This window comes from Marinomonas spartinae, from assembly GCF_016461715.1.
In the GTDB taxonomy this organism is placed as follows: Bacteria; Pseudomonadota; Gammaproteobacteria; order Pseudomonadales; family Marinomonadaceae; genus Marinomonas; species Marinomonas spartinae_A.
Genome location: NZ_JAEMUI010000018.1, coordinates 57672 through 109830, shown reverse-complemented (window position 1 = coordinate 109830; position 52159 = coordinate 57672). Strand labels below are relative to the sequence as shown.

Genomic DNA, 52159 nt, shown 5'->3' with positions numbered 1-52159 from the left:
TCGTGGAACCTAATGATGAACTATTGTTCAAATGGAGTGAGGTGAAGCCTGTCTTTTCAAAAATTTTATATCAAAATTATGTTTACATTCTCTCAAGCAGGCAAGAAAAAGGTTTGATATCAGAAGTCGATTTTAAAAAGATCAATATTAAGGTAGATTTTGATCTGAATGATTTTACTCTTAATCTATCCATCCCAGTAGGAATAATTCGACCACAAAGTATAAGTTTGAAGTCAGATCCTAGAGTGTTAAAGCCCACAGATTCTGCTTCATTAAGTGGCTATATGAATTTATATTCGAGTTATTTGTATCAAAATAGTCAATCTGATCATGTAGTTAATGAGCAAGTGGCAGTTCGCTCTGAGATGGTTATCAATATGAATAGATGGGTGTTGGAAAATGATGAGGAATACTATCCAACAGATGAGGCCAATGATCCTAGTATTAAACGTACTGGAACGCGATTAATACACGACTTCCCATCTAATGGTACAAGAATCACACTAGGGGATAAGTATACATCGGGAAGCTATTTTCAATCTACTTCTCGTATGTTAGGTTTATCAATTGCTCATAATTACTCGTTAGTATCTGATAGGATTCTTAGACCGAGCGCATCAAGGAGTTTTACGTTAAAAAGCCCTTCTTCAGTCGAAGTAATGGTTGATGATCAAGTAGTCTCTCGCCTAAATCTTTCATCTGGTGTTTACTCTCTAGATGATATTCCTTTAAATGAAGGAAATAATAACATTACGCTTAAAATAACGGATGCTGCAGGAAAAGTTAGTTACATCAAGTTTGATGTGACAACAGGGCTGAACTTATTAGCACAAAATGAATTGAAATATGAGTTGTTTCTAGGTGTTCCATCTGAACTCAATAATAGGTTGGAATATTTCTACGATCAGCCATTGATAAGTTCATATCTTAATTATGGTGTTTCAACAAACTGGAGTGTGGGTGCTAATTTTCAGGCTGATAAATATATAAAACAAATAGGATTTAAACATGTTTTTGCTTCTGAAATAGGTTTGTTTGCCTTCGAAGATGCACTTAGTATTAGTGATCAAGAGAAAGGGAAAGCTTATCGGTTAGTGTATAGTACGTTTACTGATAATAGTATAAAGCATAAAGCGTTTAGCTTCGCTTACGAACATGCTTCCAAAGGCTTTCAATCTCTTGGATACAGGCCGAATTTGAGTGATGGATATAGGTTTAAAGAACATACTTTTCAAGTAAATTATAGCTTTTTTAATACACCTACCTTCCAGACCTCTTTATTTGCTAATGCTTTTCGATCTTATGATCAAAATCAATTTGATAAAAATTTTGGGGTGAATTTCTCTCAAGATCTTTTGAATGGGCAATGGCGTTATAATATAGGTGGTCAATGGGAGCAAGCAAATGGAGAAAATGGATGGAGAGTTAACCTGTCTTTGACCTATAGAATTGCTACAGCGAAGCGACTAAGGTCATTATATCAATCAAAAAGAAATCGAACACGTTTAGAATATACACAAAATAGCAGCCGTCGATATGTGGGAGCATTTAATGTTCGAGCAGGTGTAGAGAAAAATCAACAAGATAAAGCCATGCTTGATTTAAATACTCAATATACAGGAAATCGCTTTTTGACCAGTTTCGATCATGCTAGTTATTATCAACAACTTAATGCTCAATCGTCACGCCATCAAAGCCGTCTTAGTTTTTCTTCAAGTATTGCGTTTGCTCAAAATGATTGGTCGGTTGGCAGACCTATCTATGATAGCTTTGCTTTAGTCAAAGCACATTCCTCTTTAAAAAATAAAAAGATTGTCTTAGGTCGATCAAACGATAAATACAAAGCCAGTAGTGGAGATTTCGATACCATTTTATTAAATGATATTAATTCATATGATCATTCTAGTGTAACTGTCGATGTCGATGATATTGCTCCAGGGTATGATATAGGAGCTGGAGTTATCTCTTTCTATCCTCCTTATCGGAGTGGCTACCGTATTGTGATAGGTAATGCCGCTAATATTACTGTTATTGCCACGTTATTAGATGAAAAAAAGACACCTTTTTCTTTACAAGTAGGAACGGCAGTGTGTACTACGGATAAGAAAAAGAAAGAGCATGTTTTTTTTACAAATAGAAAGGGTAAGTTCGCTTTAACGGGACTTATGCCATGTGAATATGAGATCAAATTAAAAAATTCTGATGTCTCTACCTTTATTATTAATGTTAAAAAAGGTGAGCAGCTGCAAAGAAAAGGAGTGATCTATGTGCACTAAAGAGATAAATAAGTTCTCTATTTTGATATTATCTTTGATTTTTTCACAGACCATTTATGCTGAATGTAATGCTAAACTCGGTGATGTAAAGCATCTATATGACGATTTTGAGAACTACGATTCAGAGCAACATAGTGATGCGAGAAAGCGACTTGGAATCACTGTTCTGGATACTAGTGATTGTCACCCGTTGCATATCATTCTTACAACTGAGAACCAGTCTCAGTTAAAAGGTCAATACCAAATAGTACCTTATCAAATAAGAAGCAATATACAGCAAATTGTTAGCTCGTCAATGACGCGGTTAAATCTTGTCAATTCCTATGCAGAAATAGAGCTTTTTATTCGAAAAGGTACACCTGTGAAAGCTGGGATGTATTCAGATCGATTAAAATTAAAACTCTACAATGAAAATAATCAATTGTTAGACAATCAAGAGTTTGAAATAGAAGAAACGATATCACCAAAAACAAGTCTTTCTATGTTAGGTTACAATAGTTCTGTTAGTGAAATTAATTTAGGTGAACTTGTTTCTGGAAAAAGGTACAATATGCTGCCAACCCTTAAAGTAGTGACAAATTCAGATATTGAGATGCATATCACCTCAGAAAATCATGGCAGATTAGTCCATGATATTTATAAAAATAAATACTCTATTAACTACTTTTTGTATCTTGATGGGGAGTGGATGAATTTAAACCAAGAGAAAATAAAGGTGTTTTCTTACCAGAACAGAACAAAATTTTTACTCAAGCTTAGCGTTCGCTTAGCAGACTTTACAAGGCAAGCGGCTGGTGAATACAGCGACACAATTCGTTTTCAGATAAGTCCTCTTAATTATTAATTTTATTTAAATTTTTCTTACACCAGAGTCGTGCTTGATTTTTGTTTTTCACTTCAATTTTCTGATAAATCTTATGTAAGTGAACTCGTACTGTCGCTTCAGAAATAAACAAATTATCAGCAATGGCACTACACTCCAGACCAGAGTAAAGTAAATTTAATACCTTAATTTCTTTACGTGTTAAATTACTAGAACGTAATGTACTTTGCTGTTCGTTTTCAAGTAATTGACGCATCCAACCGTCGGTTATTGATCTAGGAAACCAAAATTCTCCTTTTTCAATTGCTTTAAAACCTTGCTCAAATAGTGACTCCTCTGCATCGTCGAAGAAAATTCCTTTCAGATTGGGCCACTCCTTTAATGTTAACGTATCACTATCTTTAGGAACATCAAAAATGACCAGTCCTTTTTGTCCACTCTCTTCCATAAATTTATTCATCAGTTCATAATTAGTAATAACATTAAGTGAATGATAACTGACAAGAAGCAGATTATATTCACTGGCTACATAAAGCAGAGGGCTGTGTTTTGTAAATTCAAAAAATTTGGTATGTCTATTGTTTTTTTTAATATCCTCAATATCCATATATCACATCCGCTGATTATTTTTTGCACAATATTTACTATACTATAGTATTTTTTTTATATCAACACAGTTTGTTTTTTAGTGAATATATTTTACCTATTGTTTTGATGATAAATATCTATTATATCTGTTGGTTGAAGGTATTTGTTTGAATTATATTCTAGAGAGATGGTGCTTTATTTGAATATGACATTGTTTTATATGAATTTTTTAATGGCGTTAAAAATTGGCTTGTTGTCATATTTTTATTTAATGAATGTTTTTATATTTTCTTGATTTTTAATTGTGTTTTTTTGTTATTTTTAAAATTTAATCTGTCTAAAATGGATGATGTATTTTAACACTTATGAAATAAAATCCATACGGAAATTGAACTAAAAGCAGGAACTCAATGAAATTCAAGAAAAAGTCAATTTGAAAGATTGTTTCCTGCTTACCTAGAGGTGAGACTAAAGTGTTTTTAAAAACATTAGTAAGCTATAAGTGCTGGCGATATCTCGGCTGAGCTTTTTATTATGTGTATCAAGCCAGGCAAGTAATTTCATCAAAGGCCTAGCTCGATCTGCAACGTACTGAAGCTTTTCTTTGATTTGATACTTGCTGGTTATGCTTAAGTAGCTATCGATCACATGTTGAAAGGTTTCGTGATCGCTGTATGGGCTAATCGACATTAAGAAAAGGAAAACGTCTCGATATTGAATATCAATCAATGCATTGTGTTCAGCAAAGCTGTCTTCGAAGTCAATGGCTGAAACAACCCCTTGTTGATCGATTGTATAATTTTTGATTTGAGCGCCAGCATGATAATGGCCAGCGTTATGAATGCTGGCTAGCACCTTCAGCGCTTTTAAAATGACTTCGGTTCGTTCCGTTTGGCTTAATGCTGTTTTTTTTAAATAGCGACGCAGATCCAGGCCTGTATCTGACAAATAGAGAAAGTGTTCTGTTTGCTCTATGACATTGGCGACAGGCAGCCCAAGCAAAGCCAGTGTCTGTAATTTTTCTGACTCAAATGCCAAACTTTCTTGTTGGGTCTTAGCCTGCACTGGCATGAGGAGAGTTAACTTGGTGGCATTAGCAATCAAGCGATGAAATAGACTTGAGCGCGTTGCCTCGGGTCTTTTGACCCAAACAGACTGTCCTTGATGTTTAATTCGTTCTATTTTTTGACCTTTTTTGAATATTTTATGGGTCATTGAATCGTCAAAAATAGGCGTATGGCTATCATTCGTTTTAATCTGCATGGTATGACTCTTAGTTTGCAATCCCTGTCTGTTCATAGCGAGCCATTAGTAAACAAATGACCCGTCTAAAAACATAAAAAACAGTGCCCAGAATGGGGCCTAGTGTGATGTTATGTAACAATATTTTAACATTTGGGGTATAAGGGGTAAGGAGACAATGTGTACTTAATGAATAAACAAAAATAAAATTTTCACTTTTTTTTTATTTTTATTGGGGTAAGGCTTGGCTTCCTTGCAGCCTCTGTAGTTGCGTTGGTTTTTAAAGATTGGCTTGTTTTTTTCTTGACTGAGTGGCCAAGTTTTTTATAAGTATAGGCAGAGAATGTGAAATAAAATGGTAAGCCATTGGTTTTATTGGCTTGTTTTTTGCTTACTTTTTGTTACAAAATTCACTTTTTTTACTTTTGTGTGTAAACAAGGAATATTCATAATGAAAAAAATAGTACAAGTCGCCCTTATGACTGCTCTTACCATGGGTTCGTCTATGGCGTTGGCGGTGTCTCCAAAAGAGACGTTAAATATTGCTTTTCCTGCTGGGGCGACGGGTTTTGATCCTGCGAAGGTGTCCGACCAATACTCTCTTAATGTCGTTTCGAATATTTATGACCCTTTGATGACCTATGACTACTTAGCCAGACCCTATAAACTGATACCTAATACCATTGAAGCGATGCCGACCATCACCAATGGCGGTAAGACTTATACTTTTAAGATTAAGCCAGGGATTTATTTTGCCCCTGATCCTGCTTTTAAAGGCAAAAAACGTGAGTTGGTGGCGGCTGACTACGTTTACTCCTTTAAGCGTATGTTGGATAAAACCATCAACTCCCCACAAAGCTACCTAGTTGAAGGTCAGTTTGTTGGAATGGATAAATTAGTAAAAGCGGCTGGCAATGGCCCTTTGAATTATGATACCCAGATCGAGGGGATCAAAGCATTAGATAAATACACACTGCAAATCAATCTCACCCATGTAAACTATAACTTTGATACAATCTTAGCCATGCCTTCTTTTGGTGCGGTCGCACGGGAAGTGATTGAAGCCAATAAAGCCAATACCAACGCTCACCCTGTGGGGACGGGCCCGTATGAGCTGAAAGAGTGGAGGCCGGGCAGTAAAATTGAGTTAGTGGCAAACCCCAATTTCCGCAAAGAGGTATTCAACTTTAAAGGAAATCCCAAAGACCCTGTTTCGATGAAAGTTGCCAAAGAAATGCATGGCAAAATCATTCCACAAGTGAAGCAGGTGAACATTAATATTATTCTTGAAGAGCAGCCTACTTGGCTGGCATTTTTGAATAATCAACTGGATGTTACTGGGATTCCACAGCCTGCATTAAAAGAAGCTTTGGTGATGAATCCGAAGAATCCACTGGATGTAAAGCTGGCTCCAAAATACGCTGATAAGGGCTTTCAATTACAGCGCTTAAAGCAATTAGAAATTACCTTTTACTTCTTTAATATGGACGATCCTGAAGTAGGCGGGTATACACCGCAAAAAATCGCCTTGCGTCGTGCGATTGCCATGGCCTTCCCTCGTAATGAAACTATTGCTCGTATCCGTCGTGGACAAGCTGTACCCGTGGAATATGCCATTCCAGAAGGGGTGGCGGGTTATAACCCCAACTTCAACATGGGGATTAACTTTAACCCAGCCAAAGCCAATGCGTTGTTAGATGCGGCGGGTTATAAAATTGGCCCAGATGGTTATCGCATGCAACCAGACGGTTCCCCTTTATCGGTGCAAATGGGAACAGGGTCTACGGCGATTGATCGCCAATGGAATGAATACTGGCAGCAAGCCTTTGACTCCCTGAAAATTAAATTGACGTTTAAAGTCGGTCGTTGGAGTGAGCTGGCCAAAGCGAACCGTGAAGGTAAACTGCAAATGTGGGGCATGGCATGGGGGGCTGATTATCCTGACGGCCAAAACTTTATGCAGATGTTCTATGGTCCAAATAAGGGCGATGCCAACTTCTCAGGTTTTAACTTACCCGCTTACAATAAAGATTATGAAGAGACATTGAAACTACCAAATGGTGAAAAACGTCAGAAGCTATACGATAAAATGAATCGTATGCTGGCCCAATATGGCCCCTATATTTTTGATGATACAAGGGTCAGTAGTATTATGGCCCATAGTGATGTTCATGGTTTAAAGGTGAATCCACTCATTACTTACTGGCGTTATATTGAAATTAAAAAGTAATCATTTCTTTTGATGTACTAGGTACTGTAATGCTTTTTATGGAGTTTTCTTCATATAAAGCATTACAGCGTGCGCTTATGTTTCTTTAGGAGTGATGATGCTTTCTTATATTGTGCGCCGTCTGTGGCAAATGATCCCCACTTTACTGGGGGTCATGTTGCTGCTTTTTACTCTCTATACTTTAGTGGGTGGCGATCCATCCTATATTTTGGCAGGCAAGAGCCTGAGTGCCGAGACCATCGCGAGTATCCGGACTCAACTTGGCTTGGATAAAAGTTTACCTGAGCAGTTCTTGATTTTTGTCAAACAAGTGTTGACGATGAATTTTGGAACGTCTTGGTCTACCCAACAACCTGTGTCAGAGATTATTCGTACCCGTATTGGTCCATCTGTGATGCTGTTGCTAACTTGGCAGCTCTGTTCTTTATTTTTCTCTTTGTTATTCGCCGCCTCTGTTGCCTATTACAAAGGCAGTATTTACGACAGAGCTGTGACTATTATTTCTACTGTGGCCATGTCGATCAGTATTTTGGTCTATATCATCGCGGGCCAGTATTTCCTTGCTTATAAAATGCAGTGGTTTCCCGTGTATGGTTGGGGGAATGGTTTTTGGCAAAACTTTTTGCTGTATATTCCGCTGCCATTAATCATCGGTGTCGCAGTAAGCGTGGCGCCGGACACGCGTTTTTACCGTAGTTGTTTTATTGAAGAAATGAACCAGGATTACGTTCGTACGGCCCGAGCTAAGGGGTTGTCTGAGCGCAAAGTCATGTTAAAACATGTGATGCGTAATGCATTGATCCCAATCGTCACCGGCGTGATGTCTTCCTTACCTTACATGATTACCGGCTCGGTCTTAATGGAGCGCTTTTTTGGTATTCCAGGGTTAGGTAACGAGATTTTAAAAGCGGTCAATTCTAGTGATTTCCCCGTCATCAAAGCCATCACCATTTACTTGGTGATTGCCATCATGGTGTTTAATTTGCTGGCCGATCTACTCTATAAGTGGATCGATCCACGTGTGAAACTGAATTGAGGGGAAGACAATGAGTCAAGATAACAATCTCACTCTTGATCAAGAGAAGGTTGAGACGCAAGTGCCTGCCCAAAGCTTGTCTTCTCTTGCGTGGAAGCGTTTAAAACGAGACAAAGTCGGTATGATCAGTTTACTGATTGTCTGCTTTTACCTATTGCTTTGTGCCGCAGGCTGGATGGGGCTGGCTGGGGAAAATTGGCGCGCTGATGTGGCCGTTCCGAATGCACCACCGACCTTTGCCACTTGGGAGCCTCGGGGGACTCAGGTAAATACGGTGACTGCTCCTAGTGGGAGTGCAGACCAAGTGGATGACGATAATTCGGCAGCGGCACCTGATCCGCTGGCGGCTTTGATGGCGCAAGCCGATAAACACGAAAGTCAATATGAAAGCAAAACAACAAAACTAAAAGAAACGCTGATTTTAGGGGCGGATGGACAAGGACGAGATGTGTTGCAAAAAGCCATTAAAGGCACCTCGGTTTCTGTTTCTGTTGCCTTACTCGGGGCATTTTGCGCCATTGTTATTGGCACTATTTTAGGCGCGATTGCCGGGTATTTTGGTAAATGGGTGGATGATGTGCTGATGTGGTTTTATAGCATTTTTACGTCGGTGCCCGACATGCTGTTATTGCTGTCTTTTGCGGCGGTGCTATCCCGTGGTATTAGTACTTTGGTTCTTATATTTGCTTTGACATCGTGGACTTATGTGTTCCGTTTGATGAGAGCGGAATTTATGAAGCACAAAGAACGAGACTATATCAAAGCTGCGGACGCCATTGGTGCAGGGCAAACTCGCAAAATGTTTCGTCACATTTTGCCCAATGTGAGCCATATTTTGTTGGTGCAATTTTCGATTCTTACTGTGGGGATGATTAAATCAGAAGTGGTGTTGTCATTTTTGGGTTTTGGGGTGGGCATTAAGCAAACCAGTTGGGGAGCGATGTTGGCGGAAGTGCCAGCGGAGCTGATCCAAGGCTATTGGTGGCAAATGCTGACGGTTACCGTGTTTATGTCGGTGTTAGTCACTGCTTTTAGTTTGTTGACTGACAGTCTTCGTGATGCTCTAGACCCCAAAGTGAGTTAGTAGGTAAGAATATGAAAACGCCATTAGTCCGTATTAGTAACCTAAAAATTGACTTCAAAATGGAAGACGGTCGTTATTTTGAAGCCCTTAAACGTATAAGTTTTGATATCCCTCATCATACCGTGTTAGCACTGGTGGGGGAGTCTGGCTCGGGAAAATCCGTCACCTCGACCGCTTTAATGGGGTTGTTGCCTGAGTCAAATACTGTAATCGATCAGGACAGTTGTATTGAGTTTAATGGTCGCTCGGTATTAGCCATGAGCAAAAAGGAGTTGCGCCGTCTGCGGGGCGGCGATATTGCAATGATCTTTCAGGATCCAATGAGTTCGTTAAATCCCGTATTTACCATTGGTGATCAGATCATAGAAACCTTGCAAGAACACAAATCCATGAGCAAAAAAGCCGCACGGCAAAAGGCCATTGATTTGCTGACAGAGGTGGGGTTACCGAATCCTGAAAGTCGTATTCATGCTTACCCCCATGAGCTGTCTGGTGGTCAGCAACAACGGGTGATGATTGCCATCGCTATCGCTTGTGAACCCAAACTATTAATCGCCGATGAGCCGACGACGGCTTTGGATGTGACCATTCAAAAGCAGATTTTAGAACTGATTACCAAGATGCAGAAAAAGCATGGCATGTCAGTGTTATTTGTTACCCACGATCTTGGGGTCGTCGCGGAGTTTGCGGATGAAGTCGTGGTAATGCGTCATGGTGAAATATGTGAGTCAGGTGTGATTGAAGAGGTATTTCGTCATCCTAAACATCCTTACACGAAGGCGCTGCTAAACTGTCGGCCTAGCTTAACGTATCGTCCTGAGCGTTTGGCGGTGATTGATGACTTTCTCCAAGGAGAGGCGTATCAATTGCCTGCGAATCGCTCCCGTGGTTATCAAGAAGGTAACCCGGTGATCCTAGAAGTGAATAACCTTTGTAAGTACTTTAAAATCAAAACGGGCCTGTTTCGGTATATTGATTTAAAAGCCGTGGATGGAGTGTCGTTTCAATTGCAAAGGGGAAAAACACTCGGCATTGTGGGCGAGTCTGGCTCAGGCAAATCCACCGTTGGGCATACTATTATGCGCTTGCTGGAATCGACCTCAGGTGAGGCATTGTTTGAAGGCAAAGACATTCTTAGCATGTCAAATGAGGATTTTAAGCCTTTGAAACGCCGAGTGCAGATTATCTTTCAGAACCCTTATGCGTCATTGAATCCAAGGTTCACGGTAGGGCAAATTTTAATCGAGCCAATGTTGCTCCATCATATTGGTAAGGACAAACAAGAGCGTGAAAAGCTTGCTCGGTCTTTATTGGATAAAGTGGGCTTAGCGGCCAATGCCTTTAATAAATACCCTCATGAGTTTTCAGGAGGACAACGCCAGCGCATTGCCATTGCCCGTTGTCTAACGTTGCAGCCGGATATTTTGATTTGTGATGAGTCGGTTTCAGCGTTAGATGTCTCGGTGCAAGCGCAAGTTCTCAACTTATTGCAAGATTTGCAAGATGAGTTTCAGATGTCGTACTTGTTTATTTCCCATGACTTATCTGTGGTCAAGCATATTTCCGATCAAATCATGGTGATGCAGCAAGGGAAAGTAGTGGAAATGGGCGATGCGGATAGCGTTTATGCGAATCCTCAGCATGATTACACACAAAAATTGATTGCTTCTATCCCGCAAAATCCGCAATGGTTTGAAGCGAACTTGGCGCTTTAGAGCCTAGTGACCTTCCCAAAGGGTATTAAAGTGAAAAGGCGAATCCAAAGGGGTTCGCCTTTTTATCGTTCAATAGCTGTCCGAGCTGTCGGGCAGTCTTTTCAAATGAATACTACGGGCTAAACGAATAATAGGACGGATCATCAGTTGTATACTGCCTATTAAAAACAGCCAAACGCCAATGGTTAGTATTTCACCGGTATAAAAGAAACACACGCTGCCGATGGCAAACCACATTGCCAGCATCAGGTCATTGATGATGCTAAGTACTTCGTAACGTCGGTGAATAATTAACTCATCATGACCGAAGATAAAAATCAGATCGCTTGATTGGTCTTGTCGCATTTGCTTCATAGAGGCCTCTCTTGCTTAAAAGTCATACCACTATAACAAGTGCTATTTAGTAACTAAAGTTTGACAGAGTATTTGCATCTTGTCTCATTGATTGGGAGGGGGGCTCATTAACTGGTTTTATAACTAATTTGCTCTTATTGAGCCAGAGAAGGGTCGTGTTCTTATAAGGGTTTTACTTTGGTCAGAATAAAAGTCGCCACAGCTATTAAGACGATTGCTACAAGGAAGGGACTACTGTAACCAAAATACTGGGCAAGGGTACCAGCAAGTGCACCCGCCATGACATTGCCCGTGTAAATAGCATTGGTCGACAAGGTGGTCGCTTGACCACTTCGTCCCGGCATAAGATCTTGGAAGTACACCATGCCTAAGCCACCAAGTATGCCAATAAATATTGCATTACCAAATTGTAGTGCGAGCAAAGCGTATTCAGAGGTCACAAAGTACATGCCAAGATAAAAGGCCATAGCAGCCAAGCAGGCGCCAATTAAAAGTGTGCGCATACGGCAATATTGGGTCAGATAGCCGGACAGTAGCATAATAGGAATTTCTAATCCGGCAGCCGTCCCCATCATCCAGCCTGCGAGTTCCTGAGGAAGACCCAGTTGATGGCTAATATAGAGTGGCATGGAAATAATATACATGCTGTTGCAACCCCACATTAGGGTACAGGCGAGAAACAGTTTAAAGGCGTCAAAGTTGGCGCGGATCCCCCTGTGTTCTGCTTTGCGTTCACTAGGGGTATGAGGCAAGTCTGGTAAGGTGACAAGGGCGACTACAAATCCGATGAGGTAAATGCTCATGCCAATAAGAAAAAGCGTGGTGAAACCATAAGCGGCAACAATACCAAAACCAACAGCAGGGCCGATGACCCAAGCCAATGACATTTGAGAGCGCATTATGGAGGTGAACATAACGGAGCGTTCACCAGCTCGATCTTTATAATCTCGGGCAATGGCAAAGGTTTGTGGAATAGCGGCCGCGCCTAAGCTTAACAGCACGATTCCCAGAGAAGCGAGAATAAGGTACTGACGACACCAATCAAATAGCAGGCAATTCGTGGCTCCCATTATTAAACAGATTAATACTAGACGCTTGCGGTGGCCCCATCGATCGGAATAGCGAGCAAGTAACTGGCTGAAAACAATGCCGCCACATGCGTTAAAGGTATAAAAAAGGCCCACCGAAAAAGGCGATGCATGAACTTGGTTGGTTAAAAAAAGACTGAGTGTTGGGATGAAAAGTGCGCTGCCTAACCCCGTAAAGAACGTCAGTGTCATAAAGGAGACTAATGTCGCACTTTGCCCTGAACGCCAGTTATGCCAGTAATTGGTACGCATCCATTCACCTCGTTATTCTTCTTGATGGCCTTTGTGAGTGTAAAAATTTGACTAACAATGGAGAGGCCGAGCTTTGATCTCATTTGATAACAATGAGCAACAGGTTATTTCAACCTATTACTCATCAATAAGACAATTGGGATTTATATCCGTGTTGTCTACGGTTATAGGCTGTTTGTCGTTATCTTGCTGTCCGCCGCTTGAAACTCTGGCTTGGTAATGCTTTTGATGGCGTTACCCAGTGTGTCGTTATGGTCATCCAACCATTGGTAGCGATCTCGATATAATTTTCGCTTTGAACTTTTTATGTCTTCAATGGCACGGCGTTCAGAGGTTAATGGAATCTCGTAAAACCATTGATCGTGTTCAACACCATCGCTTTCTAGCCACAACTGATCGTAGTTCATATTGACTTGCTCGCCCGCGTTGCTATAACGCTTGGCGTTGTAGACATGAGCGCTATTTTTGACAGCATAAATATGATGCATCTTTAAGTGCTGAGCTAAAAACTGAGCGGTTTCAACCAAGAAGGATTTAGGGCGCAGGCCAAAAAAGGCTTTGGTAAAGGCTTTGGTAAAACCTTGGTCATTATTGTTGCCTTGTATACAACCAATGTAGATATTATGGTTTTGTACGGTAAAGCCCAGTGAGTAATAGGTATGATTCTGTGCGTCTTTGATGTTAACGGCTAATTCGGCTTCTTTACGTAATTTTCCATCGAAATTGAGAGTTAGATAGTATTCCTGTTCATCGATAGGGAGAGAGCGAAGGCGGATTTCTTGTAGATAAATTTGCTCTTGAGCCGATTCGGTAAAGGTGTTTTCAACCCAAGCATGGTGATCATTGAGTAGCTGGGCGATCTCTGTTTTTTGAAATCCAACACGAAGAAACGGCTTCATGCATTTCATGAGATAGTTAGGTTCGTTGACGAACAGCTTTTCTCGTTGCTTATTGTTAAAAAAACGTTTCATTTCATTAAAAGCGCGGCGATAAATTAGCGCACGAAGAACAAACTTGATGACCTCTTTCGGTTTATTCTTTCTTTTTCTTGAGCATGCTTGAAGAGCGAGTTTTATAACCACAATGAAAGTCCACTTTGCTGTCGTTTGGATGGCGCAATATACATTCTAAAAAAGGCTGAATCAAATTGTCGAGCCGTTTATTCGTTTGCCGTATGTAGTTGTTTTTCGTGATAAAAATTATCATTCTTGTTTTTTGATCGAATAGGGCCGCTTTTTTCTTTAGTTTTCATGGTGTTAAGTTGTTGCCGCGTACCAAAGTGACGCTGTTTTGCGAGGATTTAAATGAAACAGGTGAGCTCCTCCCACCTGTTTCGTTTCTTGCTGTGATATCAGATATTGTCAATATTATCTCATTTAAGAGAACTGGAACTGTTTGATTTTTTGGTTTAAATCATTGGCCATGTGGGCAATCATTTCGCTGCCATCATTTACTTGTTGAGAGTCATCTAAGACTTTTTCTGAGACTTCACGAATTCCCATTAAGTTACGATTAATTTCCTCGGCCACGGTGCCTTGTTGTTCGGCGGCTTGGGCGATTTGATTACTGCGAGCGGAGGCATCGTCGACTTGGGTGAGCATGTTACCCAGATTTTCGGCAGCAACATGCATTCGGTCCGCACAGTCCTCTGCTTGTTTGGTGCTTTTTTCCATGGCATTCGAGGCGATTTTTGATTGCTGCTGGAGTTTTTCGATAATCGCACGTATTTCAACCGTTGAGTCTTGGGTGCGGCTAGCCAGAGAACGAACTTCATCGGCAACGACGGCAAATCCTCGACCCATTTCACCTGCACGTGCCGCTTCAATCGCTGCATTGAGCGCGAGAAGGTTAGTTTGCTCTGAAATATCACCAATCACCCCTAGAACGGAGTCAATATCATTCGTCTGCTCGGACAGGAGGCTAATAATATCGTTGGCATTTTCAATGTGCTTGGTTAACGACTGGATGTTTTGGTTGGTTTCGTCCAAATCTTTACTGCTTTGACGTGTGATGGTTTGCACCGTCTGAGTTGCCTCTGCTGTGTCTTTGGCGTGCTGAGCCACGTCTTTGATCGAGTAAGACATTTCATTCATCGCTGTCGCCAGTAATTCCACTTCTTTGAATTGATGATCCATTCCATTGTTAGTATGTTTCGTATTGGCTTGCATCTGTACGCTGACGGCTTGTAGTTCGCTGATAGCGTGATCTACTTCTAACAAGGTTTCACTTAGAGAGGTTGATACATGGTTTGCCGCATCGGCGAGTTCACCAATTTCGTCTTTACGTTCCATTTTTATCTGTTTGGTGAAATCCCCATCAGAAATGTGTTTAAGGTGTTCGGTGACGGTTTTAAGCGGGCGAACAATACTACGAACAATGGTAACACTGGCAATAAAAGACAAAATTAACAAGACAATTTCGATACTGGCATTCTTTTGAATGGAGGACCAAAAGGTCTTTTCAACGCCACTGTACAAAGTACCGCTGCCAATGACCCAACCCCAAGGTTGATAACCTTTTACATAAGAGACTTTGTCTTCAGCTTTTGAGTTTCGTGGATCTTTATATTTATACTCGATAAAGCCTTCGCCATTTTTTCGTACGGTATTAACCATGGCTTGCCAATGGTGAAAACCGTTGGCGTCTGTGACGTCTTTCATGCTCTTACCAATTAAGTTTGGTCTGAAAGGGTGCATCAGTAATTTTTCTTGCATATCGTTTACCCAGAAGTAACCTGAGTTTGATGGACCGAAGCGTAACGACGATAGGGCGTTAAGGGCTTCTTTTTTCGCTCGTTCCTCACCGATAGTTGTCGCTTTTTTCGCGTAATATTCCACTAGCGAGTAGGCGTTTTCCACTTGTTCTTTCACTTGTTGCTGTCGGTCTTTAATAAGCTGCTTATGAAGGTCTGAATAGGCCATGACAGCAAATATAATGAGGAGTGCCACCTGAATAGCGACGAGTCCCCATAGTTTATTCCCTACTTTTACTGAGCTTAGTTTCATGTAATCCCTCTACCGTCGTATCTTGTTATCATTAAAAATAATTATGGGGCAAGAATGGGGGTTGTAAGCTGACCGAAATCAATATAAAGACAAGTTTGTTGGCTTTTTGCTAAGATCCAAAGACGTCATTTTTACTTTAAGAGGAGGCGCTGTGCAGTATTCCATTTTAATCACGGGGTGTTCTAGTGGTATTGGTCTTGAAGCAGCCAAAATGCTGCAAGAGCGTCAATTTCTCGTCGTGGCAAGTTGTCGTCAGGTTGAAGATATAGAAAGGTTAAAGGCACAAGGCATTAAGCATGTTGTGCAGTTGGATTTAGCCAATTCCCATTCGATTGAATCAGGCTTACGCGAAACCTTAGAAATAACAGGAGGGCATCTGTTTGCACTTTTCAATAATGGCGCCTATGGCCAACCTGGAGCAGTGGAAGACTTATCTGTCGATACGTTAAAAAAACAGTTTGATGTCAATTTTTTTGGTACCCATGAACTGACCACTCGTGTGTTAAAAATCATGTTGGCTCAGGGATATGGACGTATCGTACACAATAGTTCGGTACTGGGGCTAGTGGCGGCACCGTTTCGTGGGGCATATAACGCCAGTAAATTTGCTTTAGAAGGTTTAACAGACACATTACGGTTGGAACTGGCGGATACGCCAATTACCATCAGTTTGATTGAGCCAGGTCCGATTGAAAGTCGCTTTAGAGCGAATGCATTAAAAGCCTTACAAGAGAATGTTGATATTGCCAGTAGTCGTCATAAGTCGGGTTACGAGGAGGCGATTACCCGTCTAAGTAAAGAAGGGCCAACCTCATCACAAACCTTGCCGGCCAGTGCGGTGGTTGAGAAGCTGATTCATGCCCTTGAAGCAAAACACCCTAAATCGCGTTATTATGTCACGCTACCGACCTATGCGGCGGGCATCATGAAACGTATTTTTCCCACTTGGTTGTTGGATAAAATTATGCTTCGTCAGGGGGGGTGACCTTTTCATTGGGGGATGGTGTTGTATTTGGGATATGAAATTTTGTCAGCCAGTCATGTATGCTGTCTAGATAGTCTCTTTGTGCCTCTGGTTTTGATAAGTAGAGGTCATGATATCCATTATCGATGGCAGCTGTGGTTAAGTTGCAGAAGGTTTTTTGGGCCGCCTCCAGCATACTGTCTACGTCCAAAACCCCATCGCCTTGCTGCGTTTCTTCTACAGTGAGCTTACCAATAGTCGTTTTTGTGGCGTGACACATAAGGGTTGGGATGGACAAGCGCTTTTTGGCTAGATTGCGTTGTGCCAAAATGACTTCTTTAAGCCATTTAAAGGCGAGTGGGAATCCCTCTGCTGGTTTCCAATCGAGCCGATAGTCCCATTGTCCACCAAACTTGGTGTGGATGCTTTTTGCATAAATTGAAATTTTTTTCGCTCGCAAATAGGAAAAAGGTAACAAAGATACCAGCATGCGAATGGGCCAACTTACTCTATTAAGTACCGCTGGTGGAAAGGGAAGAGCCAAAAAAGGACTGTTTAATATTAGGCCGATAATGTTAGGAAAGTCTTTTTGGTAATGGCTTTCTCGTTCATTAGGAGCATACGGTTGCGCCAGGTAGGTCGATACGATTAAACCACCCGTTGAGTGAGCCAGTATAATGACTTCATCAACCCCTTCTTGTTTCATGGTGATTAAGGCTATGTCTAAATCTTGTCCATATTGTTCAATCGAATCACACCAATTCGGTGGTGTGCTGGGGCGAATAGAGCGTCCGTAGCCTTGTAAGTCCACTGCATAAAAGCGGTAGTTTTGGTCTATAAAATAGTCAGCCAATCCCGTTTGAAAAAAGTAATCTGTGTAGCCGTGAACGTAAAGAATGGCACGTTTGGCTCTGGGGTTACCAAGGTGATTGACTAGGGTGGTATGAACGGAGGATTTGGGACCTGGGAAAGCAAAAGTACGTGCTCGAAAATCGGCGCCCAATAGGTCCTCATGGTCGTTAACTAATGTCCATTGCTGTCCTATTGGTCTGCTCATAAGGGCTACCTAATTATTTTTATTAGTGGAATAGATTATCACCTAGTTGATCAATGAACAGCTTGGTTTTTCGTACTGTGATTTCGATGCATTCATCTCGACCTGGGATAAGATCTGAACGAATAAAATTGTGTTCTTTTCTCTCTTCCCCTTCTCCTTTGCTAATGATCGCAGCAACACGGAACTGGCTCCCTTCTTTTATTGGTGCGGGAACAATCTCAAACCCTTTGTATTCCAGCGCGTCTTCTTTTTGTTGCTCCGGGGCCACATCGCCACCAGAAAAAAGGCTTTTTAGGCCAGATAAAATACCCATATTTGTACTCCTTCGATATAGTGCTATTGTCAGGGATTTGACTGAATAGTCAAATGATTGATTTCATAGTCAACGTAGGATAAGTGGTGTTATCAGTAAAAATACGCGACAGTATGCAAAGTAGATAGTACTAGGGTTATTTTATGAGCACAATTTCAGAAGTTGCTAAAAAGGCAGGTGTATCCAACGCCACGGTTTCACGGGTATTAAGCGGCGCTGCACGAGTCAGGGAGGAAACCCGAAATAGGGTGATGGAGGCTATTGATACGTTGTCATATGTGCCGAATCAGGCCGCGCGCTCGTTGGCGAGTAATAAAACCTTCACGGTTGGTTTAGTGGCGTCTAATATCGATAATATTTATTACGGTCCTGCGGCTGGTGGTGTTGAAAAAGCCCTCAGAAAAGCGGATCGGCATGCCATTATTGCCAGTGGTAATGATTCGTTATCGGGTGAGCGTGAAGCGGTGGACTTTTTAATTAAGCGCCAAGTGGATGCCTTAGTGCTGGTGACTCGTTACATGAGTGAAGAGGAGCTGGCTGAGATTAATCGTCGTTGTCCCGTTTTTGTTATGAATCAACATTTCGATGGCGACCATGGTCGTAATATTGCCTTTGACAACTTTTCAGGTGGCAAAATGGCGATTCAGTATTTGTTGGATCAAGGGCATAGGCGTATTGCCATTGTAAGGGGGCCGAAAAGTAAATCAGATGCTTCGCAGCGTTATCTTGGCTCTCTGCAAGCGATGGAGGCGGCTGGATTAGCATTAACTTACGAAGTCGAAGGAGATTTTACAATTGAATCAGGCGTGAAACATATGCAGAGTATTCTTCGTCTTGGGGAACGGCCAACAGCCGTGTTTTTAGGGAACGATCTTATGGCGATAGGCGCGTTACATGTGTGTAATGAACATAAGGTTAAGGTGCCCGAAGACATTGCCATTATTGGTTTTGATGATACCTATTTAGCACGCTACACCTCACCTAGTTTAACGACAATACAATTGCCTTTGTTTGATATGGCCAATGCCACGGCTAAGTTGTTGTTGAATACCATTTATGATTGTCAATACGACGTGCAAACCCTGTTTTCCCCCAAATTAGTGTGTCGTAAATCTGCATAAGAAAGAGAGAACATAGAATGTGTTTTGCTAAAATGAAATGAAAGCGCTTTCATATTTCTTTATTCCTCGAGGCTAATTTAGTAAAGTGTTGGCTTGAGATGTTCGTATTCGGCTGTTTTAGTCGTCAATCTAATCCATCATCACGAGAAAAGGGAACCTCATGTCAGCCACATCGATTAATACACTGTTAGATGCCATGACACTTGAAGAGCAAGTTTCATTACTATCGGGTCAGGACTTTTGGTCTATTGCCAGTATCCAGAGGCTGGATATTGGTGAGTTAAGAGTGACTGATGGGCCAAATGGCGCCCGTGGTAGTGGCTCCTTAATTGGTGGCAATAAATCCGCTTGTTTTCCCTGTGGCATTGCTTTGGGGGCGACGTGGAACCCAGAGTTACTGTATCGCATAGGCTCTGCTATTGCCGATGAGGTCAAGTCGAAAGGCGCGCATGTTTCGTTGGCGCCAACCGTTAATTTACAACGTACTGCAACAAATGGACGCAATTTTGAGTGTTATTCCGAAGATGCGGTCTTAACGGCGTCTTTAGCCGTTCAGTTTATTAAAGGATTACAGGATAAACAGATTGGTGCGACGGTTAAGCATTTTGTGGGCAATGAAAGTGAAATTCAACGCACCACCATCAGTTCGGAAATAGACGAGCGAACTCTCCGTGAGCACTATTTGTATCCGTTTGAACAAGCTGTCAAGCAAGCGGATACTTGGGCGATTATGTCGTCTTATAATAAGTTAAATGGCGTATATACTTCTGAAAATGAATGGCTTTTATCCAAAGTACTCAGAGACGAGTGGGGCTTTGAAGGGATTGTTATGTCGGATTGGTTTGGTTCGCAGTCGACGTCACCAACCATTAACGCTGGTCTAAATTTAGAAATGCCTGGGCCGAGCCGAGATCGGGGAAATAAGCTGATTGCGGCAGTGAACGAAGGGGCGGTGGATCCTGAACGAGTACGTTACCTTGCTCACGGTATGCTGACTTTGCTAGAAAGAGTGGGGGTTTTACAGACGCACACTGAGCGAGAAGAACAATCTGTCGATTGTCCAGAGCATCGTGAATTAATTCGCGTAGCGGGTGCGGAAGCCACTGTATTGCTGAAAAACGATAACCTATTACCACTCGATCATCCGTCGAGTATTGCGGTGCTGGGGCCGAATGCCGATACCGCACAAATCATGGGGGGCGGCTCGGCCCAACTCAATCCGCATTATGCGATTACGCCTCTTGCAGGTCTGATAACACAGCTTGGCGAAGAGACCATCGTTTATGCGCAAGGTTGTTCTAATCGTCGTTATGAACCATTGATAACGGGGACATTTCAAGCACACTATTTTACTAATCGTGAATTATCAGGTGACCCCGTTTATACAGAAACGGTTGATCAGTTACACGCTTTTCTGATGGAAGGGTTCGGTGGTGGAAAAGTAGAGAAAAATCATTTCTCTATTTTGCTTGAGGGGGACATCCGTGTCTCAGAAACGGCCAATTATCATCTCGGTGCCTTCAGTGCGGGTTATATTCGAGTGTACTTAGATGAACAGCTGATTATCGATTCTTGGGGAGACAAATGGCAGCGTGGAACAACGTTTTTTGAAGAGGGCAGTGAAGAACGTGTTGAGTCTGTTGCATTGAGTCAAGATCATACTTACCGCTTGCGTGTTGAATTCGCTTGTTTACCCAATAATAAGCTGGGGGTGAGTGGCTATCGAGTTGGGTTAGGCTTGCCGACCTCCGATCGAGATATTGCTGAGGCGGTGGCGCTGGCAAAAAATGCAGACACGGCGATTGTTTTTGTTGGCCGTAATGCTGAATGGGATACAGAAGGGGGCGATCTACCACATATTCGTCTACCAGGACGACAAGATGAATTGATTGACGCGGTGGCCGCTGTCAACTCGAAGACGATTGTTGTGTTACAGACCGGTGGGCCTGTTGAAATGCCTTGGTTGAATAAAGTGAGTGCAGTATTGCAAGCATGGTATCCAGGGCAAGAAGCAGGCAACGCCATTGCGGATGTTTTGTTGGGTAAGCAAGAGCCGAGTGGGCGTTTAGCGCAAACCTTTCCTGTTATCTATGAAGATACTCCTATTGCCGTCGGCGATACACAGGTTTACCCCGGTAGAGAGGGTAAGATTGTCTATCAAGAAGGGGAATTCTTTGGGTACCGTCATTATGATGAGCATGATATTGAACCTTTGTTTGCGTTTGGTTTTGGTTTGGGATACACCCAGTTCTCTTTGCAAGATGCCCAGGCCGAACAAAGCCATGATGGTTATGAGGTGACGGTCACTCTTAGCAATGTCGGTAAGCGAACAGGCCAAACGGTTGTGCAGGCGTATCTTGTCCCGCCCAAAGGGGAGATAACGCGTGCCCCGCAAGCCTTGAAAAGCTTTGTAAAAACCTTTTTAGAGCCCGATCAAATGAGCCAAATTACTTTGCCGATCTCGTTACGAGATTTAGCATTTTATGATGTAGGTGAAGGGCGATGGTGTGTAGCAAGTGGGGTTCATCGGGTTGATATTGGTTTTTCATCACGAGACATAAAACAAAGCGTCAATATTGAGATTGCCGAGCCATTCTTTTTGGAAGAAGGATCTTTTTAGCAGAAGATAGGTCAGTAAAAAACGGTACCAAGTGTGCCGTTTTTTACTGGGAGCAATAATCTGAAATTGCTTTTTATCACAAGACTAAAAATGGAAGCATCTTGATGGTCTAAAATAAAGTATGAATGACTCTGTTACGCCCCTGTTGCTTAGCAAGGTATAAGTTTTGATCTGCTGTCCGCAGAAAATCACTCAGTGATTGGCCTGGTAAAAAGCGGCTGATGCCAATGCTTATCGTGGTCTGTAACTGTAAGTCATGTTGATGGAACCGAGTATTTTCGATGAAACGGCGAAGACTTTCTGCTGTACTATAAACGTCTTGTTCGTACCATTCTCTTAGGATGATAATAAACTCTTCTCCTCCTAGGCGGTATACATCCTCTTCATTCGCATACATTTGCAGATTATCCGCCATTTCTCTTAGTATGTGATTGCCAATTTCGTGTCCGAATTTATCGTTAATATCTTTAAAATGATCAATATCAATGAGCAGCATAAAAGCTTTTATATTGTGTTGATCAATGTGCTCAAATGCAGCATCCAGAGCATATCTGTTTTTTACTCCTGTAAGAGAATCTTCTAAGGCCATATTGCGCAGCCTGAGATTGTCTTTTTGGTGCTGTGACTCGTATATATAGCACAGACACCAAACGCAAAAATGGGCGAAGGTGTAATTGATCATGGCTCGATAGGGTAGAAAGCCCTCGTGCGTGGTTTTCGTATAAATAATATATAAGACGGGAAATACTAGCAGAAGGGATAAAATGAGTCCTACACGCGAGCCAAACATCATGAAATATACGAACGGTAACAAAATGCTCCAATAAAGAGAGCCTGCGCGAATATCGCCTTGCAGCGGAGTGAGTAAAACGAGAATAGTAATCATCCCCACGAGAGTGTAATGCTGCCATTTTTTATCTTGTTTTTTGAGTGCCTGGATAAAGAAAAACAAGCTAAAGCTGGCGATAATCAGCTCAATAGAGGCTAATAAGTAGAGTTTTAAGTAAACTAGGTTCCACAGGCTATAAAAAAAAGTGATGGCACAGATGAAGAGGCTCAAGCCTTTGTGAACGACGAACGGTAAATTCGGGGCCTGTTGGTTGGGGTGTTTATTCGGATGCATTTCTCTAACTACTCAACTGATTTTGGAGAGGTCTTTAAATAATATGATTTTTGCATCTCTTGCGCGCATCCTTCGATAAAGAGATCATTATTTTTGTGTGTTTATTTTTACCGTATTTATTTTAATAGCAAGCCTTTATTTATGGGATGGAAATGGGTTGCCGCTTGAATAAGGGAGTGAGCTGTTAAGGCTTCAACACCAAATACGTCGACCTGGGTACCATGTTTTTCACGTAACCACCGTGCCAGTAAATCAAAATCACCATCACCTGAGGCGAGGATTAATTGATCGCTTATGGGACCAAACTCCATGGCATCGATAGTAATCCCAACGTCCCAATCGCCTTTTGCTGAGCCGTCTATGCGCTGGATGTAGGGCTTTAACTTTATATCAAAGCCAATCGCTCGCAATATATTTTGGAATTGACGCTGTTTTTCATCCCCTCTATCGGTAGCATAGGCAATGGCCTTGACGACGGTTTTATCAGCCGTTACTTGTTTCCAAAAGGCATTGTAGTCGAAGTTAGCCCCATATACTTGGCGTGTTGTGTAGTAAATGTTTTGCACATCCACCAAAATAGTGACGCGTTTCATATAAAGCCTATTTGTATACTGCAGGGCTTTAAATTGTACTCGATAATCCATAGAAAAGGCATTGTTCTGGTGTGTTCTGTTATTAGGAAAGCAATAGCTAAGAAAACGATCACTAAGAGAAACAATGGAATCTAAGAGACGACTATGACCAAATTTGAACCAAACTTTAATATGCCGCGTTTCCCGAACGATGAGGAAAGTAAGAAGCATGCCACGATTGCCTATATTTTTATGTTGCTTGGTTTATTTACTGGAGTGTTTTGGTTGGTAGGGGCCATTTGGGCCATGGTTAAGCGGGAGGATGCTCGTGATACGTTTTATGAGGATCATTACCGAAACATTATCAGCACTTTTTGGTGGGGGATAGTGATGACACTGCTTGGGGTCTTTTTAGCCTTTTTCTTTATCGGCTATCTTGTTCTATTGTTTACTTGGATTTGGTCTGTCTATCGCATCGTCGCAGGAACCGCTCGGATTCTTTCAAATCAGCCTTATACGCGGTGAATACTGTTGCTGTTTTCTGTCATGGCGTGGCGGCGGATTGGGTTGTCATGGATAGTTTTGCCCCATCATAGAGTTGTTTGTTCTGGCTCAATAGCATGACCTCTTTTAAAGAAAGGGCTTTGCTGGGCGCCATCACTAGAGTTAACGTATCAGGATGGTGCCAAAAGGATAACAGCTGATGCACAATGCGTTGTGAGGTGTGGCTGCCTGCTTTGGCCAGTCCCAGTTCGTCTATCGTCTTATCCAAGGTAGCTATAATATTCGTTTGATTTCTCTTTTGTTCAGGAGACTTTTGCAGAGGGAACAGATGATGCATCAGCCCTGTATCGTGAAATCGAATGCTGATCTTATCAAAGGCAATGCTGTCGCCATAGATAATGGGCATAGCGCTCATTTGCCTTAAGGCCATGGAGGCAAGTAAATCCGAGCGAAATTCTTGTAGTGATAGTGTGTTAGTTAGTAGGTCTAACCGGCTCATCCAATCTAGTGTTCCAACCTGCTCAATGGTTAAGGTCAATTTTGAGGTTAATTGTTTGCCTATTTTATTGGAAGTAAATAATCCGGATCCTTTTAATGTTTGAATGCCTAATTTGCTTAATATTTGTTGTGAGCCGCGAGCGAGCGACTTATGAGAATCAAATTGAAAGTCAACTTGTAAATCTGGGTAGATGAGTGGTAGCCATTTAAATGAGATGCTTCGAAAGGCAAGCCATGGGTAATACTCATTACCGAGTGTGACGGATTCTAAGGTGGGTGTGAGTGTAAAAGGTGAGAAAGAAAGGGTTTTGTAGTGGACTAGAGAGCCTAGTCCAGCGTGTTGTAATCGTTCATCGATGATTTTTTTACTGTAATAGGTCCCCAACGCTTTTACCGCTAAGAAAACGACAAAAAAACAGCACACGATACTTAGCGCTATCCATTTCATTTTCTTTGATAACAGCCAAGAAAAGGGAAATCCCATGGTGCTCTCCTTTTTTAGCTCTTATGGAGCGCTAAACGCAAAATATGCTGAGGGCCTGCAGAGCCACCCGTATAACGTTGACCATTATCTTGATACCCCGCTTTTTGATAACAGCGATAAGCGGCAAGATTTTTTTCGTTAACCGTGAGACAAATATGGGAGTAGTCGCGGTAATGTGTTTGAGCAAAACGACGAATGGCCCCCATGCTTTGGTAACCGATGCCTCTACCTTGAAAAGCATGGCCAATTAATAACGACCGTAGCCCTAACTCATGGTGTTCTGCAAAGTCATGTTGGCTGGCGTAGTCGAGGTCCAGTAGAAAAAAACCGACGACACTATCGGGTTGTGAGTTGAGGCAAATCACACAAGCTTGTTCTGTGTTTTTGAGGTGTTGTAAGGTTGCATCGACCGAATTAACAAATAGGGATTGCTCTTCAGCAATAGTCAGAGCAATAGCGTAGGGTCGCGTGGAGGCGTCCAAGTGCTTGATTATCATAAATGTTAGCCTATTTTTTTGTTAAGGTGTCTTCTGCAAACTGTGATCTTATAAGAATTCACGTACCATAGACAGATTAGAGTTTATTGAATATTAGGAGCGCATTATCTCTTCATTGATTCCCACACAAAATGACTTGTGGTTTTTGCCGTTAGGTGGAACGGGCGAAATCGGAATGAACATGAATCTCTATGGTCACAACGGACAGTGGCTCATGGTGGATTGTGGTGTCTCATTTAACGAGCCACTCAAAAACGACGATTTACATACCGCCGAAGTGGTGTGTGCTGACCCACGTTTTATCACTCAGCAAAAAGAGCGCTTGGCTGGCATTGTCATTACCCATGCCCATGAGGATCATGTGGGCGCGTTACCTTTTTTGTGGAAGCGCTTTAAATGCCCAGTTTATACCACGGCGTTTACGGCGGAAGTATTGCATCGAAAACTGCAACAGGTTGGACTCGCTGGTCAAGTGCCAGTCATCGTTGTTAAAGAAAATGAGTCGAAGCAAATCGGTGCTTTCCATGTCACTTGGCTTGCATTGACCCATTCTGTTCCAGAGCCATTTGCGATCACCATCCATACGCCTGCAGGGAAAATATTTCATACGGGGGATTGGAAAATAGATAACCAGCCAATCATCGGCAGTGGCTTTTCGCCTAAGCACTTTCAAGCATTGGCTAATGATAATGTATTGGCAATGGTGTGTGATTCTACTAATGCTTTACGGAGTGGACATTCGAAGTCTGAAACCGCCTGTTATGAAGCCTTGTTAGCAACGATCGCACCAGAAAAAGGACGTGTCGTCGTCGGGTGTTTTAGTAGTAATGTGGCGAGGCTAGTATCCCTTGGACGAGTTGCAAAAGAAACAGGACGCTATATGGCTTTGATTGGTCGTTCGCTTATCAATATGGTCGGTGCGGCCAAAGCGACGGGCTACTGGCCAGATGATTTGCCGTTAATTGATGCGTCGCACTTGGGGTATTTACCAAAGGAAGAAGTGTTGGCCGTCGTGACTGGGAGCCAAGGTGAGCCAAGAGCTACGCTGAATCGACTTGCTGCTGACTCCTGCTTTGATCTGACAATTGAAGCGGATGATTTGGTTATTTTCAGCGCGATGATGATTCCAGGTAATGAGAAAGCCATCATGGGTTTAGTGGCTCAGTTTAAAGGGAGAAATATTCGTACTCTTCAGCAGCAGGATACGGATTTACCGATCCATGTTAGCGGGCACCCTTGTCGCGATGAGCTGGCGCAATTATATGGCTGGGTACAACCCAAAATCGCCGTTCCAGTTCATGGGGAGCCTGAGCATTTACGAGCGAATGCTGAAGTGGCAAAACTGAGTCAAGTCGCCAGCCAGCTTGTTGGACAAAATGGCGACTTATATCAGTTTGCTCCGCAGGTTTGCATTCGCCGTCAATTAGTGGCAACAGGACGTATTGCTCTTGCTCGATAGCCTTGATTACATGCTGGCGTCAAGAATAGGGGCAAGTACGGTTTTAGCCGCTCTGCCTGGGATTTCTTTCGCGAGTCTTGGCACTAAGTAGCCGGGCAATTCTGCGGCCACTTTCCCCATTAGTCGTTGGGCTTCTTCGATAGAAATATCAAAATGGGCAGCCCCTTCTACTGGGTCTAAGGTGAACATATAATAAGGCATAATGCCTGCTTTAAATACTGTCTCACTTAGATTGACTTGCGCTGCGACAGTATCGTTTACACCTTTTAATAGTACCCCTTGATTAAGCAAGGTGACGCCAGCTTGCTTGAGTTGCTGGGCGGCATGCATGACCTGATCGTCCACTTCATTGGCGTGGTTAATATGCCAAACCATGATGATGTCTAAACGGCTGGCGTTGATCCAATTGAGCATATCTTGGCAGACGCGTTGTGGAATCACCACAGGCAAGCGAGAGTGAATGCGTAAGCGTTTGATTTGTGGAAGTGCTTCGAGTTTACGAACTTTATCCGCTAAAAGGGTGTCTTTCATCATCAAAGGATCGCCACCACTTAATATCACTTCATTAATGTCTGGGTGCGCGGCTAAATAGTCGATTACTGAGTCCCATTCTGTTTGTGCGAGTTGGTTGTCCGCATAAGGGAAATGACGACGAAAGCAGTAACGACAATTTACGGCACAGATCCCCGTTGTAATGACCAATAAGCGCCGCTTGTATTTATGCACAATCGCCTTTTGTGGATTGTGATCGGCTTCCTCTAGCGGGTCTTTGTTATAGCCGGCTACCGTTAACATTTCATGGGTGCTGGGCAAAATTTGGATTAACAGTGGATCGGCAGGATTACCGTACTCAATACGTGATAAGTAAGGGCGGGGCACAAAAAGCTTGAACGCTTGATGTGCCTCTATCCCGTTTTCAATCATGCTCTGGGGTAGGCCAAGCTGCTGAATGAGTTCCGGAAGATGGGTGAGTGCTTGGGAAAGGTGCTCTGACCAAGTAACATCGTTATCAGTTTGAATAGGGATCACGTCAAATATCTGCAAAATTGGGTTAATTTGGGTTATGATTGCTGCCAACTTGTTGGCCAGTTGGGCCAGCGGCTCTTTGATATCTGCGCAAACGTCTTTTTACCAGGCTAAATTAGGATGTTGTAAAAATGTTTGCTCAATGTATCAGGCTGACATGATACGTTAGTTGGAGCCTTTTCTCTAAAAAATACACGGTGAGGATGTATGGCTAATATTTCTACCAGCGAAATGCGCGGCGGCACAAAAGTAATGGTCGATGGTGACCCATGTGCTGTATTGGATAACGAACATGTAAAACCCGGTAAAGGTCAGGCGTTTAACCGTCTTAAATTGCGTAACCTGAAATCGGGGCGTGTTTGGGAGCGCACATTTAAATCTGGCGATACCCTAGAATCTGCTGATGTGATGGATACGGAGATGGAGTATTTATACACAGATGGCGAATTCTGGCATTTTATGGCCGTTGATGGTTCTTTTGAACAACATGCGGCAGATGAAACGGCGGTGGGTGAAACGAAAAAATGGCTTAAAGAGCAAGAGAAATATGTGATCACTTTATACAACGGAACACCACTTGCTGTTGCGCCACCTAACTTTATCGAGTTGGAAGTTACAGAAACGGATCCGGGGGTAAAAGGTGATACTGCCAATGGTGGTTCAAAACCTGCCTTTTTGTCTACAGGTGCGATGGTTCGTGTCCCTCTATTTATTAATATTGGGGAAGTATTGCGTGTCGATACGCGAACAGGTGAGTACGTTTCTCGAGCAACCGGTAAGTAATGCTTATGTTTGTTTGAGCGATGTTGTAACGACGAATTCTTACGAAGAAAAAACCCTTAGCGTGTCAATGCTAAGGGTTTTTTTTTGCACTAATACAATAATGTGATTTTACCTTCTTGACGGAATCTTTGTAACAGATATGTAACAACTATCAGTAAGTTATCTTTAGTGATGAAAATTTATTAAAATTCTTAAGAAAAGTGAATTTTTGTTTTCAATTCTTGTGAATTTTCATGTTTTAAAAGATATACGGAATGTAATAAGAATCGTTCTATTGTTTAATATATTGTATTTATTGAATTTTTTCTGGAAATAAACACATTTTTGATGTTTTTTTAGACGTTTTTAAGAGAGTGTTTGCGTACTCATTCTTTACTTCTATCTTCCTTTGTTAGGTGCATAAATTGTTCAAATAGAAGTTTATAGTGTTGTCCTTCATTGAAAGCTTTGTGTTCGTACTAAGGAAGAAAATCATGAAAAAAACAATTTTAGCGTTGGCAATAACATCCGCTACTCTAACGACAGCTGCACACGCTGCTACTGTCTACAAGGCTGATGGTTCTAAACTAGATGTTTATGGTCGAGTCGAAGCTGACATGACCCACGCGGGTAATGGTACGGCTGGAAATGCAACAGACGCGAATGCGCAAGGTAATTTAACAACCAAAGCTCGTATCGGTATTAAAGGCGAAACCAAGGTAACTGATAACTTCGGTTTGTTTGCCAAAGGCGAGTGGCAAGTAGCAGGCCAAAACAGTGATGGTTCTAAATTCACTGCTCGTAAAGCCTATTTTGGTCTTGACTTCAAGAAAAATGGTACAGTAACCATTGGTCAGCAAAATACAGTGGTTTACACCAGCCTTGTTCAAACAGTCGATATTTTCGATCAATGGGGTATGGAAGCGCAAGACGGTATCTACGGTGAAAACCGTCAAGCCAGCCAAGTGGTTTATGCTAACTCTTTTGGTAATTTCGATGTACAAGCGGGTTACCAATTCCGTAACAGCGATGGTAAAGACATTGGCAGTATCAACAAAGGTACGGTTCAGGACAATGCCTATTCCGCTGCCGTTGTTTATCATACCGATATGGGCTTAAATCTTCGTGCGGCTTTTGCCCGTCAAAACTTTGGCCCTGCGAGCAATGGTGCTACTTATGCACTTGATCCATCTACAGGTAAGATTAAGGCAACTCCAGCCGCGACTGGAAATTCGGATGGTAAAATCAATACTTACGGTGTAGGTGCGGATTATACCTTGAATAACTTGTACTTAGCGTTTGTTTACCTGGGTTCTAAAACCGATAACGGTGCAGCAACGAACAGTGACACTAAGCTTAACTCATACGACTTGGTAGGTGCTTACACTATCGACCAATACCGTCTATACACTGGTTACGGCTTCCAAAAGCAAGATCAAGATGGCGCTAATTCGCTTGATACCGTTAAATCTTACAAGCTAGGTGTTGAGTACAACTTTACTTCTAATGCCCTTGCTTGGGTAGAATACCGTCATAACGATGGTACATCTGATATCGCTAATGGCTACGCAAGCAACGAAGTGGCTTTGAGTGGTCAGTATAACTTCTAAGATCTATATTTGCTTTAGTTGATTTTAAAATCCCTTATAGATGATGCTTAAAGCAAGAGACGAGATGATGTTCATCTCGTCTCTTTTTTTTGCTTTAGTGTTTCCCGTTCTACTGCTATTTAGAGCGTCTTGTCCACTTACAGGTGAGAGGCTATAAGAAATGAAAAACTGGTAGATGAAGTCAAACTGTGAGACTTAGGTAGGCAGTAGGACTTATTTGCTATTAAGATTTATAGATAATATCTAAAGTAAAAAAGACGAGATGATGTTCATCTCGTCTTTTTTTGCTTTAGATTTCCTGTTCTACTGCTATTTATTGGAGAGTGCCTTGTCTACTGACAAAGGGCCTGCGCCGCTGATAAATAAAGAGACGCAGATTACGACAAGTGTCAGTGCGTATTCATAACCACCGTTTTGAATGAACAAGCCGTGGGAAATGTGTACGGTGAAGATGGCCACCAGCATGGTAAAACCGATAAAAACGGTCGCAGGGCGTACCAGCAAGCCAATCAGTAGGGCTAAACCGCCGAAGAACTCAGCACTACCTGCTAATGCCGCCATTAACTCACCTGGATGTAGGCCGAGAGAGCTCATATATTGGCCTGTTCCCGCCAAACCATAGCCACCAAACATGCCGAACAGTTTTTGGGAGCCATGTCCCATTAAGACTAAGCCAACTGGAATACGAAGAATCGTGCTAGAAAGGCCCGCTGTTGTCGTGGTGATTTTAGACAGTAAAGTTGAAGACATAAAAAATAATCCTTTTTGTGTTTGAATTGATGCGACTATACCCAGATGAAGCGCATTAAAATAACGGAGATTTTTAATCAAGCAGATCAAAAAAATTGAACATCCTGATGCAAGTGTTCCTAGCTCATCCATAAGTAGCTATCTATAGACGATAACAAAGCGATGAAGTTTCATGATTGTTAGATTAAATTTTAATAGGGTACAGCGAATGGCCACTACACCATGACTTTGATTGTGATGTGTAAAGGTAGTCCAAAATAATTGAATGTCGGTACAATGGTATTTGTTTTGCTTATAAGCTGTTGTTGGTTAAATCTTTAGGAGAGTAACGACGATGAATTTAGAGTCTATGCGTCACAGTATTGATAACATTGATAATGCCTTGGTGGCTATGCTGGCTGAGCGTTTTAAAATCACCGATGCGGTGGGCCATTATAAGGCTAAGAATCAATTACCAGCAAAGGATGAGGCGCGTGAAGCTCAGCAGTACGAACGCATTGCTGAGCTAGCAGAACAGTACGCTCTGGACCCCAACTTTGCTAAACAATTTTTAGAAGTGATTATGAAACAGTCTGTAGAGAATCACTTAAAAATCGCAGAGCAATATAAAAAGTAAGACCTGTGGTTGTATTTGCATGACAAAGCGAAAACCCCTCCCTAACCCTCCCCTTAAATAAGGGGAGGGAACTAATGGTTTTCTTCTTTAAAGTTTAACGATTAATTTGCCTTTATTTTGACCGTTGAACAGTAGATTGATTCCGCTTGTTGCACTTTCTAACCCTTCTAGGACATGGCTACGGTATTTTAGCTCGCCTTTTGCTAGCATTTGTCCTAATGCCTGACTGTATTCAGGAATACGGTGGAAGTGATCTGGCATGGTGAAGCCTTGAATGGTCAGGCGGCGCTTGATAATCCCCATCCAATTCGGGCCAGGGGCCGGATGATTGCTTTGATAATCGGCAATCATGCCACATACGGCAATACGACCATGGGCATTCATATGGTTGAAGATCGGCTCTTGCGCCACGCCACCCGTATTTTCAAAGAATAGATCAATTCCTTTGGGGGCCGCTGCATCTAGTTTTTCGGAAAAATCATCATCGTGATAGTTCAAGCTATGATCAAAGCCTAACTCATTCACAATCCACTGACATTTTTCTTCGCTACCAGCCACTCCTATCACGGTCAGGCCTTTGTTTTTGGCCATTTGTCCTACCAACGAACCGACAGACCCTGCCGCTGCGGTCACGACGAGGGTTTGACCTGATGTTGGTTTGAGCACTTCGAATAACCCGTGGTAGGCAGTAATACCCGGCAGGGCGATTACGCTTAATACTGCCTCAGCAGGTAACTCTTTGGGAATAATATTTAATCCTTGGCCGTCGCTAAGGGCGTATTCAGTTAAGCCCATTAAGCCCATCACACGAGACCCCACAGGCAGCTTTTCGTTGTTGGACTCGACCACTTCACCAATGCCGCTGGCACGCATCACATCCCCTAGTTTAACAGGAGGGATATAGCTCTTTTCATCGGCACTCATCCAGCCTCGCATGGCTGGATCGAGAGACAGGTGAGTTAATTTAACCACCACTTCACCGTTACCTGCTTTTGGTATCTCTTGGGTGGTTAATTCAAACACATCATCGCTAATGGTGGTTTCTGGACGTTTGATTAATTTGATTGAGCGATAGGTCATACTGAGTTCCTTGTAAATTGTGACGATGGAGCAAATGGACTTGATGTTAGTCAATTGATTTCATCGTTCGTTTAAGTTGTGGAGGGACTTCTGCATGACGACTGCGCTTGCCAATACTTTGTTAAAAACAGATTCAAAATGCTCATTTATCGCGATAAACTCCGCTTTCTCGTCTGTTTTTACCGCGTCTTGGCGTCGCTCGTGACATCGTGCAAAGGTCTCATGGAATATATGGTAAGGCCTTTTATGTGAATAAAAAGCCTTGATGAGTGAATGAATTAAGGAGACAGTCTTAGGCGTTTTTTACTGAATGTTTAAATTTTTCAATGGTATTTGGCGTTAGACTGAGCTCGGCAATCATTTGTCCAAAATCATCGGGGTCGCGCTTAATGGTAAAGCCAAGGCGCTTACAAAATGTCAACATACGTTTGTTTTCAGCTAGCACAATGCCTTTCATAAGGTGAATGTCTTTGTCAGCGGCGACTAAGATAAGTTGCTTCATTAAGTAAGAGGCGAGGCCCAGCCCTTGATAATCGTCGCCGAGGACAACGGCAAACTCACAACTGTGATCGTCAAAATTATCAATATAGCGGGACGTGCCGATCAATGTGTCTTGACCATCGACAGTATGCACCGCCATAAAGGCCATTTCTCTGTCATAATCAATGTGTGACATGCTCGCAAGCATTCTGGGCGTGAGCTCTTCTATATTTGAGATAAAACGCAGGTAGCGGGTTTGTTTCGACATGCTCTTCACAAATTGAGCAATCATTGGTGCATCTTCGGGACGCACGGGTCGTACGGTGACATTGAAATTATTTCGCAAAGTCAACTGTTGTACCCATTGGCGAGGGTAGGGTTGGATCGCCAGGTGTTCATAGCGACGTAGATGATGACAAGAGGTGAGTGTGGCAAAGGCTTCCCCATTGAGTTGGCCGTGTTTATTGATGTATAGCTTGCTGAGTTGCAGTGTCTGACATTCTGGTAATTCGCAGGCTAAACTGGAAACATTTAATAAGAAGCGTTCAATGTGTGGATGGATTTGTTTCTTGTTGTCTGAGGTGAAAGAGTGTTGTGAGGGTAATGGGAGTAGTTGCGTTAATAAGTCTCGTACCAATAGTGTATTGAGAGGTGGTAAGCCAACCACTTCACTTTTTTGCGGGGCGCCTTGTTCAGATCCGCCAAGGGCCACGCCTATGGCCGTGCCAAAAATAGGATCTTGGAAAATACGCACATGCAAGGCGGCATGAATGACGCTGTCGTTGCGTGAAAAAGAGACCATTTCCAAGTGGAAGAGAGACAGAATTGCTTTTAACTCTTCTCCTTCTAGTCGTGTTTTGTTGGCGGCCACATGATCTTGTAGCCGTTGTCTGGCCTGTTCGACATTGAATGTCTCATCCGCAGCATTACTGTCTGGGGATTGTTTGGCAAGGCGTTGATTACGTTGGAATTGTTCTAGAAATTGGAAGCCCTCGAGTGCCGTTTCGGGCGTCCGAAAAGTGGGGATGCCCGCTTCGTTGATACGAGTGCGCATGGTGACCATTTCGCCGCCACCCAGCAAGCATACCATCACAAGTTTTTTCTGTTGTCGATGTAGCTCAATCACTTGCTCGTAGAACGAAGAGAGATCGATTAGGGCGGTGGGGCTGAGCATGAGCAACACCGCGCAACATTGTTCATCCTCCAGTGCGGTACGTGCCATATCAACAAAAACATCGCTGGCGCAACTGGCCCAAACAGTACTGACGGGGCCGACATGACCACGACCAGAAACAATGTTTTCGAGTTTGTGTCGTAGGTTGTCTTGGGGAGCTAACAGAGCAACATTTAGCTCCGATGCCCGTTGTGATGCCAGTTCACCAGGTCCTGCGCCATTACCTATAATCATCAACGAGCCTTCTTTGATGCGTCGAGCATTGGTCATGACAGAGGCTGCACCGATTAGGTCATTCAGCCGACGACCACGAACCGCGCCAGTACGGTTAAGCGCCGCATCTAAAACTCGAGGATCGGCACCAAGGTTATGTTCGGTAACAACGGCGACGGGTTTACTACGACTGGCTGCTCGTAAACTGCTAAGAAAGCGAGTAGGTTTCCCGACGCTTTGTAGATACATCAAGATGGCTTGGCTTTCAAAGTCGTTGGACAGGTAATCGAGGATTTGTGATGGCATGACGTCAACAGGAGCCCCCATGGAAACCACTTGAGAAAAGCCAATGCCTTGCCAAGTCGACCAATCTACCAAGGCACTTGCGACCGTACCAGATTGGGACATTAGGGCCAGCCGACCTGGAATGGGTTGAGTTAAGCCAAGCCAGGCAAATAAGCCTTGTTTAGGGCGACAGATACCAAAGCTGTTAGGGCCTAATAGCCGTACCTTATGCTGACGCAGACAATCTCGTAACACGACTTCGCTCGTCCCTGTCCAAGACAGCATTAATAGGGTGTGAATGCCCATTTTGGCGCAAGCGGCAACGATATTTTCGATAGACTCGTTTGTGGTGCCGGCATGAATGGCAAGATCATAGGGTTTATTCAGCTCATTCAATGTGTGCTTTTGTTCAAACATCTTCCCTTCAGAGGCGTCGGGAGCGACGCCAACCAAGCAAGTGTCTGGGTGTTTGTTCGCAGAGGCTAGGGCTTTTAGTAGGGCCAATAAAATCGGATCGCATGGATCTTCCCCAGTCAACACGACCACAGAGCGAGGGGCAAGAAGCGATTGTAGGGCGTGTTGTGGCAAGAGAACCTCCAAATGAGCTTTATTTAGCAACCGTAAAGCCTGCAGGCGTAGGCGGTATTACTGTAACGGTATTATTATAAACTTTATGACACAATAGACCTTTGTAGCATAGTCTATTGGCTATAAATTATGCTTTGATCTATGTAGCGTTTTGATCTTACACATTAGTGCCGCCATTTAAAAAATAATAAAAGGTGAATGTTGCCGACGATGATGTGACTATCGTTGTACAGTGTTCTCTAAAACATGGAAGAGATATGACCACCGCTTACCTAACTCACTATCATTGTGATAAACACCATATGGGTGACGAGCACCCAGAATCGCCGATGCGTTTAGCCGCGATTCAAGACCGTCTCATTGCCGGACAATTGTTGGATTTTTTGCGTTTGGTTGAGGCAAAGCCTGCTACGCTCGAACAGATCATCGCCGCCCATGATATGGATTATGTGAATGCGATTTTTGCCAAAGCACCGAAAAAAGGTTCAGTGGAATTAGAGCCAGAAACCTTGATGATGCCCCATACTCTAGAAGCGGCAACACATGCTGCTGGGGCCTTGGTTCAGGCGGTGGACTTGGTGATGAGTGGCGAGATGAACAATGCGTTTTGCTCCGTTCGACCACCAGGGCATCATGCTGAACATGATCGCGCCATGGGTTTTTGCTTTTTCAATAATATTGCGGTTGGGGCAAAGCATGCCTTGGATAAACACGCCTTAAGTCGCGTTGCTATTGTCGACTTTGATGTTCACCATGGTAATGGTACAGAGCAGATTTTTTCAGGAGACAATCGAGTGCTCTATGCCTCGAGCTACCAGCATCCGTTTTATCCTTACAGCGACCCAGGGGATTCTCACGATAATATTCTTCATATGCCGTTAGAGGCGGGTTCGACAGGAGAGGTGTTCCGTCAAATGTATACCGAGCGACTCTTTCCAGCATTAGAAGCGTTTCAACCAGAACTCATTATGATCTCGGCAGGGTTTGATGCGCATAAAGCGGATCCGATGGGGCAGCTTCGCTTGGATGACAGTGATTATACTTGGGTGACGGATCAGCTTATGGCAATAGCTGGCCGCCATTGCCAAGGACGTATCGTTTCGGTGCTTGAGGGCGGTTATAACTTAGACGCACTGGGCCGTGCAGCTTATTGCCATATTCGCAGTTTAATGGGGATGTAGAGGTTGGTATCGACCATGACGAATGGCTCCAAGATTAACTGAAGAACAGCATTTTAATGGAAACTGCCATTGTCATAATGACCATGGCGATTTTAATCAGAGTCTTGCCGTTATTGATGACGAGTTTGGCGCCTACCATGCCGCCAATTACCTGACCAAGGAACATGGCAATACCAATTTCCCAAATGATCGAGCCAGACATGATAAAGTAAATCAACGCCGCTAAGTTACTGCAAAAGTTTAAAAGTTTGGCATAGGCAGTCGCTTTGACCAAGTTGTAGCCAAGCAGTAAGGTAAAAGAAATAGCGAAAAAAGCGCCCGTACCCGGGCCAAAGAATCCATCGTAAAAGCCAATGACAGAGGCCACAAATACACTATAAACGAGCCCTGTAATAAGCTGTTTTCTATCTAAAGCACCAAGGTTAGGCGAGAACAAAAAGTACAAGGAAAAACCGATCAATAAAAAGGGAATAAAAACCGCTAGAAAGCTGCTGTCAATTTTAGTGAGTAATATGCTACCCAAAAAAGAACCGATAAAGCTGGTGGCGATCATCAGCTTAGCGCTTTTCAAATTGATGTGTCCCATGCGAATAAAATGAAGGGTAGATGCCATAGAGCCCCCCACGCCGCCCACTTTATTAGAGGCAATTGCTTGAGCAGGGGGAACCCCACAAAGCAATAAGGTTGGAATGGTAATCAGCCCACCCCCGCCTGCGATGGCATCAATGCAACCTGCTATCATGGCTACGAAAAAAAACAGTGTAAGTAGTTCGATGGAAAAGGTCATTCCTTGTCCTTATAGGATGTTTAAGAAAAAGTCTACACCGCATTTCCTCTAGGGGTTCAAGCTGATTCGTAGAGCAAAGCGGTGTTTTTGAATCCATTATTGTTCAGTCTAAGACACTAAGGTGATGATTCATTGCTTGGTATCTTGGGGGGCAGAAGTCGTGGAAGCGACTGTCTTGGATTGGGCTTCTTCCTGAGTCACTTGGTTTATCCACATTCCGATGGTATCCAAAGCGCGTGGCGCATAAGCATCACGCCCCATTAAAATAAACAACCCTTTACGCCAGAGAGGCCATTCTGAGGGCAGTTGATAATTAAACCATTGCGATTTTAATAAACCATGGGTGGCATGTTTGATAATCGCGGTGACTTGTTCTTGGTCAGGATGAAGCTTTTGATTGTAGATCGCTTGATTATAAAGTGGATCGACATTTTTATCGTCAGCTCCCCAAAGCGCCAAGACAGGCCCCTGCATTGAGCCAAGGTATGGAGTGGCGTCGCTATCGTAATTGCGTGCGACAAAATCAAAACGATCTGGGTTCATTTTAGGTCGCAGGCCTGGGTTAGGAGCGTCTGGGTTTGCAAAGGTTGCATCGTTCTCTTTTAGGTTCTCGGCAACTTGTTGCGAGACTTGCGTGGGGCTTAAGCCTTGATCTTCTAACTGACGCTTAGTGAAATAGGCGCCTTGGTGACGCCAACTGACCGCACCGCCTACGATCACAGTAAAAGCAGGCTTCATTTCGTTATCAGTAATCGGTAAGACCCAGCCCGCCTGCGAAAATCCCAAAAAGCCAATTGGACTGTTTTTTAGGGCGGGCAGAGAATGTATCTTGTTGTATGCTGCTCTCACCTCGTCGCTTCGGTCAGACATGGATTGTTGCAGCCAAGCACCAGTACTTTGGCCTACTCCAGGTTTGTCCCAGCTAAACACACCAATACCATCCTTTAATAAACTGTTCACTAAGGGCAAATAGTTGGAGTTCTCAAAACGTGTCTGTGCACCATCGCCATGAACGATCAGGGCAATAGGGGGGGATGTGACATTTTTGGGCAGAACTAAAGAGCCTTGCAAGGTATTATTACCGGAAGTAAATGAGACATTGGTGACCTTTGCATTGCTTAGATCAAAATCTTTGAGGCCAGAAAACAACAAGATTGCCCCAGCGATGATTGCAATCAAGACGATCAGAACAACAAAAACTTTTGTTTTACGTTTCACCATTATGAGCTTCCAATCCAAAAGAAAAGACCAGTGCTCACTATAGATAATATTGTCAATAGATCAAAGAGATGGATGTAAATTCTATACAGATTATTTATGGACGGCGTTTTATTTCATTTATTAGTTCACATAATCGACTCAATTGCTGAAAGGCGGTATTGTCTGCTTCCTTTTTGGCCAGTGACCAACCACAGTTAATACGAAAGCAATCGTGGTAGGCATCGTGAGTGCTAAAACAGGCGCCACTACGAATATCTATATGCAATGTCTGGGCTTCTTGTTCCAGTTTTTGAGTATTTACATTAGGAATTTTGACCCATAAAACGAGGCCACCATCGGGTAGGCTAACCAATGCGTCGGCAGGCAAATGCTCAATCAAATATTGTCGATAAGCATGAACTTGATGATGCAATGTGAGACGAATTTTATTCACATGCGAACGGTATTCACCGGTTGACATAAATTCTGCAAGACAGGCTTGCATTAAGCCATTTACCCCAAAGCAAGTATGTGACGAGTGTTGTAGATATCGAGTGAGGTAGCGCCCAGGTAAGCTCCAGCCAAGTCTTAATCCTGCTGCTAATGTTTTCGAGACCGAGCCACACCAAACCACATAACCTTCTTTGTCCCAATACTTAGCGGGTAGCGGAAGGTGTTTTTGATGAGATAGTTCAAAATACACATCGTCTTCTATCATGGGAATTTGGTACTTAGTCGCGAGTGTCACTAAAGCTTGTTTTTGTTCGACAGGCAAGCTCTGACCTGTTGGGTTGATATGGGTGGTGCTAAATAGCGAGGCTTGAACCTCCCCCTGTTTCATTACCTTCTCGAGTAATGCTAAATCCATCCCTTGGCTAGTATAGGGAATTTCAATAATGTTTCTGGATAACGCCGCTAATAGATCAAGCAAACCACTAAAACATGGGGAGCTGATAGCAATGGTATCCCCATCTTTGGTGAGGCTTTCAATAGCAATGCGAATGCTATCAATACACCCGTGAGTGATCACACAGTCATTTGGTGAAAAAGGGAAGTGATCTTGAAGGAAATGCTGAGCAAGGGCATGTCGTAATCGGCTATCTCCTTGTATTTCAGGGTATTGAAAGAGGCGGCTTTCTGAGCGTCTGGTGACTCGTTTGATGCAGCGTTGTAATTCGGTGAGAGGTTGTAACTCAGATGAAACTCGACAAGTGCCAAGGGGGTTAAAAAAAGCAACCGTTGGGCTGTAGCCTTTGTCTGGCGCGAATTGCTTTGGGTCACGGCGTTGTTTGTCAATTAGATTAGGGGCAGGAAAAGCGACATCATGCCATTGACTGGCGACAAAATATCCCGATTGAGGTTGAGAAAAAATGTAGCCTGCTTGTTGCAAATACTCATAGGTTTTTGTTGCTGTGGTCATACTAACTTGGTGTTGTTTAGCCATGACACGAAGGGCAGGCAAACGGCTCCCTATAGAAAGCTTTTGCGAGCGAATGTCGGCAATAAATTGTTGAGCCAGTGTTTCGTAGAGTGTCATGGTCGAGAATACCGATTAGCAAGCTGTCTTAAGATTGTACTCTTATTTTTGTTAAAAATTGAATCTGTTCTCTTCTCCTTCTTTCTTCAATACTAATTCCCATTATTTGGTTAACTGGAGAGAAGAATGAAATTAAAAGATGTCCTTTTATTGGTCGCTTTGATGGCACTGTGGGGATTCAATTTCAGTGTGATTAAGCTGGGTACCAACGAGATTGATCCATTGGTACTCACAGCACTGCGCTTCACTTTTGCGGTTTTCCCCGTGATTTTCTTTATCAAGCGGCCTGAGGTGAAATGGCGCTATTTGTTTGGCTATGGGTTGAGCTTTGGTGTTGGTGTTTGGGGCATGACCACTCTATCCATTTATGCAGGTTTGTCGGCAGGAATGGCATCACTGTTGTTGGATATGAGTGTGGTGAGCAGTTTGCTGGTGGGCTGGTTGTGTTTGAATGAAACGATTACACGCCATAAGCTATGTGGAGCAGGCTTAGCACTGTTTGGTTTACTCTTGATTATGCTTTCTAAAGGGGAATCAGTGACGGTGCAAGGCGTTATTCTTGTTCTCGTGGCATCCGTCTTTTGGAGTGTCAATGGCTTGATTGTGAAACGTGCCAATACTCAATCGGTTTTTGCTTTTAATGTTTGGGCCATGATGTTTGCGCCACTGCCTTTATTGGTATTAGCGATGTTGAGCCATGGTGTGCAAGCCGTCACGCTTTTACCTGAGCGGTTCAATGGATGGGCCCTGTTTTCTATTGTATTTCAAGCCTATCCAACGACCTTACTAGGGTATTGGTTTTGGAATAAAATGATGATGACCTATTCTATGTCGAGCGTGGCTCCGATGACCTTGCTTGTACCGGTATTTGGTATATTAGGTGGCTATTGGTTTTACGGTGAAGTGGTGTCCTTCAATGAAGTGATGGCGGCTGGCTTCATATTATTAGGTCTCTTTATCGGACAGATGAAAGCTAAACCCTCACTCAATGTCAACTTGGCTGATGGCGTTTAGGCTTTGGAGAAAATCGTTATGCAAGAAATACACTACGGACTGATTCTGTTGGCAGCTCTGGTGGCGATGGCAAGCCCAGGTCCTGCCACTCTTGCGATTGCTAATACCTCGATGAGCCATGGTCGAACCTCTGGCTTGCTGTTAGCGAGTGGTATTTTGACGGGCTCGCTCTTTTGGTCCTGTGCTGCGGCGCTTGGCATGGGGGCCGTCATGTATGCCAATGTTTGGCTATTCGATATGCTTCGCTATTTGGGTGGTGTCTATTTGTTGTATTTAGCCTACAAATCGTTTTTATCTATGGGGCAAAAAGGGATAAAACTTGAACCCAATAGAAGAGAGGGAGGGAAAGGTAACCGCCTCTATTTACGCGGCCTAATGATCCATTTGACTAACCCAAAAGCGATTTTACTTTTAGGTTCTATTTATGCTTTGGGTGTCCCGAAAAACAGTCATGTTTTGGCACTTCTGCCTTTGATTTTACTATTAGGGTTACAAAGTGCCATAGTGGTTTTTGGTTACGCATTGCTGTTCTCTAACCCTAAAATTCGTGTTACTTATTTCAAATTGAAACGCCTATTTGATGGTGTATTTACTGTCTTTTTTGGGATGGCGGGGCTGAAACTTTTATGGAGCCCATTAAGTGATTAGTTGTATCGGCGAGTATGGTGATGTGGAGGAGGTTATATCCGCGTTATTTCTTTGTTAGGTTTGCTATGATGTCTTTTATTTTTCTGAGTATTTGTTATGTATGATTCTGCCCTTTGGCAGCCCAGTGCTAACCTTGAAACACTAAGAAAGCGTGCCCGCTTATTGCAATGTATTCGTACCTTTTTTGAGGCACGAGAGGTGATGGAGGTGGACACTCAGAGTTTGTCCCTTGCCAGCATTACCGACCCTCATATTGAAGTGTTGACCTGTGAGGCTAGAACGCAAGGGCAAAATCTGATCTATTATTTACAAACGTCCCCTGAGTTTGCTATGAAGCGTTTGTTATGTGCGGGCTCTGGTTCGATTTACCAGCTTGGTAAAGTGTTTCGTGCTGAAGAAATAGGCCGTCGTCATAGCATTGAATTTACTATGTTGGAATGGTATCGGGTGGGCTTGGATCATTGGCAACTAATGGATGAAATCCAAGCGTTATTAAAGACCATCATCAAGGTGGTTGGTTTACCAAAAGACACCCAATTAACGAAAGATGAGGTGCTTGAGTGTGAGCGCCTGAGTTATCAAGCGGCTTTCTTGCGTCACACAGGGCTTGACCCATTGTCGTGTGAATTAAGTGCATTACAGGAGTATGCCCATCAACAGACCGAATACGGTTTGCAAGAAACGGATCGAGATACCTTATTGGAGTTGGTGTTTGCGTCTGTGGTGGAACCTGCTATCGGGCAACATCTGCCATGTTTTATTCACAGTTATCCAGCAAGTCAGGCCGCATTGGCGACCACACATTTGAATGAACAAGGACAAGAGGTTGCTGCGCGCTTTGAACTCTATTGGCAAGGTATGGAGTTGGCGAATGGCTATCATGAATTGACGGACCCAAAGGAACAGGCAAAACGGTTTGCGGATGACAAACGAACACGCAAACACATGGGATTAGCTGATCGGCAGTTTGATGAACGCTTGATTTCGGCATTGGAGGTTGGCATGCCAGAATGTTCAGGTGTCGCCTTAGGGGTAGACCGTTTGCTGATGCTACTAACGGGGCAACAGCACATTGAACAGGTTATTCCTTTTGCCCATCAACGTGCTTGAAAATAGGGGAAATGAGGGACTTAACGAGAGCATGGGCCTACTTGAGTGCTAAATGGCGAGATTTAATCGCTATTTGGCGGATAGATTACGCATCAATTCTGAATTGATATCGAATAAGAAGAATAGGATATCTGCTTGAAAGATCGTCACATAATGTTTCGTACTCGTCTAAAAAATGGTCTGTTGGGTGGTGGGCCAAAACGACTTATTTGGCTGTATTTATTGGCTTTATTGCTTGTCGTGTGGGTTGTCTTAAAAGGTGGTGATGCGCTTCGTCATCAGCAAATCAAAACACTGCGTTATGAGGTAGCTGATCAGTTAAATCAGCTGGTAAGCGTGTTAGAAAATGCGATTGTGAAGTATCAACACATGCCAACGTTGCTGGCATCTAATGATAGGGTCAAACAGGCTCTACTTCACGAAACCGACAAGGATATTGAGCAGCTTAATCGAGAGCTCAAGCAAATCAATCTTATCACGGAGGCCTCTGACAGCTACATTATTAATAGGCAGGGCTTGACCATTGCCGCTTCCAATTATCAAAAGAAAACCAGTTTTGTTGGCAAAAATTTTGCGTTTAGACCCTATTTTAAGGAGGCCATGTCTGGCAAGGCAGGCCGCTATTATGCGCTTGGAACCACATCGAATCGTCGTGGTTATTACTTTTCCTATCCTGTCTACAGTGGCGACAAGATTATTGGCGTGGCAGTCGTTAAAGTGGATCTCACACAGTTTGAGAAACGCTTCAATAATCAAAGTTATGAATTTTTGCTGATTGATCCAGATGGGATCGTCTTTAGTAGCTCCCATCCAGATTGGTTGTACCATTTGTTAGGGGAGTTATCTCATCAGGAACTACAACGCATCGCCGAGAGCCAGCGCTATAAAGACAAGGATATTGAAAAGCTTGCGATTGCTTATAGCAAACCCTTCGATAGCAAAGCCTCCATTATTGATGTGCTAGAAGAGGTGACATTACCAAATGGTAAGGTGCAGCTAGAGCGACATGCTTATTTACAGATGAGTCGTCCGATTCAGTTATTGAATTTCCGCGTCGCGATTTTTGCACCGCTAAAAACCATTAATGAAGACATCGCTCTGTGGCGCGCTATTTTTGTCGGCGGGGTGATTATTACTGCCTTACTACTTGGCTTGGCGACCCTGCGCTCTCGCATGTTACGGGAGCGTTCTGACGCCAATGAAATGGCCCGTCATAATCAAGCTTATATTCGTGAAGTCATTCAGAATACACAGGCAGGCTTAGTGACTTTAGATGACAGTTATCAAATAGAGTCCTTTAACCCGGCCATTGAGAGATTATTAGGGCAATCATTGGCCCCATTAGTAGGCCAGCCCCTGAGTGTTGTATTTCAGCCTACTGACAATCACCAAGGAGATGAGCAAAACATAGAATCCATGGGAGTTAAGGTGCTCACTCAAGAGGGGACGCTGTGTTGTTTAACACATGATAAGAGGATGTCGACACAGGATATCTCTGTGGAAAAGAGTATTCCTGTGGAAATGACTTTATGTGAAATGCAACTACCTAACCGTCGTAGCTTTTTGGTCACTTTCCACGATATGACGGAACGTAAGCGTTATGAGCAAGAAATTACCCATGCGAGAAATGCCCTAGAAGCGCGGGTAAAAGAAAGAACATCCGAACTAGAAGAGGCAAACAGTCGGCTTCGTCGTGAAATCGAAGAACATGAAGGTACCCAACGGGAGCTGATTCAGACGGCAAAGTTGGCAGTGCTGGGGCAGTTAAGCGCGGGGCTGAATCATGAGTTAAATCAGCCATTAACCGCCATTCGAGCGTTTGCCGAAAACGGTTTGACTTTTTTAGAGCGTAATAAATACCCGCAAGCGAAAGCCAACTTAGAGCAAATCAGCCAGCTGGGTCGTCATATGGGAGATATTATCGCTCGCTTTAAAGTATTCGCGCGAAAAGGGGATGTACAGCAGGGGCCGATTCGCGTTCATGAAGCGATGCTCGCTGCCGTGCGCATTATGGCATCACGGTATAAAAGTGCAGATATTGCCATTGAGTTACCCGAAGACAGAGGCTTGATCGTCGTGGGGGATACGGTATTTTTAGAGCAAGTGTTGGTTAACTTACTCGCGAACGCCGCCGACGCTATTCAGGAAGCCGCCAAGGCTGATAAACAGGTTCGTGTGCTTATAAAAGAAAGCGCGGATAAGGTGTTGATTGCCATTCAGGATACTGGCAAAGGGCTTAGTGAAGAGGCGCAAAAGCATTTGTTCGAGCCCTTTTTTACTTCTAAGGCATCAGGGGTGGGGTTAGGGCTTGGTTTGTCCATTAGCCAGCGTATAGTTGAGGCCATGAACGGGCAAATCCAAGCAAAAAACCTAGACTCTGGAGGGGCTGAGTTTTGTGTTACGCTAACACGTTTTCAGCCAATATCTACTTAAACCAATATCCATTAGAGCCAAATGAAGTAGTGTCAAAACCAGCGTTAATCGATGAGAATAAAACCAAAGTAACCATCAAGGAAATGTAATGACAGAGCACAATCGAGTGATATTGATCGACGATGAAGAATCCGTCCGTATGGCGATTTCGCAAACATTAGAGTTGGAAGACTTTGAGGTTAGTGCGTTTGCCAGTGCGCAAGGGGTGATTGATCAGTTGTCAATCGATTGGCCGGGTATTATTGTCAGCGATATTAACTTACCGGGAATGAGTGGTTTAGAACTGTTTGAAGCCGTCAAAAAGATTGATAAAGAGATTCCCTTTATTCTGATAACGGGCCATGGTGATATTAGTATGGCCGTTAATGCAATACGTGATGGCGCTTATGATTTTATCGCAAAACCCTTCTCCAATACGGACTTTTTAGAAGTGGTGCGTCGTGCCACCGAAAAGCGCCGATTAACCATCGAAAACCGTCAATTACGTTTAGAACTGGTCGCTCAAAATGCACCCGGTCCGCGTATTGTCGGCAATACTCCAGGCATTCATCGTTTACGTCAGGTCTTACTTCAAGTCGCCGATACGGGGGCCGATATTTTGATTCAGGGCGAAACAGGGACAGGGAAAGAGCTGGTGGCACGTTTTATTCACGAGCACAGTTTGCGTCGCGGTAAAGCCTTTGTGGCGATTAATTGCGGGGCGGTGCCAGATTCTATTATGGAGTCCGAATTATTTGGCCATGAAAAAGGCGCGTTTACCGATGCGAAAACTCAACGTATAGGTAAACTGGAGCATGCCAATGGCGGCACTTTATTTTTAGACGAAATTGAAAGTATGCCCATGTCTATGCAAATTCGTCTATTGCGAGTCTTGGAAGAGCGTCGCTTGGAGCGTTTGGGATCCAACACAGGGATTGATTTAGACTTACGTATTTTAGCGGCCACCAAAGTGGACTTAAAACACTTAAGTGAAAGTGGTACCTTCCGAGAAGATTTATACTACCGACTTAATGTTGTCCGTGTGGATATTCCTCCACTGCGTGATCGAAAGGATGATATTCCTTTGCTTTGGCAGCATTTTTCATTAGTGGCCACTGCTCAATATAAGCGAGAGTCTGAGCCGCTATCCGCAGCACGAATGCATAGCCTGTTAAGTTATGATTGGCCTGGCAACGTACGGGAGCTTCGTAATCTTGCAGAGCGCTATGTCTTGATGGGAGAAGCGGGGTCTTTTGAGTTTGACCAGATCATTATCAATGAAAACAATCCTGGGGTGATGACGTTACCCGAGCAAATGGAGCGTTTTGAAAAAACGCTCCTAGAACAAGAACTACTGCGTCAGAAAGGGTCTATCAAGGACACCATGGATGCCCTTGGCTTGCCGCGAAAAACACTTTACGACAAAATGCGCAAATACGGCCTAGATAAAGACATTTATAAGTAATAGGCCGATACGTTAAGAAGAAGCCGCAGCGGCTTCTGCCTGTTCAGAGGGGATATGTCTTAGGTAGCCAGCAATGATTATCGCGACTAAAAGCAGTGCTGCGACAAAGATAACAAGGCCTTTCCAACCTAAATCTGAGTAAATATAGCCATTGATATAGCCAACAACGGAGCCACCAATATAATAGAAAAATAGATAAATTGAGGTTGCTTGACCTCTATCTTTTTCTGCATATTTGTTTACCCATCTTAAACTAATAGAATGGCATCCAAAGAAACAGCAGGTAAAAATGATGACCCCTGCTAAAACGGTATATATGCTGTTTGATAGTGATAATACAATGCCAACAATCATTGCTATAAATAGGCCAATGTAAACGGGGCAGCTGCCTAACTTATTGGACAGTCTTCCTGCTTGTGGTGCACTTATAACACTTAAAGCAAAACAAATAGAGATAAGGCCAGCATGAGCACGAGATAAGTTAAATGGAGATTGAGTAACATGGAACGTTAAAAAACTATAAAGTGATGTAAAGACACCAAAAATAATGAATCCAATGAAGTATACAGGCAGGATTTTTTTATTCCTTAAATGAAACCCCATACCATTCACAATGCTTTTTAATTTTAAACTGTGTGTTGGATTAAAGTTTTTAGAAGAAGGAAGTAAGAACAGTACTAAGCATGAAATCGCAAATAGTAGTGATGAAAACCCTAAGAAAATATTATGAAGTTGAGTGTGTGCAATCATTTGGCTAGCAAACACCCTACCAGACATGCCTCCCATTGAATTACCGAAAACAAAATAGCCGGTGACAATACTGGCCACAGCAGAGGGGATTTCTTCACTAATATAAGCTGTTGCCGCAGCTGCGATACCGCTTAACGTTAGACCAAGCAGCCCCATCATGGCAACAAGAAGATCCCAAGAGTGGATAAAAGAGCATAGACTAGTGATAACTGCGCCGGAAAAGAGTGCCGTGACAATGAGTCTTTTTCGTCCAAAACGATCTGATAAGCTCCCGGTGACTAATAGACCAACAGCCAGCATAGCCGTTTCAACCGATAGAATTTCACTAATATGATCGGTGGGAATGTGGTACAGCTTCGATAGTGTCGGCAGCAGAGGTTGAATAAAAAATAAAGAAGCTAGTTCTGATAAGCCTGATAAGGCTAATGCTATCGTTATTATAATATAGGACTTTTTGAAAGGCGTATTACTGGATGTATCAGACATATCTGTAACCTTTTATTGTTTTATTGTTAATAAAAAAGGTGAGGAGGCGGGGGAGCAACCTCACCAATGAGTTTTAAAATATTTTATCTATTGGTGTTAAAATGTAAGGGTCTAAAAAGCCTTCCGGATAGTCGATGTGCATGATATGGCGCATGACTAATAAGAACACCACTAAGCAAAAAGAGATGATTAACGATTTAAGCCATGAGGCTTTTGCTAAATAGGATAAAAATAGCAATGAGAAAATAAATGTAGTGGAGATAAATCCTAAATAGTAGTATCCACAGGCGATGAAAAAGAAGCCAATAATATAGCAAGCCTCTAACCTTATATTGGTGGCCACTTTTTGATGCTTCACTTTATAGCGTTGAATCAGCAATGCGATGCAGGAGAAAAGTACAATCGCGATAGCAATCAGAGGAAATGCCTTGGTTAATGTGGACATGTCCCATATTTTAAATAAAGCATATGCCCCCGCGCTGGTAATGAAAAGAATCAGTATCAGATCGGTAACAGAGGTGACTGGTAACGCTTTTTCTGTGGCTTGATCCTCGTCTTTTTGTGCTTTTCTTCTGCTTTTGAGAATAGGAGGAAGAACAAAGCCCAATAGGATCAACAAAGCAATAATAATTACGCCAGGACGTTCAAACCATGAGTAACCATAGAACTGAATACTTTGGAAAAAGTAATTTTCCGCACCAGATGACAGTACAAAGCCAATTAAAAACGCTGGGCGTGGCCATCCTGCATCCTTCATTAAGACACCTATAGTCGCAATGACACCAAGGACGATGAAGTCGCCTAGGCTGCGAGTCGCTTGATAAGCGGCAAACAGAATAAGTGTTAAAATGATGGGAGCAAGTATTGAGAATTTAACGTAGGTCAGCAGTGAAATCGGGCGTGTAAAACAAATACAAAAAACCGCACCCAAAATGTTCGCTAAGGCTAAAGACCAAATGATGGTGTAGGTTAGGTCCAGATGAGTGGTAATCATTGAGACGCCTGGTTGTAAACCAAGCAATAACATACCGCCTAAAAATACCGCCGCTGACCCTGAGCCAGGTATGCCAAATAATAACGTTGGAATCATACTGCCAGAGGCACAGGCGTTATTGGCAGATTCAGGTGCGATAACCCCCCTGATATCACCTTTACCAAATTGTGAACTGTCTTTACTCGAATTCATGGCAAAGCTGTAAGTCATCCAATCGACAACGGAGCCGCCCAAGCCTGGAATGGCCCCAACAAGGCTACCAAAAATAGATGATTTACCAACGAGTGGAAGGTTCTGAAAAACGTCTTTTATCCCTTGTTTTAGGCCATGTCCTAATTTGTTGGGAGTGGACGCGATCGCTTTATTTTGCACGAGCAGACTAATGATTTCTGGTAAGGCAAAAATGCCTAAACCGACAACAACCAAAGGAATGCCATCGTAAAGATAATCGATGCCAAGGGTAAATCTAAACTCGCCTGTAGCAGGGGCTGAACCAACAGAGCCAACCAGTAAGCCAAATCCACAAGCAGCCAAACCTTTAAAAATGTTGCCGCCAGATAGCGCCGCCACCACACTTAATCCCAATAGGGTCAGCATAAATAATTCGGCGGAAGAGAAAGACAGTACAATCGGTCGTGCAACTAGAATGAACACACTGAGAACGATAGCACCTACCACACCACCTATCATTGAGCACATGAAAGCAGCGGATAAAGCACGCGCTGCTTGGCCCTTTTTCGCTAGTGGAAAGCCATCCATGACCGTGGCTTGGGAAGAACTCGATCCAGGAATTCCCATTAAAACGGAGGTGAACGTATCGCCCGTAGGTATTACTGCAACCAGTCCCATTAGCATTCCTAAGCCAACAGATGGTTCCATTCCGTATATGAATGGTAACAGTAAGGACATACCAGCAATACCACCGAGTCCTGGAATAATACCTACCACAAGACCAACTAGGACCCCACCTAATAAGTAGATAAAGTGCGTAAAAGATAAGATTTGGTCTAAGGCACTAAGAAGCACGGTCATGAATAACTCCTAATGACAGCATTGGATTAGAGTGAATAATCAAATTTCTGTTTTAGCCATTTGGCTACCCAAGCGTACAGCTCAGGAGAAATTTTGGTGGCTTCTTGAAGGTGTTTAGCGGCATTGATACCCACAATATTTTTGTAGGGGCCAATTTGCACTATAGAGTCTTTAATGAAGTCAGGGTCTTTCAACATCTCTTTAATCCCTTTTTGATACGCCTGAATAATGTCGTTTGGTGTATTTGAGGGAATAAAAATCACTTTTTGGAAAGCAAAACCTGCCGCTAAGAACTTAGAGTAAGCGGTATATTCATTACCAGATGGCTTCTTGCCATATTTCTGGAAATAGACCTCTTGGAATGTGGGTAAATTTGGAAAAGCTGGATCGCGTACTATCTTTCCATCTTCGTCCATCACCCCTAATGAGAATAAAGGAATCGCTTTGTGGTTTTTAACCAAGTCTTCTACTGAGTTGAGATAAGCCGAAGTGGTCTGGAAGTCGATTTTTGCTTCACCACGTTCGAAAGCCAGACGGCCTGCGCCACGGCTCTTCATACCGAATACTGGTTTCACATCAAGACCAAGCATTTCAAAGGCCATTAGCACTGGCAGCTCAAGTCGAGTTGGACCTTGGGATCCAAAAGGAAGTGTGACGCCATTTAGCTTATCAATATCGGCGGCGGACTTAACGCCAAGGTTAGGCTGAACATAGACAACGCCACCTGTTGGACTGGCCATTAATGGCATCCATTTGTCGAAGTTGTAGCGGACGCGCTTATCACCCAGCATAAACGGAAAAAGTGTTGATGCCGAGGTACCTAAAATATCGGAACCATCGCTTCTAGCACGTTGATAAAATAAGTTGGTACCCGTAATGGAGCCACCACCTGGTTGGTTTTTAATAACAACCGTTGGGTGAGTGGGAATATACTTTGTCAAATAGGGAGCGATAAAGCGTGCCCAAACATCTGTACCACCACCAACACCAAAGGGTATGGTCCAATTAATGGTTGAGGGAATGTCTGCCGTCTCAGCTTTAACAGTCGTAGTTAGCAAACTACCAAAGATTAAAGTTGAGGCACATAAGAGCTTCAGGTGCTTTTTCATATTATTATCCTTTTTTGTTTTTATATAATTTTTATCTTAGTCGTTGAGATAGTTTAGTTTGCTAATCGAGATAAATGATGCCACTTAATATTCGTTTAGCAGTTCGAATGAGTGACACGCTTGCGATGACAGTCCTGTCTTCAGCGTTACGTGTGACACCCAGTTCTATTGTTCCTGAGGGATGTTCAAGAACAAAAGAAGAATCGTCGGTGCTATTATTGATCAGTTCTGATGCAATGGTACCGAGCGTACAACAGGCGGTTGTAATGGCGATGCTGCCTGTGACAGCTAACGCCTTATGACATTTATTTGGTACGAAATAGCGTGCTGAAATGGTGCCACCGTGCAAAGCGGGTGACAGCAAAATAGGTTTAGGGATTACGGAGTTAGATACATCGCCTAGGCCCATTAATCGACCAGCTTGTAGGCGAATATTCTCTAATCGGCTCATGAATTCCACATCATTATCAAACTCTGATGGGGATTCATAACCTGTCTTTTTAAGGTCTGCGGCTTTAATCAAAACCACGGGAGTGGCCGCATCGAGACAGGTAACGGGGACCGAGTCAATAATATCTATTTTGTTCCCTGTTGGTAGTAATTTGCCTGTTTTAGAGCCTTCAACGTCGATAAAGGTTAAATGAATAGGCTCTCCTGGCGAGTTAGTGCCAGCGATAATGGTGTTTCCAGAATATTTAACTTTGCCATTAGGTGTTGATACTGTGGCATGTATAATCTTGCCAGTATTGACATTATGAATGCGTACGATTGTTTTATCGTTTGAGGCTGGGAATAGCCCTGTTTCGATCGCGTAAGGTGCGACACCTGCTAGCATGTTTCCACAGTTTGGCGCGAAGTCTACTTTCTTCTCGAGTATGCCCACTTGAGCAAATAAATAATCCACATCCGCTTCTGGATGGGTTGAGGGGCCTACCATGGCGACCT

General features: G+C 43.1%; 43 protein-coding genes (1 of these 43 running past the window's edge). 20 read left to right on the top strand and 23 right to left on the bottom strand.

Translation table 11 applies throughout. The annotated features are described in order from the left end of the window. Together JHD45_RS16335 and JHD45_RS16330 are read left to right on the top strand one after the other, a co-directional pair. A partial coding sequence (locus JHD45_RS16335; RefSeq protein WP_233407879.1) for a fimbria/pilus outer membrane usher protein occupies positions 1-2276 on the top strand: 2276 nt, incomplete at its 5' end. Further along, the gene (locus tag JHD45_RS16330) at positions 2266-3120 is read left to right on the top strand and encodes a hypothetical protein (protein WP_199477586.1); all 855 of its coding nucleotides are present in this window, start codon (positions 2266-2268) and stop codon (positions 3118-3120) included. The genes JHD45_RS16335 and JHD45_RS16330, both read left to right, overlap by 11 nt. Here the strand turns inward: JHD45_RS16330 and JHD45_RS16325 are convergent. After that, a complete protein-coding gene (locus tag JHD45_RS16325) occupies positions 3110-3706 on the bottom strand; it encodes a LuxR C-terminal-related transcriptional regulator (protein ID WP_199477585.1) in 597 nt (198 codons plus the stop codon). The two genes, JHD45_RS16330 and JHD45_RS16325, sit on opposite strands and share 11 nt — an antisense overlap. Before the next feature lie 449 nt (positions 3707-4155). Continuing rightward, a complete protein-coding gene (locus tag JHD45_RS16320) occupies positions 4156-4950 on the bottom strand; it encodes a hypothetical protein (protein WP_199477584.1) in 795 nt (264 codons plus the stop codon). A 430-nt stretch (positions 4951-5380) separates the two neighbouring features. Between JHD45_RS16320 and JHD45_RS16315 the strand changes: the two genes are divergently transcribed. The 4 genes from JHD45_RS16315 (at position 5381) to JHD45_RS16300 (ending at position 10994) form a co-directional block, all read left to right on the top strand. Then, the gene (locus JHD45_RS16315) at positions 5381-7159 is read left to right on the top strand and encodes an ABC transporter substrate-binding protein (protein ID WP_199477583.1); all 1779 of its coding nucleotides are present in this window, start codon (positions 5381-5383) and stop codon (positions 7157-7159) included. Between the two features lie 94 nt (positions 7160-7253). Next, on the top strand, positions 7254-8195 hold the full coding sequence (locus JHD45_RS16310; protein WP_281197665.1) for an ABC transporter permease: 942 nt from the start codon (positions 7254-7256) through the stop codon (positions 8193-8195). Positions 8196-8205: 10 nt separating this feature from the next. Continuing rightward, the gene (locus JHD45_RS16305) at positions 8206-9279 is read left to right on the top strand and encodes an ABC transporter permease (RefSeq protein WP_199477582.1); all 1074 of its coding nucleotides are present in this window, start codon (positions 8206-8208) and stop codon (positions 9277-9279) included. An 11-nt stretch (positions 9280-9290) separates the two neighbouring features. Further along, positions 9291-10994, top strand: a complete 1704-nt coding sequence (locus tag JHD45_RS16300; protein WP_199477581.1) for an ABC transporter ATP-binding protein — start codon at positions 9291-9293, stop codon at positions 10992-10994. Between the two features lie 69 nt (positions 10995-11063). Here JHD45_RS16300 and JHD45_RS16295 read toward each other — a convergent pair whose 3' ends face one another. From JHD45_RS16295 to JHD45_RS16280, 4 genes are all read right to left on the bottom strand, one after another. Continuing rightward, positions 11064-11348 carry a YrhK family protein gene (locus JHD45_RS16295; protein ID WP_199477580.1) on the bottom strand — a complete coding sequence of 95 codons (285 nt, stop codon included), beginning with the start codon at positions 11346-11348 and terminating at the stop codon, positions 11064-11066. Between the two features lie 161 nt (positions 11349-11509). Beyond that, a complete protein-coding gene (locus tag JHD45_RS16290; RefSeq protein WP_199477579.1) occupies positions 11510-12688 on the bottom strand; it encodes a sugar efflux transporter in 1179 nt (392 codons plus the stop codon). Positions 12689-12852: 164 nt separating this feature from the next. Then, positions 12853-13770 (bottom strand): VirK/YbjX family protein, encoded by a 918-nt coding sequence (locus tag JHD45_RS16285; RefSeq protein ID WP_199477578.1) that lies wholly within the window; start codon positions 13768-13770, stop codon positions 12853-12855. 294 nt (positions 13771-14064) lie between these two features. After that, complete coding sequence (locus JHD45_RS16280) at positions 14065-15693, bottom strand: methyl-accepting chemotaxis protein (RefSeq protein ID WP_199477577.1); 1629 nt, start codon at positions 15691-15693, stop codon at positions 14065-14067. 151 nt (positions 15694-15844) lie between these two features. Here JHD45_RS16280 and JHD45_RS16275 point away from each other — a divergent pair, with 151 nt between their 5' ends. Beyond that, positions 15845-16678 carry an SDR family NAD(P)-dependent oxidoreductase gene (locus tag JHD45_RS16275; protein WP_199477576.1) on the top strand — a complete coding sequence of 278 codons (834 nt, stop codon included), beginning with the start codon at positions 15845-15847 and terminating at the stop codon, positions 16676-16678. Here JHD45_RS16275 and JHD45_RS16270 read toward each other — a convergent pair. Both JHD45_RS16270 and JHD45_RS16265 read right to left on the bottom strand, forming a co-directional pair. Beyond that, positions 16656-17714, bottom strand: a complete 1059-nt coding sequence (locus JHD45_RS16270) for an alpha/beta hydrolase (protein WP_199477575.1) — start codon at positions 17712-17714, stop codon at positions 16656-16658. The genes JHD45_RS16275 and JHD45_RS16270 overlap by 23 nt on opposite strands. Before the next feature lie 22 nt (positions 17715-17736). Next, complete coding sequence (locus tag JHD45_RS16265; protein WP_199477574.1) at positions 17737-18027, bottom strand: HlyU family transcriptional regulator; 291 nt, start codon at positions 18025-18027, stop codon at positions 17737-17739. A gap of 143 nt (positions 18028-18170) precedes the next feature. Between JHD45_RS16265 and JHD45_RS16260 the strand changes: the two genes are divergently transcribed. Further along, positions 18171-19148, top strand: a complete 978-nt coding sequence (locus tag JHD45_RS16260; RefSeq protein ID WP_199477573.1) for a LacI family DNA-binding transcriptional regulator — start codon at positions 18171-18173, stop codon at positions 19146-19148. A 160-nt stretch (positions 19149-19308) separates the two neighbouring features. Next, positions 19309-21768 (top strand): glycoside hydrolase family 3 C-terminal domain-containing protein, encoded by a 2460-nt coding sequence (locus JHD45_RS16255; RefSeq protein ID WP_199477572.1) that lies wholly within the window; start codon positions 19309-19311, stop codon positions 21766-21768. A 109-nt stretch (positions 21769-21877) separates the two neighbouring features. Here the strand turns inward: JHD45_RS16255 and JHD45_RS16250 are convergent, their stop codons facing one another. Continuing rightward, positions 21878-22891 (bottom strand): GGDEF domain-containing protein, encoded by a 1014-nt coding sequence (locus tag JHD45_RS16250; protein WP_199477571.1) that lies wholly within the window; start codon positions 22889-22891, stop codon positions 21878-21880. Positions 22892-23007: 116 nt separating this feature from the next. After that, complete coding sequence (locus JHD45_RS16245; protein WP_199477570.1) at positions 23008-23484, bottom strand: NYN domain-containing protein; 477 nt, start codon at positions 23482-23484, stop codon at positions 23008-23010. 144 nt (positions 23485-23628) lie between these two features. Between JHD45_RS16245 and JHD45_RS16240 the strand changes: the two genes are divergently transcribed. Further along, positions 23629-23988 (top strand): DUF4870 family protein, encoded by a 360-nt coding sequence (locus tag JHD45_RS16240; RefSeq protein WP_199477569.1) that lies wholly within the window; start codon positions 23629-23631, stop codon positions 23986-23988. A gap of 19 nt (positions 23989-24007) precedes the next feature. Here JHD45_RS16240 and JHD45_RS16235 read toward each other — a convergent pair whose 3' ends face one another. Next, positions 24008-24949, bottom strand: a complete 942-nt coding sequence (locus JHD45_RS16235; RefSeq protein ID WP_199477568.1) for a hypothetical protein — start codon at positions 24947-24949, stop codon at positions 24008-24010. Between the two features lie 14 nt (positions 24950-24963). Continuing rightward, a complete protein-coding gene (locus JHD45_RS16230) occupies positions 24964-25446 on the bottom strand; it encodes a GNAT family N-acetyltransferase (protein WP_199477567.1) in 483 nt (160 codons plus the stop codon). 175 nt (positions 25447-25621) lie between these two features. Here JHD45_RS16230 and JHD45_RS16225 point away from each other — a divergent pair, with 175 nt between their 5' ends. Further along, entirely contained in the window at positions 25622-26905 is a 1284-nt protein-coding gene (locus tag JHD45_RS16225; protein WP_233407878.1) for a ribonuclease J, read from the top strand. Positions 26906-26911: 6 nt separating this feature from the next. On the opposite strand, the gene epmB is transcribed toward JHD45_RS16225, so the two are convergent. Further along, complete coding sequence (gene epmB / locus JHD45_RS16220; RefSeq protein ID WP_199477588.1) at positions 26912-27934, bottom strand: EF-P beta-lysylation protein EpmB; 1023 nt, start codon at positions 27932-27934, stop codon at positions 26912-26914. Between the two features lie 204 nt (positions 27935-28138). Here epmB and efp point away from each other — a divergent pair, with 204 nt between their 5' ends. Beyond that, entirely contained in the window at positions 28139-28714 is a 576-nt protein-coding gene (efp, locus tag JHD45_RS16215) for an elongation factor P (RefSeq protein ID WP_199477565.1), read from the top strand. Between the two features lie 473 nt (positions 28715-29187). Then, entirely contained in the window at positions 29188-30303 is a 1116-nt protein-coding gene (locus JHD45_RS16210; protein ID WP_199477564.1) for a porin, read from the top strand. 309 nt (positions 30304-30612) lie between these two features. Here JHD45_RS16210 and JHD45_RS16205 read toward each other — a convergent pair whose 3' ends face one another. Next, complete coding sequence (locus JHD45_RS16205; RefSeq protein ID WP_199477563.1) at positions 30613-31053, bottom strand: DoxX family protein; 441 nt, start codon at positions 31051-31053, stop codon at positions 30613-30615. A 334-nt stretch (positions 31054-31387) separates the two neighbouring features. On the opposite strand from JHD45_RS16205, the gene JHD45_RS16200 reads away from it, so the two are divergent. Next, on the top strand, positions 31388-31669 hold the full coding sequence (locus JHD45_RS16200) for a chorismate mutase (protein ID WP_199477562.1): 282 nt from the start codon (positions 31388-31390) through the stop codon (positions 31667-31669). Between the two features lie 87 nt (positions 31670-31756). On the opposite strand, the gene JHD45_RS16195 is transcribed toward JHD45_RS16200, so the two are convergent. Together JHD45_RS16195 and JHD45_RS16190 are read right to left on the bottom strand one after the other, a co-directional pair. Next, the gene (locus JHD45_RS16195; protein ID WP_199477561.1) at positions 31757-32749 is read right to left on the bottom strand and encodes an NADP-dependent oxidoreductase; all 993 of its coding nucleotides are present in this window, start codon (positions 32747-32749) and stop codon (positions 31757-31759) included. 292 nt (positions 32750-33041) lie between these two features. Further along, a complete protein-coding gene (locus JHD45_RS16190; RefSeq protein WP_199477560.1) occupies positions 33042-35489 on the bottom strand; it encodes a GNAT family N-acetyltransferase in 2448 nt (815 codons plus the stop codon). 257 nt (positions 35490-35746) lie between these two features. On the opposite strand from JHD45_RS16190, the gene JHD45_RS16185 reads away from it, so the two are divergent. Then, positions 35747-36670 (top strand): histone deacetylase family protein, encoded by a 924-nt coding sequence (locus tag JHD45_RS16185; RefSeq protein WP_199477559.1) that lies wholly within the window; start codon positions 35747-35749, stop codon positions 36668-36670. Positions 36671-36704: 34 nt separating this feature from the next. Here JHD45_RS16185 and JHD45_RS16180 read toward each other — a convergent pair whose 3' ends face one another. The 3 genes from JHD45_RS16180 to JHD45_RS16170 form a co-directional block, all read right to left on the bottom strand. Next, positions 36705-37457, bottom strand: a complete 753-nt coding sequence (locus tag JHD45_RS16180) for a TSUP family transporter (protein ID WP_199477558.1) — start codon at positions 37455-37457, stop codon at positions 36705-36707. A 129-nt stretch (positions 37458-37586) separates the two neighbouring features. Then, positions 37587-38678 (bottom strand): alpha/beta hydrolase family protein, encoded by a 1092-nt coding sequence (locus JHD45_RS16175; RefSeq protein WP_199477557.1) that lies wholly within the window; start codon positions 38676-38678, stop codon positions 37587-37589. A gap of 94 nt (positions 38679-38772) precedes the next feature. Continuing rightward, the gene (locus JHD45_RS16170) at positions 38773-40194 is read right to left on the bottom strand and encodes a PLP-dependent aminotransferase family protein (protein ID WP_199477556.1); all 1422 of its coding nucleotides are present in this window, start codon (positions 40192-40194) and stop codon (positions 38773-38775) included. Positions 40195-40320: 126 nt separating this feature from the next. Here JHD45_RS16170 and JHD45_RS16165 point away from each other — a divergent pair, with 126 nt between their 5' ends. From JHD45_RS16165 to JHD45_RS16145, 5 genes are all read left to right on the top strand, one after another. Next, positions 40321-41208, top strand: a complete 888-nt coding sequence (locus tag JHD45_RS16165) for an EamA family transporter (RefSeq protein WP_199477555.1) — start codon at positions 40321-40323, stop codon at positions 41206-41208. A gap of 18 nt (positions 41209-41226) precedes the next feature. Then, positions 41227-41856 carry a LysE family translocator gene (locus JHD45_RS16160; RefSeq protein WP_199477554.1) on the top strand — a complete coding sequence of 210 codons (630 nt, stop codon included), beginning with the start codon at positions 41227-41229 and terminating at the stop codon, positions 41854-41856. A gap of 96 nt (positions 41857-41952) precedes the next feature. After that, positions 41953-42966 (top strand): EF-P lysine aminoacylase EpmA, encoded by a 1014-nt coding sequence (epmA, locus tag JHD45_RS16155; protein WP_199477553.1) that lies wholly within the window; start codon positions 41953-41955, stop codon positions 42964-42966. A 153-nt stretch (positions 42967-43119) separates the two neighbouring features. After that, positions 43120-45399 (top strand): ATP-binding protein, encoded by a 2280-nt coding sequence (locus tag JHD45_RS16150; protein ID WP_199477552.1) that lies wholly within the window; start codon positions 43120-43122, stop codon positions 45397-45399. Positions 45400-45487: 88 nt separating this feature from the next. Next, on the top strand, positions 45488-46843 hold the full coding sequence (locus JHD45_RS16145) for a sigma-54-dependent transcriptional regulator (protein ID WP_199477551.1): 1356 nt from the start codon (positions 45488-45490) through the stop codon (positions 46841-46843). A gap of 12 nt (positions 46844-46855) precedes the next feature. Here JHD45_RS16145 and JHD45_RS16140 read toward each other — a convergent pair whose 3' ends face one another. The 4 genes from JHD45_RS16140 to JHD45_RS16125 form a co-directional block, all read right to left on the bottom strand. Beyond that, entirely contained in the window at positions 46856-48079 is a 1224-nt protein-coding gene (locus tag JHD45_RS16140) for an MFS transporter (protein WP_199477550.1), read from the bottom strand. A gap of 73 nt (positions 48080-48152) precedes the next feature. Next, positions 48153-50105, bottom strand: a complete 1953-nt coding sequence (locus JHD45_RS16135; protein WP_199477549.1) for a tripartite tricarboxylate transporter permease — start codon at positions 50103-50105, stop codon at positions 48153-48155. A gap of 26 nt (positions 50106-50131) precedes the next feature. Further along, on the bottom strand, positions 50132-51214 hold the full coding sequence (locus JHD45_RS16130; RefSeq protein WP_199477548.1) for a tricarboxylate transporter: 1083 nt from the start codon (positions 51212-51214) through the stop codon (positions 50132-50134). A 61-nt stretch (positions 51215-51275) separates the two neighbouring features. Beyond that, a protein-coding gene (locus JHD45_RS16125; protein WP_199477547.1) for a 4-oxalomesaconate tautomerase crosses the window boundary here: on the bottom strand, positions 51276-52159 show its 3' portion. Its footprint extends 178 nt past the window's final position; the window shows 884 of its 1062 coding nt (coding positions 179-1062); its start codon lies off the right edge, out of view — the gene reads right to left on this strand; its stop codon occupies positions 51276-51278.

Bases quoted from the DNA above. Each gene is read 5' to 3' on its own strand.
- JHD45_RS16330 (WP_199477586.1), top strand. From the start codon at position 2,266: ATGTGCACTAAAGAGATAAATAAGTTCTCTATTTTGATATTATCTTTG.
- JHD45_RS16325 (WP_199477585.1), bottom strand. From the start codon at position 3,706: ATGGATATTGAGGATATTAAAAAAAACAATAGACATACCAAATTTTTT.
- JHD45_RS16320 (WP_199477584.1), bottom strand. From the start codon at position 4,950: ATGCAGATTAAAACGAATGATAGCCATACGCCTATTTTTGACGATTCA.
- JHD45_RS16315 (WP_199477583.1), top strand. From the start codon at position 5,381: ATGAAAAAAATAGTACAAGTCGCCCTTATGACTGCTCTTACCATGGGT.
- JHD45_RS16310 (WP_281197665.1), top strand. From the start codon at position 7,254: ATGATGCTTTCTTATATTGTGCGCCGTCTGTGGCAAATGATCCCCACT.
- JHD45_RS16305 (WP_199477582.1), top strand. From the start codon at position 8,206: ATGAGTCAAGATAACAATCTCACTCTTGATCAAGAGAAGGTTGAGACG.
- JHD45_RS16300 (WP_199477581.1), top strand. From the start codon at position 9,291: ATGAAAACGCCATTAGTCCGTATTAGTAACCTAAAAATTGACTTCAAA.
- JHD45_RS16295 (WP_199477580.1), bottom strand. From the start codon at position 11,348: ATGAAGCAAATGCGACAAGACCAATCAAGCGATCTGATTTTTATCTTC.
- JHD45_RS16290 (WP_199477579.1), bottom strand. From the start codon at position 12,688: ATGCGTACCAATTACTGGCATAACTGGCGTTCAGGGCAAAGTGCGACA.
- JHD45_RS16280 (WP_199477577.1), bottom strand. From the start codon at position 15,693: ATGAAACTAAGCTCAGTAAAAGTAGGGAATAAACTATGGGGACTCGTC.
- JHD45_RS16270 (WP_199477575.1), bottom strand. From the start codon at position 17,714: ATGAGCAGACCAATAGGACAGCAATGGACATTAGTTAACGACCATGAG.
- JHD45_RS16265 (WP_199477574.1), bottom strand. From the start codon at position 18,027: ATGGGTATTTTATCTGGCCTAAAAAGCCTTTTTTCTGGTGGCGATGTG.
- JHD45_RS16260 (WP_199477573.1), top strand. From the start codon at position 18,171: ATGAGCACAATTTCAGAAGTTGCTAAAAAGGCAGGTGTATCCAACGCC.
- JHD45_RS16255 (WP_199477572.1), top strand. From the start codon at position 19,309: ATGTCAGCCACATCGATTAATACACTGTTAGATGCCATGACACTTGAA.
- JHD45_RS16250 (WP_199477571.1), bottom strand. From the start codon at position 22,891: ATGCATCCGAATAAACACCCCAACCAACAGGCCCCGAATTTACCGTTC.
- JHD45_RS16245 (WP_199477570.1), bottom strand. From the start codon at position 23,484: ATGAAACGCGTCACTATTTTGGTGGATGTGCAAAACATTTACTACACA.
- JHD45_RS16240 (WP_199477569.1), top strand. From the start codon at position 23,629: ATGACCAAATTTGAACCAAACTTTAATATGCCGCGTTTCCCGAACGAT.
- JHD45_RS16235 (WP_199477568.1), bottom strand. From the start codon at position 24,949: ATGGGATTTCCCTTTTCTTGGCTGTTATCAAAGAAAATGAAATGGATA.
- JHD45_RS16230 (WP_199477567.1), bottom strand. From the start codon at position 25,446: ATGATAATCAAGCACTTGGACGCCTCCACGCGACCCTACGCTATTGCT.
- JHD45_RS16225 (WP_233407878.1), top strand. From the start codon at position 25,622: ATGAACATGAATCTCTATGGTCACAACGGACAGTGGCTCATGGTGGAT.
- efp (WP_199477565.1), top strand. From the start codon at position 28,139: ATGGCTAATATTTCTACCAGCGAAATGCGCGGCGGCACAAAAGTAATG.
- JHD45_RS16210 (WP_199477564.1), top strand. From the start codon at position 29,188: ATGAAAAAAACAATTTTAGCGTTGGCAATAACATCCGCTACTCTAACG.
- JHD45_RS16205 (WP_199477563.1), bottom strand. From the start codon at position 31,053: ATGTCTTCAACTTTACTGTCTAAAATCACCACGACAACAGCGGGCCTT.
- JHD45_RS16200 (WP_199477562.1), top strand. From the start codon at position 31,388: ATGAATTTAGAGTCTATGCGTCACAGTATTGATAACATTGATAATGCC.
- JHD45_RS16195 (WP_199477561.1), bottom strand. From the start codon at position 32,749: ATGACCTATCGCTCAATCAAATTAATCAAACGTCCAGAAACCACCATT.
- JHD45_RS16185 (WP_199477559.1), top strand. From the start codon at position 35,747: ATGACCACCGCTTACCTAACTCACTATCATTGTGATAAACACCATATG.
- JHD45_RS16180 (WP_199477558.1), bottom strand. From the start codon at position 37,457: ATGACCTTTTCCATCGAACTACTTACACTGTTTTTTTTCGTAGCCATG.
- JHD45_RS16175 (WP_199477557.1), bottom strand. From the start codon at position 38,678: ATGGTGAAACGTAAAACAAAAGTTTTTGTTGTTCTGATCGTCTTGATT.
- JHD45_RS16170 (WP_199477556.1), bottom strand. From the start codon at position 40,194: ATGACACTCTACGAAACACTGGCTCAACAATTTATTGCCGACATTCGC.
- JHD45_RS16165 (WP_199477555.1), top strand. From the start codon at position 40,321: ATGAAATTAAAAGATGTCCTTTTATTGGTCGCTTTGATGGCACTGTGG.
- JHD45_RS16160 (WP_199477554.1), top strand. From the start codon at position 41,227: ATGCAAGAAATACACTACGGACTGATTCTGTTGGCAGCTCTGGTGGCG.
- epmA (WP_199477553.1), top strand. From the start codon at position 41,953: ATGTATGATTCTGCCCTTTGGCAGCCCAGTGCTAACCTTGAAACACTA.
- JHD45_RS16150 (WP_199477552.1), top strand. From the start codon at position 43,120: ATGTTTCGTACTCGTCTAAAAAATGGTCTGTTGGGTGGTGGGCCAAAA.
- JHD45_RS16145 (WP_199477551.1), top strand. From the start codon at position 45,488: ATGACAGAGCACAATCGAGTGATATTGATCGACGATGAAGAATCCGTC.
- JHD45_RS16140 (WP_199477550.1), bottom strand. From the start codon at position 48,079: ATGTCTGATACATCCAGTAATACGCCTTTCAAAAAGTCCTATATTATA.
- JHD45_RS16135 (WP_199477549.1), bottom strand. From the start codon at position 50,105: ATGACCGTGCTTCTTAGTGCCTTAGACCAAATCTTATCTTTTACGCAC.
- JHD45_RS16130 (WP_199477548.1), bottom strand. From the start codon at position 51,214: ATGAAAAAGCACCTGAAGCTCTTATGTGCCTCAACTTTAATCTTTGGT.